The sequence below is a fragment of the Streptomyces sp. NPDC057616 genome (genome assembly GCF_042800575.1).
Lineage (GTDB): Bacteria > Actinomycetota > Actinomycetes > Streptomycetales > Streptomycetaceae > Streptomyces.
In genome coordinates, this window is sequence record NZ_JBHVGU010000006.1 from 101,687 (window position 1) to 157,109 (window position 55,423).

Sequence of the window (55,423 nt, forward strand, 5' to 3'; positions counted from 1 at the left end):
GTTTGGGGGGGGGGGGGGGGGGGGGGGGGGGGGGGGGTGGTGGGGGGGGGGGGGGGGGGGGGGGGGGGGGGGTGGGGGGGGGGGGGGGGGGGGGGGGGGGGGAAAACAACCCCCCCCCCCCCCCAGGCCGCCGTGAGGACGGCCCCGGTGGAGGCGAGCAGCCGACGAGGGGTCACCGCGCGGCCTCCAGGTCCTTCATGGCCTTACGGGCCTCGCGGGCACCCGGTGGCGAGAAGCCGGGGTTGAGCCGGAGCGCCGCCGTGAGGGAGGCGCGGGCGTCCTTCGCGTGGCCGGTGGCGCGTTCGATCATGCCGCGGTGGTAGAGGAACGCGGCGTTGCGGTACCCGGTGGCCGTCGCCTGCCGGGCGTACGGGAGGGCTTCCGGGTCCTTGCCGTTGACATGCAGCGCCCAGGCCAGGGCGTCCGCCGTGTGCACGGTGTGCCGGCGGGCCCACTCGGCGCGGGCGGCGCGCAGCGCGGCCGTCCTGCTGCCGTGGTCGGCGGCGGCGAGCGCGGTGTCGAGGTCGGCGTTGACGCCGTAGGAGCGGGCGAGGGCGATCCAGGCGTCGACCAGGGCGTACTGGTCGCGGGCCTTCGCGTCGTCGCCCTTCGCGCCCCGGTCCTCGTACATCTCGCCGAGCTCCACCAGCGGCTGCGGCAGCGGGTAGCGGGCGACGACCTGCTCCATGCCCTTGATCGCGGCGGCGTGGTCGCCGCTCGCGTACTGGGCGCGGGCGCGGCCCTCCAGCGCGGGGAGGTAGTTCTCGTCGGCGGCGAGCGCGCGGGCGTAGTAGGTGAGCGCGCTCTTGTAGTCGCCCTGGTTCCAGGCGAGTTGGCCGAGCTGGGCGGCGACGTAGGAGATGTCGCCGCGGGCGGTGGAGGTGGCGAGCGCCTGCCGCAGGACCTGCCGTGCCGTCCTCACGTCCCCGCGCAGCTCGTGCACGTACGCGTACCGCGTGAAGACCGGGACGCCCGGGCGGCGGGAGTCGGCGGTGTCGGCGGCCTTCGACGCCTCGGCGTAGCGGCCGAGTTCGACGAGGGCGTCGATACGGGAGGACAGGGCGCGTTCGCTGTAGGGGTTCTCCTTGAGCACGCTGTCCGCGTACCTCAGGGCGTGCGTGAAGTCGTGCCGGGCCGCGGCGAGGGCGGCCTGGCCGGTGACGGCCTGCTCATTGCCGGGCCTCAGGTCGAGCGAGCGCTTCAGGGCCTTCGCGGCCTGCGGGTAGCGCGAGGGGTCGCCCTTGGTGCGGGCCTGCTCGACGTAGGCCAGACCGAGCGTGGCCCAGCTCCCGAAGTCCTTCGGCTGCGCCTTGAGCTGGGCCTGCAGCGCGGCGATGCTCGCGTCGAGGCCGCCGCCGGTGAGCAGTGCCGGGGAGGCGGCACTTGGCGCGGCCGCGGCGGTCGCGGCCCCGCGGTCCCGCAGCGCCCCGACCGCGACGGACCCGAAGGTCAGCGCGACGGCCAGCAGCACGACGGTCCCCCCGACCTGCAGCGCCCTCAGCCGCCGCCCGGCCTCCCCGACCCGACGCACGGCGACGACGCGGGGATCGGGGGCGGTATCCCTACCGCGGGCGGCACGGTTCTCGGACGCTGCGGGGGCGCCGGGGTTTCCGGGCTCCGCGGGGTCGCCCGGGCTTTCGAACTCGGCGGGGGCGCCGACGGTTTCGCACTCCGCGTCCGCGAGGCCGCCGAGGCGGGACGGCTTCTCCCGCGCCGGCCCCCCGGCGTCCGTCGCACCCTCCGCGTCCGCCGCGTGGGGTTCCGCGGGGTCGCCGGCGCTTTCGCCTGCACAGGTCGGCTCTCCTGCACCGGTCGGCGCCCCTTCACCGCTGGGCACCGTGTCCCGTTCACCGGTGGGCTCCGCGGCCTGCGCGGTGCTGCCCTCCGGGATGTCGGACGTCCTCGGTCCGGGGACCGGAGTGTGCGCCGTGGCCGCTGTCGGGGAGGGCTCGGGTGCCGGTGGGGGGAGTGGCGGGGTGCCGGGCTCCCTCTCCGGGTCGGTGCCGTTCGTGCGCGGGGCCATGCCCTCTCCTCAATCGACGTGCTGCCCTGGGAAGTTGTGCGGCGCGGCCCGGCCGTGGGGGATGGGTACGGACGGGCCGCGCCAGTCGGTGGGCGGGCCGGGCGGCGCTGTTCAGGAACGACGCCCGGCCCGTGGCGGGCCTAGTAGGCCCGGCTCCGCATCCGGCGCCACCACATCAGGCCGGCACCGATCAGGGCGATCCCGGCCGCGCCGGCGCCCGCGGAGGCGGCGATCAGGCCGGAGTTGCTCATGCCGCCTGAGGAACCGGCCGGCTGGAGCGCGTCGCCCAGCTGGTTGCGGACGTCGTTGCCGCTGCTGACGCCCTTGGCCGTGGCACCGCGCGAGCCTGCCGTCGGGTTGGCCAGGTACGGGAAGGAGTGGCCGAAGCCCTTGTCGTTCTTGTCGACCGCGTCGCCCAAGTCATTCTTGGAACCGACCAGTTCGCCCTCGACGACCTGCAGCGCCTCGTCGACCACGTCGTCGGTGAGACGGCGGCCGTTCGGGAAGCCGGCGTTGTCACCGTCGAGCACACCCAGCCGCTTCGGGCTGGCGGCGGGCTTGATCGAGGTGTTCAGTCGCAGCTCCTCCGCCGGACGCACCTTCGGCGGCTGGTTGAGCCCCTTCACACCCTTGAGGAACACGTCGACCAGGTCGTTGCGCGGCTCGGCCGGCGCCTTGATCTTGTAGATCGACTCGATGAGCTTCGGCAGCTCCGGGTTGGTCACGTTCTTCAGGAACTGGCCGTCGTTCCACGGCGAGGACGCGTTGAACTTGTCCTTGTCCTTCAGCGGGTTGACGACCTCGTTGACCAGCGGGTTGCCCAGGCGCGAGACCTGCTCGTAGTAGCCCTGGGCGTTCCTGCGCTGGGTCGTCGACCAGATGCCGACGACCGGCTGGTCCTTCGACTCCGTGATCATGTCGGTCGGGACCTGCAGGGCGATGGAGTTGACGTTGTAGCCCTTGAGGGTGTCCCGCCCGACCTCGGACAGGTTGCCGCCGTAGAGCAGGTCGAAGACGCGCAGGTCGAGGAAGAACGGGTCGTCGGCCTGACCGGCGAAGGTCTGGGCGCCGTTCGGAAGCTTGTAGACCGCCTGCTTGCGCAGGGTGTTGTAGTCGGGCATCGACGCCTTGCCGACGTTCGAAGGAGCCACGGCCACGTTGTCCGCGAGCTTCGTCTTCGAGACGACCTTCTGGTTGTGCAGCTTGATCAGGTCGATGTCGTAGGACTGCGTGACGTTCAGGTCCGGGTCGTCCAGGCTGGTGACCGCGCCCGTGTTGTACAGGAACGTCTTCTTGTTCTTCGTGTGCGTCTTGAAGGTGTAGCGCAGCAGCAACTCCCCCTGCGCGTCACCGTTGTTGTCGATGTGGATGTCGTACTGAGCGTCGTCCGCGAAAGTGTAGAAGTTCGGGCCGCCCGCCGGGTCCTCGAACGGGATCCAGTTGGCGATGATCGTCGTCGTGTCCGGCTTGTCCGGGCTCACGAACGCGTACACGTCGGTGTTGTCGTACTGCGGCTGCCCCGAGATCAGCGGGGCCTCCCGGTGGCTGGAGGCGGAGGCCGCCCCCGGTTCCAGCGTGGCCACGCCGGCGGCCGCGAGCCCCCCGGCGGCCAGCGCGCCGGCTATCAGGGTCGCGATGCTCCTGCGTCCCGCACCGCTCCTGGAGATAGGTGTCATGCCGTCCGTCCTCAGTCCCAACTTGCCTGACGCACGCTGATTCGGAGCGGTCGGCAGGGTGGATTGGTCGAATCCCGAAGGTCTTTACGGCGCTGCGCGAATCTTGTTTCATCGCGCGGCGACTGGCGTTTTCGGCCCGCCCATCCGTAACCCCATCCGGAGGTGCGTTCGTTGCGAATGCCTGGTGTGACGGGACGGGGCCCTTGCGGCCGGGGAGAGGGGAACCGAGTGGAGGCGGACGAGCTTCTGCTGCTGGTGGCGGGCGGCGACCAGAAAGCATTCGAGGAGCTGTACGGACTGGTGTCCGGGCCGGTGTTCGGACTGGTGCGCCGGGTCGTGCGCGACTCCGCGCAGTCGGAGGAGGTGGCCCAGGAGGTCCTGCTCGAACTCTGGCGGTCCGCCGCCCGCTTCGACCCCGCCCGCGGCAGCGCCCTGTCCTGGATCCTCACCCTCGCCCACCGCCGGGCCGTCGACCGGGTACGCAGCGCCCGCGCGGCCGGCGAGCGCGAGCAGCGCGAGGCGCGCCGGGCCCACCACCCGGCCTTCGACCAGGTCACCGAGGAGGTCGAGGCGGGCCTCGAACGCGAATGGGTACGCCGCTGCCTGGACCGGCTCACCGATCTCCAGCGCCAGTCCGTCACCCTCGCCTACTACGACGGCTACACGTACCGTGAGGTGGCGGAGCGGCTGTCGCTGCCGCTGGGCACGGTCAAGACCCGCATGCGCGACGGACTCACCCAGCTGCGCAAGTGCCTGGGAGGTGTCGCATGAGCCTGCTCAAGAAACTGCTGGGCAGCGAGGATCCGCACTCGCTCGCGGCCCCCTACGCGCTCGACGCCCTGGCGCCGGCCGAGCGGCTCCGGTTCGAGAAGCACCTCGCCTCGTGCGAGATCTGCGAGGCCGAGGTGCGGGCCCTGTCCGAGGACGCCGTCCGCCTCGCCTGGTCGACGGCCGCCCCGGCGCCGGCCGCGATGCGCGACCGGGTGCTGGCCGCGGTCCGCGCGACGCCGCAGGAGCCGGCGCACGAGCACACACCTCAGTTGCCGCCGCACGTCTGGGGCACGCAGCCGCCGCCGGCGCGCTCCCGTGCGCCCCGTGAGCGCCGCCCGCTCTTCGTGCCCTTCGCCACGGCGACCGCCGCCGCGGCCCTCGTGGTCGCCTCGCTCTTCGCCGTGCAGGCGGGCCGGACGCAGGACCAGCTGGACGCCGCGAAGGCCCAGTCACGTGAGATCGCCCACGTTCTCGCAGCTCCCGACGCGCGCGCGACCGCCGGACAGGACAAGCAGGGCCGCGCCCTCGCGGTGGTCGCCTCCGCCTCCGAGGGACGGGCGGTCGTCACCCTCAGCGGATACGGCACTCCGCCCGGCGGACGCGTGCACCAGCTCTGGCTCATGCGCCCCGGTGCGCAACCACGCTCCCTCGGGCTGTTCCAGGGCGGCGACACGCCCTTGGTCGCGACCGGTCTCGACAAGGCGGCCACGTCACTCGCTGTGACCGTGGAGCCCGGCGGCGGGTCGCCGCAGCCCACCAGCCAGCCGGTTGTCCAACTCGCCCTGAAATCGGTCGGATTCGGAGAGTGACGAACGTGGAGTCGTCAACCTCCTTACGGGGAAGGTGAATCCTGTGACCGCGATACACGAGTGCCCCGAGGGAGCGATAGGGTTACTCTGCCCGGGCCGGGTGGACTCGTACGGGTGGGGAGTGACATGGAACAGATAACAGTGCGCAGCAGGGCGAGGGTCCCTGCGATCACGTGCGGGAGCAGCGCGACCAGCTCGCGCCTCGACCGGCATCTCTCGGTGCTGTCGGGTCCCGCCGTGCCGCAGCAGAAGGTGGCCGAGGCCACCTCGCTGATGCGTGAGCTCACCGCGCGCGACACCCCGCAGGAGCGCAGCGCCAGGGGCACGCGGATCAGCCGCGTCCTGCTCTTCGCGCCGCTGCGCCGGCTGCGCCGTTCGCTGTTCGGCGGGCGCTGAGCCGCACCGGCACTCCTCGCGGACCCGTCCCCGGGTGGGCGCACCGTCCCGGCGTATCGCTGCGCACTCGTCTCCGTCATCCCCGGCACTGCAGCGACATCCCAGGTGCGACATCTGGCGCGGGTCCGCGCGCCGTCCGTGACCGGCCGCCCACCCGGCTCCGGCGGCCCTCAACTCCCCTCAGAGGGAGGCGTGTTCACCTCCACCTCTCGCCGCGGATCTCCCCGCCCCGTGGTCACAACAGCGCGAACTGGCCCTCCGGGCCCTCCTCGTGGTGATCGAGGACCGAGGCGGGCCTGCGGGCCGCCGCCGACGGTGGCAGGACCCCCGCCTTGTGCAGCTCGGACGCCGTGACGGGTGACGTCACCGTCAACTCCTCCTGCTGCGGCCGCAGTTCGGCGAGCAGGGCGAGGACCGTGATCAGTTCCAGCAGCTCCGAGGTCCAGCTCTGCGGCCAGGTGGCCGGACGGATCGCGGCCAGCGTGCCCGGCTCGGGCTCGGCGGTCCGCGCGGTGAACCACTCCTCCAGGACCCGGACGCCGGCCGTCTCGAAGTCCCAGGCCTCGGGCGGCACCGGGGAGATGCGGCCCTCGTCGAGCAGCAGGGTCTCCTCGTCGCGGTCGTAGTCGACGACGAGCGGGCGCGGCGGCAGCGGGGCGCGGACGTAGGGGCGGCGGCCGCCGGGCAGCTTGGGGCGGTCGCCGTCGCGGCGCATCAGCCACAGCACACGGCGGCCCAACTCCACTCCGCGCGCGAAGAGTTCCGCGTCCTCGGTGAGCGGGACCGTCAGGTCGGGGCGGGCCGTCGCCATGATCCAGGCGAGGACGTCCGGCGGCGCGGGGGAGTGGCCGAGGCGGCCGGCCAGGTGGTCGAGCAGGCCGGGCGCCAGGTTGGGCTCCAGACCGCCGGGGCGGCGGTAGAGCGGGCGGATGCGGCCGGGGCGCAGGAGCGGGACGCAGGACGTGGCCAGCAGCTGCGGGCCGCCCGTCCCGGAGGGGCTCTCCACCACGAAGACCTGGTGCTCGTCCGCCACCCGCCACAGCTCCGGTCGGGCGCTGTCGATCAGGCGGTGGTCGGGCAGCAGCCACTGCTCGTCGAAGGGGGCGTGCAGCACGCGCACCGGCTCCGGGGCGGGGCCCGTGGCACGCACCAGCTTCTCCGTGCCGCTCGGCCGGCCGGGCAGCTGGCCGACCGCGGAGTGCAGGGTGCGTGAGCGGGTGGGCTCGAACAGGGCCTCCCGGTCCGTGCCGTCGGCCTTCATCAGGGCGTCCCAGCGGGCTTTCAGGGATGCCGCATCGGGGCCCGTCGGCCACCTCCGGCCGAGCCGCGGCGGTGCGACGGACCACGGCATGAGGTCCGCCAGCGGCGGAGCGTCGTCGTGCGTCACGCTGGGCATCGTACGGCCTGTCGCCTGCGGCGGGTCGGGGACAGCGGGTTCAGGTGGCGTCCAGCGTCACCGAGAAGGAGAAGCGGTCGCCCCGGTAGTGGATCACCGCGACGTCCAGCACCCGCCCGTCCGCGTCGTACGTCACGCCCGTGTAGTGCAGGATCGGGCTGAGCAGCGGGACTTGCAGCAGCCGCGCCGTCTCCGGGTCGGCCAGCCGGGCCTGGACGGTGTCCGTGATCCGGCTGATGTCCGCCCGCACGATGTCGCGCAGCACCTTGGTCATCGGCCAGCGCAGCAGGTCGGCCGGGTCGATCCGGGCGGCCACGTCCGGCCGCACGTGGTTGAGCGCGTGGTTGGTCGGCTCACCCGTCTTCTCGTCGCTGCGCAGGCGGTGGTAGGCGGCCACCTCCCCGGTCTCCGGGAAGAGATCGGCGAGTTCGGGGGGCACGGGCACGTGGCCGTGGTCCAGCAGTTCGGTCGTCATGCCGGACTGCTGGGCCACGATCGCGTCCACCGAGCCGAGCAGCCGGACCGGGGCGCCCCTGCGGGCGTCGGGCTCGATGAAGGTGCCCCGGCGCCGGTGCCGGGTGATCAGCCCCTCCTCCTCCAGCTCCTTCAGCGCCTGCCGCATGGTCAGCACGCTCACTCCGTAATGCTCCGCCAACTGCTCCTCGGTGGGCAGGCGGAGGGGGTCCTGCGGCGAGCGGCCGAGTATCGAGGCGCGCAGGGACTGCGACACCTGGTACCAGAGCGGCAGCTTGCGGTTCAGGACGATCGAGTCCGGGGCGAAGGAGGTCACGGGTCATCCGTACCGGTCGGGGATCTTCAGTGCAACCGAGTGGGCGGCGGGGTCTGACGGCGACCCTGCGGCCGGCGTCGGTCAGTGCGCGCGGAAGTGCCGTTCGAGGCCCCGCCACACGTCGTCGTAGTGCGGCTGGAGGTGGTCCGCGTCCGCCGCGTGCGCGGTGAGCGTGACCGGCCAGCGGGTCTCGAACATGAACGCCAGCCCGTCGTCCACCTTCTGCGGCTTCAGCTCGGCCGCGCTGGCCCGGTCGAACGTCTCCCGGTCCGGTCCGTGCGCCGACATCATGTTGTGCAGCGAGCCGCCGCCGGGCACGAATCCCCCCTTCCCGGCCGTCTTCGCGTCGTAGGCGCCCTCGATCAGGCCCATGTACTCGCTCATCACGTTCCGGTGGAAGTACGGCGGCCGGAAGGTGTCCTCGCCCACCAGCCAGCGCGGCGCGAAGACCACGAAGTCGACGCCGGCCAGGCCCGGGGTGTCCGACGGGGACGTCAGCACCGTGAAGATCGACGGGTCGGGGTGGTCGTAGGAGATGCTGCCGATGACGTTGAAGCGGCGCAGGTCGTAGACGTAGGGGACGTGGTTGCCGTGCCAGGCGACCACGTCGAGCGGCGAGTGCTCGTACGTCGCCTTCCAGAGGTTGCCGCAGAACTTGTTGACCACCTCCACCGGCCCCTCGACGTCCTCGTACGCGGCGACCGGGGCCTTGAAGTCCCGGGCGTTGGCCAGTCCGTTGGCGCCGATCGGGCCGAGGTCGGGTAGGCGGAAGGGGGCGCCGTAGTTCTCGCAGACGTAGCCGCGGGCGGTCGGGGTCTGCCCGCCGTCGGGCGCGGTGTCCAGGAGCTCCACCCGGAAGCGCACCCCGCGCGGAACGAGCGCCACATGTCCGGGCTCCACGTGCAGCAGGCCGAACTCGGTGTGCAGCAGCAGGCCGCCCTGCTCCGGGACGATCAGCAGTTCGCCGTCCGCGTCGCTGAAGACGCGGTCCATCGAGGAGTTGGCGTGGTAGAGGTGCACCGCCATGCCGGTGCGCTGCGTGGCGTCGCCGTTGCCGCCCAGGGTCCACAGGCCGGCCAGGAAGTCGGTGCCGTCGGCCGGGTCGGGCAGGGGGTCCCAGCGCAGCCGATTGGGGTCGGGGACGGACTCCGTGAAGGGCGCCGAGCGGACCCAGCCGTTGTGGGTGTGGGTGAACGCCGGGTGCGCGGCCGACGGGCGGATGCGGTACAGCCAGGAGCGGCGGTTGCCGGCCCGCGGCTCGGTGAACGCCGATCCGCTGAGCTGTTCCGCGTACAGCCCGAGCGGCGCGCGCTGGGGTGAGTTGCGGCCGTCCGGCAGGGCACCGGGCACGGCCTCGGAACTGTGCTCGTTGCCGAAGCCGGAGAGGTAGGTCAGCCCCTCGGCCCTCTTGCGCGCTTCCCCGCTCATCATCGCTCCCTTGCGGACTGATGCGGTCTGATTCCTATGGAACACCGTAGGATTGCGCTCCGGCCGGCGCAAGAGGGTCCCCAGCCGCCCCACCAGGCATCCCGGCCGCCCTCGTCGTCAAGGGGGAGCCGGAACCCGACTCCAGGGGGATCCGGCTGTCGGACCGGTGTTCTAGTCTCCGGGGCATGTCGTGGACGCGTGGTCCGTGCGCCGCGCTCGCGGTCTGTGTCCTGCTGCTGACCGGATCCGCGGGCTGCGGTTCCAGTGCTGCCCACGAGGGGAAGAACGGCGCGTCGACCTCGCCGGTGGGCAAGGTCCTGGACGACACGGACAAGGAGGGGCGGCACTACCGTGAAGTGCAGAAGAAGGGCGCGCCCGAGGTCGGGATCCAGGTGCAGCCGGACACCGGCGACACCTGGGACGTGCACCTGACCGTCCGCAACTTCCGCTTCTCGCCGGGCGGTACGAAGGCGCGGGCGACGGCGGGCCGCGGCGTGGCCTACGTCTTCGTCGACGACCGGCTCGTCAGCCGGCTCCGCGGCCTGAACTGCCGCCTGCCCGCCCGGCTCGTCCCGCGCGGCACGCACCACGTCACCGCGCGGCTCTACGCCGACGACGGCACCGTATGGGCCGTGAAGGGCCGGCCGATCGAGAGCACGGCCGACATCACGTCGTCGGAGGCGGCGGGCCGGCCGGGGGACTCTTCGGACCCGACCGCACTGAGCGCGACCGACCGTCATGCGCGGACCGGGGGGCGAGGTTCTCCGGAGCGCGCCGGAAAGGCATCATGAAGCACGTGCCCCACGCGACATCGCTCCGCCGTGCGCCCGTGCAGCGGCGCAGTGCCGAACGACTGACCCGGATCCTCGACGCCTGCGCCGAACTTCTCGACGAGGTCGGCTACGAGGCCCTGAGCACCCGGGCCGTCGCCCTGCGCGCGGAAGTCCCCATCGGCTCGGTCTACCGCTTCTTCGGCAACAAGCGGCAGATGGTCGACGCCCTCGCCCAGCGCAACCTCGAGCGGTTCAGCGAGCAGGTCACCGAGCGGCTGAAGCAGACCGGCGACGGAGGCTGGCGCTCGGCGATGGACGCCGTGCTCGACGAGTACCTGGCCATGAAGCGCACCGCGCCCGGCTTCTCCCTCGTCGACTTCGGCAACCAGATCCCGGTCGGCGCCCGCAGCGCCGAGCCCAACCACCGCGTCGCCGACCGCCTCACCGAGCTGCTCTCCGGCTACCTCGACCGGGAGCCGGACGAGGATCTGCGCCGCACCTTCCTGATCGCGGTGGAGACCGCCGACACCCTCGTCCACCTGGCCTTCCGGATGGCCCCGGACGGCGACGCGAAGATAATCGAGGAGGCGCGCGGGCTGCTCCAGGCGTATCTGGCGCGGGTGCTGGACTGAGCCCGGCCCCGGGTGCCGGGGCCGTGGCACCCGCGCGAGCCCCCGGCGAACGGCCCGCGAATTTCCGACCTCATCCCCGCGAGGCCTCCCCAGCATGCCAACCGGTCGGTATGCTCGGCCGTGCCCAGGCGCCGTCATCGCCCACCGGGAGGACCCGTGTCCCGCACCGCTCTGCGTATCTGCCCCCTGTGCGAGGCCACCTGCGGGCTGACCCTCACCATCGAGGGGACCCGGGTCACCGGCGCCCGCGGTGATCGCGAGGACGTCTTCAGCAAGGGGTTCATCTGCCCCAAGGGCGCCTCCTTCGGCGCCGTCGACGGTGACCCCGACCGGCTGCGCACCCCTCTCGTACGCAAGGACGGCGAGCTGCGCGAGGCCACCTGGGACGAGGCCTTCGACGCCGTGGCCGCGGGCCTGCGCCCCGTCGTCGAGCGCCACGGCCCGCACGCCGTGGGCGTCGTCCTCGGCAACCCGAACGTGCACACCATGGCCGGCGCCCTCTATCCGCCGGTGCTGCTCGCCGGCCTCGGCACCCGCAGCGTCTTCACCGCCTCCACGGTCGACCAGATGCCCAAGCACGTCTCCAGCGGACTGCTCTTCGGCGACGCCAACGCGATCCCCGTGCCGGACCTCGACCACACCGGCCACCTGCTCCTCATCGGTGCCAACCCCCTGGAGTCCAACGGGAGTCTGTGCACCGCCGCCGACTTCCCCGGCAAGCTCAAGGCCCTCAAGGCGCGCGGTGGCACGCTGACCGTCATCGACCCGCGCCGCACCCGCACCGCCAAGCTCGCCGACCGGCACATCGCGATCCGCCCGGGCACCGACGCACTCCTGCTCGCGGCCATGGCGCACGTCCTGTTCGAGGAGGGCCTCGCCGACCTCGGCGAGCTGGCCCCGCACGTCCAGGACCTCGACGAACTGCGCGCGGCCGTCCGGGAGTTCACGCCCGAGGCCGTCGCCGCCGCCTGCGACGTCGAGGCCGCGGTGACGCGTGCGCTCGCCCGCGAACTCGCCGCCGCCCCCACCGCCGCCGTCTACGGCCGCATCGGCAGCTGCACCGTCCCGTACGGCACCCTCGGCAGCTGGCTCGTCGACGTCCTCAACATCCTCACCGGCAACCTCGACCGGCCCGGCGGCGCCCTCTTCCCGCAGGCGGCCACCGACCGTACGCCCCGACCGGCCGGCCCCAGCCACGGCTTCGCGCTCGGCCGCTGGCACTCCCGGGTCGGCAAGCACCCCGAGGCGAAGGGGGAGTTCCCGCTCTCCGCGCTCGCCGAGGAGATCGACACCGCCACCGCCGAGGGCGAGCCGATCCGGGCGCTGATCTCCGTCGCCGCCAACCCCGTGCTGTCCGCGCCCGACGGTGACCGGCTCGACAAGGCCCTGGACTCCCTGGACTTCATGGTCAGCGTCGACCCGTATCTCAACGAGACCTCGCGCCACGCGCACGTCGTGCTGCCGCCGCCCCCGCCCTCCCAGAGCCCGCACCACGACTTCGCCTTCAACACGCTCGCGGTGCGCAACCAGGTCCGCTACACGCGCCCCGCCGTCCCCCTGGAGAGCGGCCGCAAGGCCGAGACCGAGATCCTCGCCCGGCTGATCCTGGCGGCCACCGGCATGCACGGCGCCGACCCGTCCGCCGTCGACGACATGGTGATCGGACAGACCCTCGGCAAGGCGGTCAAGGAGCCCCACTCGCCCGTGCACGGCCGTGACCCGCAGGAACTCGCCGCCGCGCTCACCGGAGTGAGCGGCCCCGAGCGCCGGCTCGACATGATGCTGCGCCTCGGCCCCTACGGCGACGGCTTCGGCGCACGGCCCGACGGGCTGTGCCTGGAGCGGCTGCTCGCGCACCCGCACGGCATCGACCTCGGCCCGCTGGCCTCCCGCCTCCCGCAGCCGCTGAAGACCCGCAGCGGAAAGGTCGAGCTGCTGCCGCGGCCGATCGCGGACGACCTGCCGCGGCTGCGCGAGGCGCTGGACCGGCTCCCGGACGAGCTGGTCCTCGTCGGCCGCCGCCATCTGCGCTCCAACAACAGCTGGATGCACAACGTCCCGGCCCTCACCGGCGGCAGCAACCGCTGCACCCTGCACATCCACCCCGAGGACGCCGAGCGCCTCGGGGTGCGGGACGGGGCCGCCGTCCGCGTCAAGGGCGCCGGGGGAGAGGTGACCGCCCCCGCGGAGGTCACGGACGGGGTGCGGCCCGGCGTGGTGAGCCTGCCGCACGGCTGGGGCCACGACCGCCCCGGCACCCGGATGAGCCACGCCGCGATCGATCCCGGCGTCAACGTCAACCAGCTCCTCGACGGCAGCCTGCTCGACCCCCTCTCGGGCAACGCGGTCCTCAACGGAGTGCCGGTGGAGGTCACCGCGGTGGCCGAATCGATCACGACGCTGACCTGAGCAAAGCCCTGACCTGGAGTTTTGCGCTTATTGCTCGCAGGTCAACGTCTTGTTAACGCCGTTCGGACGGACCTAACGTCGTCGCACCGCCTGCCCGGTGGGATGTTCAAGGGCGAACGTTAGGTATCCACTCATGCTGACCCTCCTCGGCTTTGCCATGATCGCGACCTTCCTGGTCCTGATCATGCTGAAGAAGATGTCGCCGATCGCGGCGCTCGTGCTGATCCCGGCGCTGTTCTGCGTCTTCGTCGGCAAGGGCGCCAAGCTCGGCGACTACGTCATCGACGGCGTCACCGACCTCGCCCCCACCGCGGCGATGCTCATGTTCGCGATCGTCTACTTCGGTGTGATGATCGACGTCGGCCTCTTCGACCCGATCGTGCGGGGCATCCTGAAGTTCTGCAGGGCCGACCCGCTGCGCATCGTCGTCGGCACGGCCCTGCTCGCCGCGATCGTCTCCCTCGACGGCGACGGCTCGACCACCTTCATGATCACCGTCTCGGCGATGTACCCGCTGTACAAGCGCCTGAAGATGAGCCTGGTGGTGATGACCGGTGTGGCCGCCATGGCCAACGGCGTGATGAACACGCTGCCGTGGGGCGGCCCGACCGCCCGCGCCGCCACCGCGCTCAAGCTCGACGCCGGCGACATCTTCGTGCCGATGATCCCCGCGCTCGCCACGGGCCTGCTGTTCGTCCTCGCGCTCTCCTACGTCCTCGGCCGCCGCGAGCGCAAGCGGCTCGGCGTGCTGACGCTGGACGAGGTCCTGGTCGAGGAGAAGGAGACCGAGACGGTGCTCGTGGGCGCGGGCGGCGGCTCCGGCCCGGGCAAGTCCCCGGCGCGCACCGGCGGTTCGGGCGTGGGCACCGACGCGGAGCCTGGCGACGAGGACGAGGGCTTCCAGGGCCTGGACCCGCACCGGCCCACCCTGCGCCCCCGGCTGTACTGGTTCAACGCGCTGCTCACCGTGGCCCTGCTGACCGCCATGATCATGGAGCTGCTGCCGATCCCGGTGCTGTTTCTGCTCGCCGCCGCGACCGCGCTGACCGTGAACTTCCCGCACATGCCCGACCAGAAGGCCCGGATCGGTGCGCACGCCGAGAACGTCCTCAACGTCTCCGGCATGGTCTTCGCCGCCGCCGTCTTCACCGGCGTCCTCCAGGGCACCGGCATGGTCGACCACATGGCCACGTGGCTGGTCGGCAACATCCCGGACGGGATGGGCCCGCACATGGCCTTCGTCACGGGTGTCCTGAGCATCCCGCTGACCTACTTCATGTCCAACGACGGCTTCTACTTCGGCATCCTCCCCGTCCTCGCCGAGGCCGGGCAGGCCCACGGCGTCTCCTCGCTGGAGATCGCCCGCGCCTCACTCATCGCCCAGCCGCTGCACATGTCCAGCCCGCTGGTCCCGGCCGTGTACGTCCTGGTCGGCATGGCCAAGGTCGAGTTCGGCGACCACACCCGGTTCGTCGTGAAGTGGGCCGTGCTCACATCACTGGTGATCCTCGGGGCAGGAATCCTGTTCGGCATCATCTGATCCACCGCCCGTACCGTCTGGAGGACTTCACCATGAGGCCCGGTGGGAACCGCGGCTGGCTGCTGCGCCTCGTCATCGCCTTCGGCTTCGCGCAGGGGGCGGTGTCGATGGCCCGGCCCGCCGTCTCCTACCGGGCCCTCGCGCTGGGCGCCGACGAGCGCGCGATCGGCGTCATCACCGGCGTCTACGCCCTGCTGCCGCTCTTCGCCGCGGTACCGCTGGGCCGCCGCACCGACCACGGCCGCTGCGCACCCCTGCTGCCGGCCGGCGTGGTGCTCATCGCCGGCGGCTGCGCGCTGAGCGGGGTCGCCGGCTCCCTGTGGACGATGGCGGTCTGGAGCGGGGTGATGGGCCTCGGCCACCTCTGCTTCGTGATCGGCTCCCAGTCGCTCGTCGCCCGCCAGTCCGCCCCGCACGAACAGGACCGCAACTTCGGCCACTTCACCATCGGCGCCTCGCTCGGCCAGCTGGTCGGCCCGATCGCCGCGGGCGCGCTGATCGGCGCCCCGGACATGGTGGGCACCAGCGCGCGGGCCCTGCTGGTGTCGGGCGCGGGAGCCGCGATCGCGTTCACGTCCCTGTGGCGCATCGAGGACCGCACGGCGGTCAGGCCCCCCGCGGGCGCCCGCGCCCGGGTCCCCGTCGGCGGCATCCTGCGCGCCCGGGGTGTGCCCGCGGGCATGCTCATCAGCCTCTCGGTGCTCTCCGCCACCGACATCCTCACCGCCTATCTGCCGGTGGTCGGCGAGCACCGGGGCATCGCGCCGTCCGTGATCGGCGTCCTGCTCAGCGTGCGCGCGGGCGCCACCATCGCCTGCCGGCTGGTGCTGACCCCGCTGCTGCGGCTGCTCGGCAGGCCCGCGCTGCTCACCGTGACCTGCCTGCTGGCGGCCCTGCTGTGCGCGGGGATCGCGCTGCCGATGCCGGTGTGGGCGCTCGGCGTGCTGCTGGCCGCCCTCGGGTTCTGCCTCGGCGTCGGTCAGCCGCTGTCGATGACGACGGTCGTGCAGGCGGCTCCCGACGACGCCCGCTCCACGGCCCTCGCGCTGCGCCTGACCGGCAACCGCCTCGGCCAGGTCGCCGCGCCCGCCGCGGCGGGGCTGGTCGCCGGGGTCGCGGGTGTGGCGGCGCCGTTCGTCATGCTCGGAGCCCTGCTGTTGCTGTCGGCGGGCAGTGCGCTGCGCGCGCCGGCCGCCCCGGGCGGCGGTCAGGTGGCCCGGGGCGCCACCGGGAAGCGCCCGGAGGGGACGCCGTTGCGCCGGTCGAGCGACATCTGACGGCGCGTCGGGCCGCGGTCGCGCCGGTCCCGGGGTGGATGTGAAAGAGAGTCAGGTGAAAGAGCGATTTGTATGAAAATCGTCTGACTCGGAGGAACATCCATGCCCACCTTGATGCCCCCGTCCGTCGGCGCCCGTCTCGGAGCCGCGGCCCTCACCGTATTCACCGCGGCCGGTGCCTCCTGGTTCGCGACGACGGCCGCCGTGGCGGCCCCCGGCGACGGTGCCGACATCAGGATCCACAATGAGCGGGTGCCCTACGGCGTCTCCAAGGACGATCCCGAGGTCTGCAAGTTCTACCTCGACGCCGCCAACTTCGGCACGGTGACCAGCGTCGACTACACCATCACGGCGCAGCCCCCGCTGCCCACCGCGGCCACGGTGAGCGGCACGATCTCCCTGGCCGGCGGCGCCGGCCACACCGACACGCTAGGCCTGGCCGACGGCCGGTACACCTTGCAGTGGACCATTCCGCCGACCCTGCCCGGCGCGGCGGCCACCCCGCCCAAGGAGAAGGTCTTCACGGTCAACTGCCACAGCAGGAACGACCGGGGGCAGCAGGGCCCGAACCGGACCATCGAGGACCACGGTCCCGGGGCCGGGCACGAGGGCGGCGGCCCGAAGGGCGGTGTCCACGCCGGCGGCGGCGGCCTGGTCGACACCGTGCAGTCGTACACCCCGCTGAGCGCGGCGGCGGGCGTCGGACTGGTCGCGGTCGGCGGTGCCGTGTACGTCCGCACGCTGATCCGCCGCCGTTCGCACGGTGCCTCCTAGGCGCCGACGCAGGCCCTGGCACCGGACCCGCGCCTACCGCCTCACCAGGACGGCCCTCATCGTGGCCGTCCTGGTGACGGTCGTCCGGTGCGGGGGGCACCACCACCCGGTCCCGTCCGCCGACGGGCCGGCCGCCGGCGCGCCCGCCGATCCGGTGCCCGGCGTCGCCGACCAGCGTCCCGGGGCCGCCGAGCCCGGCCCGTCGGCCAGGCCCACCCCGCCGCCCGACCCGCTGCCCCGGTCGCCGGCGACCGGCCTGCGCGTACCGTCCCTGGGCATCGACGCGCCGATCGTCGCCGTGAAGGTCGGCGCCGACCAGCAGCTGGAGACACCCCCGCTCGACAAGCCCAAGCTCGTCGGCTGGTACCAGGACGGCGCCTCGCCGGGCGAGACGGGCACCGCCATCGCCGTCGGGCACCGGGACACCAGAACCGGCCCGGCGGTCTTCGCCGCGCTCGCGCAGCTACGCCCCGGCAAGACCGTCGAGGCGCGGCGCCTGGACGGCCGCACCGCGGTCTACACCGTGGACCGCGTGCGCGTCTTCGACAAGTCCCGCTTCCCCGACAAGGAGGTCTACGGCCCCAGCAGGCGGCCGGAGTTGCGGGTGCTCACCTGCGGCGGGCTGTTCAACCGCAGGACGGGCTACACCAGCAACGTCGTCGTCTTCGCCCATCTGACCGCGACCCGCTGACGCGGTGGTGCGATGCGTCCGGTTTCTCACTGGGCGGAACGGAGCGGCCGATTGTGTCGTGTGTCTTCCGTTGAGTCCGTACGGTCCGTTAACTTCCGTGACTCACAGCCCGTACGACCCGCACGGGCCGTTCCGCCGCCGAGCACCAGCACTCGCTCAGAACGCCCCCGGGGGCAGTGTCATGACGCGCGCCATCTCCCTGCACGACGTGAGCAAGACGTACACGCGCGGTGTTCGCGTGGTGGACCGGCTGTCGCTGGACATCAGGCCGGGCGAGTTCCTGGTGCTGCTCGGGCCGTCGGGCTGCGGCAAGTCCACCGTGCTGCGCATGATCGCCGGGCTGGAGGAGATCACCGAGGGCAGGCTCCTGCTGGACGGCGAGTACGGCAACGACCTGCTCCCGTCGGACCGGAACATGGCGATGGTGTTCCAGAACTTCGCCCTCTATCCGAACATGACGAGCCGCGGCAACATCGGCTTCCCGCTGCGGGTGGAGAACCCCGGCGAGGACCCGCGCCCGCGGGTGGACGCCACCGCCCGGATGCTGGGCATCGAGGACCTCCTCGACCGCTTCCCGAGCCAGCTCTCCGGCGGCGAGCGCCAGCGCGTGGCGATGGGCCGGGCCATCGCCCGCCACCCCTCCGCCTTCCTGATGGACGAGCCGCTGTCCAACCTGGACGCCAAGCTGCGCAACCATCTGCGGGCGGAGATCTCCAAGCTCACCCGGGAGCTCGGCGTCACCACGGTCTACGTCACCCACGACCAGGCGGAGGCCATGTCGCTGGGCGACCGGGTCGCCGTGCTGCGCGGCGGGGTGCTCCAGCAGGTGGGCACCCCGCGCGTGGTCTACGCCCTGCCCCGCAACGTCTTCGTCGCCGCCTTCATCGGCACCCCGCGCATCAACCTGCTGCGCGGGGTGGTGCGGGCCCCGCTCGACGGCGCGATGACCATCAGCCTCGGCAAGCAGTACCTGCGGCTGCCCGAACCCCTCACCCTGGACCACCAGTTGCTGCGGGTGCAGCAGGGCCGGGAGGTGATCGTCGGGCTGCGCTCGGAGGCCGTCCGCATCGCCAAGCACGCATCCGCGCGCGCCGGCGAGGTGCCGCTCACCGGGCTGGTGGAGCACGTGGAGTTCCAGGGGCACGAGGTCCTGGTGCACTTCAACACGGGTTCCCGGCCCGCCGTCGTACCGGATCTCGAGGCCCCGCGCCCCGCGCCGCGGCCCTCCCGGCGCCGCCGCCGGGACGGCGGCACGACCGTGCTGGCGCGCATCCGGGAGCGGGCCGAGGCCCTGCGCGCCGGACCGGTGGTGGTCATGGACGACGTCGCCGACGGGCGCGCGGAGCCCGCGACCGCCGAGGCCCGCCTGCCGGGCGACCTGGTGGTCCGCACCACCCCCGACATCGAGCTGCGCCACGGCATGCAGGTCCCGCTCCTGGTCGACCTGGCCCATCTGTTCGTCTTCGACCAGCACGGCGAGCGGATCTGCCCGTCCCCGGCGCGGCTGCCGGACCTGGACGAATAGCGCTTCACCGGGGCTCCCGGCGAGGGGGCGTCTGGCGCCGGAAAACTATCGTCGCTAGTTTATGTGGCGTCGGTAGGTTTGACGCGCACGACGCACCCCGCCCCGGAGGAGCACCATGAAGGCACACGACGGCATGTACATCGGCGGCGCCTGGCGCCCCGCCGTCGGCACGGAGACGATCGAGGTCGTGAACCCGGTCGACGAGCAGGTGGTCGCCCAGGTGCCGGCGGGTACCGCCGAGGACGTCGACCAGGCCGTACGGGCCGCCCGCGCCGCCTTCCCGGCCTGGGCCGCGACCCCGCCGGCCGAGCGGGCCGCCCGGCTGGCCGCCCTCCGGGACGTCCTCGCGGCGCGCAAGGACGAGATCGCCGAGACGGTCACCACCGAGCTCGGCTCGCCGCTGAAGTTCTCGCAGAACGTGCACGCGGCCGTGCCGGTCGCGGTCGCGGGCTCCTACGCCGAGCTGGCGGCGACGTACGTCTTCGAGGAGAAGACCGGGAACTCGACCGTCCGTCTGGAGCCGGTCGGCGTGGTCGGCGCGATCACGCCCTGGAACTACCCGCTGCACCAGATCGTCGCGAAGGTCGCCCCGGCGCTCGCGGCCGGCTGCACGGTGGTGCTCAAGCCCGCCGAGGACACCCCGCTGGTCGCCCAGCTCTTCGCCGAGGCGGTGCACGAGGCGGGCGTCCCCGCAGGCGTGTTCAACCTGGTCACCGGCCTCGGCCCGGTCGCCGGACAGGCCCTGGCCGAGCACCCGGAGGTCGACCTCGTCTCCTTCACCGGCTCCACCGCGGTCGGCCGGCGCATCGGCGCGACGGCGGGCGCCGCGATCAAGCGCGTCGCCCTGGAGCTGGGCGGCAAGTCCGCCAACGTCATCCTGCCGAGCGCCGACCTCGCGAAGGCGGTCAACGTCGGTGTCGCCAACGTCATGTCCAACTCCGGCCAGACGTGCAGCGCCTGGACCCGCATGCTGGTGCGGCGGGACCGGTACGAGGAGGCGGTGGGACTCGCGGCGGAGGCCGCCGCCAAGTACGGCGAGCGCATCGGCCCGGTGGTCAACGCCAAGCAGCAGGCCCGGGTGCGCGGTTACATCGAGAAGGGGGTCGCGGAGGGCGCCCGGCTGGTCGCCGGCGGCCCCGAAGCACCGCGCGAGCGGGGCTACTTCGTCGCGCCCACCGTCTTCGCCGACGTCACGCCCGAGATGACGATCGCCCAGGAGGAGATCTTCGGCCCCGTCCTGTCGATCCTCGCCTACGAGGACGAGGAGGACGCCCTGCGCATCGCCAACGGCACGGTCTACGGCCTCGCGGGTGCCGTCTGGGCCGGCGACGAGGACGAGGCGGTGGCCTTCGCCCGCCGGATGCAGACCGGCCAGGTCGACATCAACGGCGGCCGGTTCAACCCCCTTGCCCCCTTCGGCGGTTACAAGCAGTCGGGCGTCGGCCGTGAACTCGGCGCGCACGGCCTGTCCGAGTACCTGCAGACCAAGTCCCTCCAGTTCTGAAGGAGCCTTCCCGTGGTTCGCGCAGCAGTTCTCCCCGCCGTGGGCGCTCCCCTGGAGATCACCGGGATCGACCTCCCGGACCCCGGTCCCGGCCAGGTCCGGGTCCGGCTCGCCGCGGCCGGGGTGTGCCACTCCGACCTGTCCCTGTCCAACGGCACCATGCGGGTGCCGGTCCCCGCCGTCCTCGGCCATGAGGGCGCGGGCACCGTCGTCGCCGTCGGCGAGGGCGTCACCCATGTCGCGCCCGGCGCCGAGGTCGTCCTCAACTGGGCTCCCTCCTGCGGCAGTTGCCACGCCTGCTCGCTCGGCGAGGTATGGCTGTGCGCCAACGCCCTGAACGGCGCCGCCGACGTCTACGCCCACCGCTCCTCCGACGGCTCGGACCTGCACCCCGGCCTGAACGTCGCCGCGTTCGCCGAGGAGACCGTCGTCGCGGCGGGCTGCGTCCTGCCGCTGCCCGCCGGCATCCCGCTCACCGACGCCGCCCTGCTGGGCTGCGCGGTCCTCACCGGCTACGGCGCCGTCCACCACTCGGCGCGGGTGGAGGCCGGCGAGACCGTGGCCGTGTACGGCGTCGGGGGAGTGGGCCTGGCCGCACTCCAGGCTGCCCGGATCGCGGGAGCCGCGCGCATCGTCGCCGTGGACGTCTCGCCGGAGAAGGAGGAGCTGGCGCGCGGCGCGGGCGCCACGGACTACGTGATCGCCTCCGACACGACGGCCCGTGAGATCCGGGGCCTGACGGACAAGCAGGGCGTCGACGTCGCGATCGAGTGCGTGGGCCGGGCGGCCACGATCCGCACGGCCTGGGACTCCACCCGCCGCGGCGGCCGTACGACGGTCGTCGGCATCGGCGGCAAGGACCAGCAGGTCACCTTCAACGCCCTGGAGATCTTCCACTGGGGCCGGACCCTGGCCGGGTGCGTGTACGGCAACGCGGACCCCGCCAAGGATCTGCCGGTGCTGGCCGAGCACGTCCGGGCCGGCCGGCTGGACCTCGGCGCCCTGGTCACGGAGCGGATCGGCCTCGACGGCATCCCGGCGGCGTTCGAGAACATGCTGGCGGGCAAGGGCGGCCGCGCGCTGGTGGTGTTCTAGCGCTGTGCACGGGGGCGGGCCCGAACCCGCCCCCGGATGCTCCGTACAACCACCGTGCACACCCGTTGACCCCATACCGTCCGGTCAGTATGTTCCCCGGAACGTCCCCACCGCACCCACCGGAGTGTGCACGCATGGACACGTTCCCCTCCGCTCACCCCGCTCCCACCCGCACCGGCCTCCCCACCGGAAACCGTCGCCGCGTGGCCACCGCCGCCGCGCTCGCCTCGGCCGTCGAGTGGTACGACTACTTCGTCTTCGGCATCGCGGCGGCCCTCGTCCTCGGCGATCTCTACTTCCCCTCCGGCAGCTCCACCGCCGGAGTGCTCGCCGCCTTCGCCACCTTCGCCGTCGGCTTCCTGGCCCGCCCGATCGGCGGCGTCGTCGCGGGACAGCTCGGCGACAGGCGCGGCCGCAAGCCGATGCTGGTCCTCGCGCTCACCCTCATGGGCATCGCCACCACCGGCATCGGCCTGCTGCCCACCTACGACACCATCGGCGTCGCCGCCCCGGTCCTGCTCGTCCTGCTCCGCGTCGTGCAGGGCGTGGCCGTCGGCGCGCAGTGGGGCGGCGCGATGCTGCTGGCCACCGAGTACGCCCCCGAGGGCAAACGCGGTCTCTACGGCAGCGTGGTCCAACTCGGCGTCCCCATCGGCGTGGTGAGCGCGAACACGGTGTTCCTGCTCGCGGGCGCCTTCACCAGCGACTCCGCGTTCGCGGCCTGGGGCTGGCGACTGCCCTTCCTGGTGGGCCTGTTCGTGCTCGGCCTGGCCTGGTACATCCACCGCCACGTCGAGGAGACGCCCGAGTTCCGGAAGGCCGAGCAAGAACTGGCCGAGAAGGAGAAGGCCGAGAAGGAACTGGCCGAGCAGGAGAAGACCGAGCAGGACAAGGCCGGGCGGAACTCGCCCCTGCGCACGATCCTGCGCGGCCACCTCGGCACCGTGTTCCTGGCCGGCGGCTCCTTCGCCGTGAACACCGCGACGTTCTACATCCTCATCACCGGTGTCCTCGACTACACCACCCGTGACCTCGGCATGAAGAAGGACGCGGTGCTCACCGTCTCCCTCTGCGTCAGCCTCACCCAGCTCGTGCTGATCCCGGCCGCCGCGGCCCTCTCCGACCGCGTCGGCCGCATCCGGATCTACGCCCTGGGCGCGGCCGGCATCGCCCTGTGGGCCGTGCCGATGTTCCTGCTGATCGACACCGGCTCACTGCTGTGGCTGGCGGTCGGCACGTTCGTCGCCGGCTGCTTCCTCAGCATCATGTACGGGCCCCAGGCGGCCCTGTTCGCCGAGCTGTTCACGCCCGAGATGCGCTACACGGGCGCCTCGCTCGGCTACCAGATCGCCGCCGTGCTCGGCGGCGGCCTCGCCCCCTTCGTGATGGTGCTGCTGCTGGAGGCGACCGGCACCTCGATGGCGGTGTCCGGCTACATCATCGCCCTCGCGGTGATCGCCCTGGTGTCCATCAAGGTCCTTGCGGGCAGGGTGCGTTCACGCTGACTCGGAGGCACCCTCGGGCTGCGGCCGCGGAGTGCTCTCCGCCGCCGCGGCCCGTACGGCCGTCCGCCGCCGCGGCCGGGACCGCGACACCGCCACGCCCGCCAGGCACAGCACACCGCCGCCGAGCGTGAGCAGCCCCGGCACCTCGCCGAGCGCCAGCCACGACATCAGGACGACCAGCGCGGGCACCGCGTACGTGGTCGCGCCCATGCGCGAGGCGGTCGTACGGGCCAGGGCGTAGGCCCAGGTCGTGAAGGCGAGCGCGGTCGGGAAGACGCCCAGGTAGACCATGTTGAGGGTGGCGGAGACCGGCGCGTCGGCGGCCTCGCCGACCAGCTGCCCGGCGAACGGCAGACAGGCCATCGCGCCGACCAGGCACCCGAACGCCGTCACCTGCAGCGCGCTCGCGCTGCCCAGCGCGGGCTTCTGCGCGACGACCCCGGCCGCGTAGCCGACCGCCGCGAGCAGGCACAGCACCACCCCGAGCACCGACGAGCCGCCGTCGTCCGACATCGACAGGCCGACCGCCACCGCGCCCGCGAAGGACACCGCCATGCCCGCGAGCAGCCGCGGCGGCATGGCATCGCCGAGCAGCCGCGCGCCCAGCAGCGCGATGAGGATCGGGCCGATGTTCACGACCAGGGCGGCCGTGCCGGCGTCCACCTGCTGCTCGCCCCAGTTCAGGACCACCATGTAGAAGCCGAACCACAGCAGGCCGGATATCGCGATCCCGCGCCAGGCCGACCGCGGCGGCAGCCCTTCCCCGCGGAGCACCAGCAGCACGCCGAGCACCAGGGCCCCGGACAGCAGCCGCCCGAGCGCGAGCGCCCCCGGCGAGTAGGCGTCCCCCGCACTGCGGATCGACACGAAGGCGGAGGCCCACAGCACGACGGTGACGGCCGCGGCCCCGGGGGCGAGCAGCTCGGTACGACGGAGGTTCATCATGCTCCAGAGGCTAGGAGGGAAGCGGCGGAAGAGCTCGCGGATTTCGGACGGGGCACCTACCGCAGCGCGTCGGCCTCGATGCCCAGCAGCTCACCCAGCGCCCGTTCACCGGCCGGCGTGACCTTCACCGCCCGCTCCGACCCGATCCGCAGGCACCACCCCGCATCCAGCGCATGACGGCACAACGCCGCCCCCGCGACGCCTGCGAGATGGGGCCGCCGCTCGGTCCAGTCCAGACACGCCCGCGCCAGCGGCCGCCGCCCCTTCCGCTCGAGAACGATCCCGGCGGAGCCGAACCACTCCAGGCCCGCATCGGTCAGCGCGAACCCCGTGTCCTGCCGCAGAAGGCCGCGCAGCGTGAGCGCGTCGGTGACCGCGATCCCCAGCCGCCCCGCCAGGTGGTCGTAGCAGGTGCGCCCGCGCGCCATCGCCGACCCCGCACTCGACTCCCGCAGACTCCGCGGCCGTACGGCATCCCCGGGGCCCACCTGTGCCGCGAGGTCCTCGACGAGCTGCGCGACACGGGTGCCGGCGAGGTGCACGTACCGGTGCCGGCCCTGCCGTTCCTCGGTGAGCAGCCCGCCCGCGACGAGCTTGCCCAGGTGCTCGCTGAGCGTCGACGCGGCGACGCCCGCCTGCCGCGCCAGCTCGCTCGCGGTCCAGGCCCGCCCGTCGAGGAGCGCCAGCAGACACGCGGCGCGGGTCTCGTCGGCGATCAGCCCGGCGAGCCGGGCGAGCTGCGGTGCCTGCGGATCCCTGGTCATGCGTCCCAGGATGCGGCACGGACACTTCGGCGGCGGCCGAAGTGTCTCGGCCGGGCGGTGTCAGCCGGTCCGCCGGGCCTGCTCGTACTGCTGCATCAGCCCGTCCAGCAGCGCCGTGAGACCCGTCTCGAAGGCCCTCTCGTCGATCTTCTCCTGCTGTTCGGCGAGCAGGTGGGCCTGGCCGAGATGGGGGTAGTCGGCGGGGTCGTAGGCGCCGGCGTCGTCCACGAAGCCGCCGGCGAAGGAGCCGAGCGCGGAGCCCATGATGAAGTACCGCATCAGCGCGCCGATGGAGGTGGCCTGTGCGGGCGGCCAGCCGGCGTCGACCATCGCGCCGTAGACCGCGTCCGCGAGGCGCAGTCCGGCCGGGCGGCGGCCGGGCCCGGTGGCCAGGACCGGGACGATGTTGGGGTGGTCGCGCAGGGCCCCGCGGTAGGAGACCGCCCAGTCGTGCAGCGCGGTCCGCCACTCCCGGCCGTCCTCGAACATCGACAGGTCGACCTGCGCGCTCACCGAGTCGGCGACCGCCTCCAGGATCTCGTCCTTGGTGCGGAAGTGGTTGTAGAGCGAGGGCCCGCTGACCCCCAGCTGAGCGGCGAGCCGGCGCGTGGAGACGGCGGCGAGACCCTCCGCGTCCACCAGCGCACGTGCCGTCTCGACGATGCGGTCGGTGCTCAGCAGGGGCTTGCGCGGTCGGGCCATGGCGCACATAGTAGGGCTGCACCTTGAAACTAGCAGTGCTAATTTAAATGTCCGCCTTTCAAGGTCCGTCCACTGTGGGGTGACTCGGTATGAACCTGGAGCTCAGCGAGGAGCAGACCGCCGTGCGGCGGCTCGCCCGGGAGTTCGCGGACCGCGAGATCGCCCCGCACGTCGTCGCCTGGGACCGGGCGGAGGAGGTCGACCGCTCGATCGTGAAGAAGCTCGGCGAGGTCGGCTTCCTCGGCCTCACCGTCGACGAGCAGTACGGCGGCAGTGGCGGCGACCATCTCGCCTACTGCCTGGTGACGGAGGAGCTCGGACGCGGCGACTCCTCGGTGCGCGGCATCGTGTCCGTCTCGCTCGGGCTGGTCGCGAAGACGATCGCGGCCTGGGGGAGCGAGGAGCAGAAGCGGCGCTGGCTGCCGGGGCTCACCTCCGGCGAGTACGTCGGCTGCTTCGGCCTGACCGAGCCGGGCACCGGCTCCGACGCCGGGAACCTCTCCACGCGCGCGGTGCGCGACGGCGACGAGTACGTCCTCGACGGCACCAAGATGTTCATCACCAACGGCACCTGGGCCGACGTGGTGCTCCTGTTCGCCCGCTCCACCGACGCCCCGGGGCACAAGGGCGTCTCCGCCTTCCTGGTGCCCGCCGACAGCCCCGGCCTCGGCCGCCGCACCGTCCACGGCAAGCTCGGCCTGCGCGGCCAGGCCACCGCGGAACTGGTCCTGGACGGCGTGCGCGTCCCCGCCTCCGCGATGCTCGGCGAGGAGGGCAAGGGCTTCTCGGTGGCCATGTCCGCCCTGGCGAAGGGGCGGATGTCGGTCGCGGCGGGCTGCGTGGGCATAGCGCAGGCCGCGCTGGACGTGGCGGTGCGGTACGCGGGCGAGCGCGAGCAGTTCGGCAAGCCCATCGCCGGGCACCAGCTGGTGCAGGAGCTGATCAGCGACATCGCCGTGGACGTGGACGCGGCGCGCCTGCTCACCTGGCGGGTGGCCGACCTGATCGACCGCGGGCAGCCCTTCGCCGTCGAGTCCTCCAAGGCCAAGCTCTTCGCCTCCGAGGCGGCGGTGCGCGCCGCCAACAACGCCCTCCAGGTCTTCGGCGGCTACGGCTACATCGACGAGTACCCGGCGGGCAAACTGCTGCGCGACGCCCGCGTGATGACCCTCTACGAGGGCACCAGCCAGATCCAGAAGCTTCTCATCGGGCGCGCGCTGACCGGGGTTTCGGCCTTCTGAGATCCTCCGAGGCCTTCTGAGTAGCCGACCTGAGTATCCCGGCGGATGTGGTTCCGGCCACGTCCGCCGAGGCTTGTCCCCATGAGTGACACATCGGGCAAGCAGCAGAACACGGCCGCCTTCTACGGCCAGGCCGTCGCCTCCTTCGCCGTGGCGATGGCCGCGACCGCCATCGGCATCTTCAAGCTGAACGCGGACGCCTGGGTGCGCGCGTTCCTCGCGATCGCCGTCCTGTACCTCGTCACCTCCGCCTTCACCCTCGCCAAGGTGATCCGTGACCGGCAGGAGGCGGCGGAGCGCGCGTTCCACCCCTTCGAGAAGCTTTGAGCCCTTCTCCAAGCTCCGAGTGGGCACACTAAGCGCTCGCTCACCTTCGGCGGTATGGTGGGGTGTCTGTCTGCGAGAGGGGTCAGCGAGCGATGAGTACGGCGGAGGAGACGGCCGGCGGCGAGGCGGCCGCGTGGGGCGAGGTCACGCCCGACGCGGCCCGGCGACTGCTGATCGCCGCGGTGGAGGCCTTCGCCGAGCGGGGGTACCACGCCACCACGACCCGTGACATCGCGGGCCGTGCGGGCATGAGCCCGGCCGCGCTCTACATCCACTACAAGACCAAGGAAGAGCTGCTGCACCGCATCAGCCGGATCGGTCACGCCAAGGCGCTCGAGATCCTGCAGACGGCGGCCCGGCGCGAGGGCACCGCGACCGAGCGGCTCGCGGACGCGGTGAGCTCCTTCGTCCGCTGGCACGCGGGCGGCCGTACCACCGCCCGGGTCGTGCAGTACGAGCTGGACTCGCTCGGCCCCGAGGCCCGCGAGGAGATCCTCGAGCTGCGCCGGCGGTGCGACGCCGAGGTGCGCGCGGTCATCGAGGAGGGCGTGGCGGCCGGCGAGTTCGACGTGCTGGACGTGAAGGGCACCACCCTCGCCGTGTTGTCGCTCTGCATCGACGTGGCCCGCTGGTTCAACGTCCACGGCCCCTGGACGCCGGACGAGGTCGGCGCACTCTACGCCGACCTCGTGCTGCGCATGGTGGGGGTCAAGTAGCCGCCGCTCAGAGGTAGAAGCGGGCCACCGACTCGGCCACGCAGACCGGCTTCTCGCCGCCCTCGCGCTCCACGGTGTAGGCGACGGCCACCTGGACCCCGCCCGCCACGTCCTCGACGGCGCTGATCCGCGCCGTGGCGCGCAGTCGCGAGCCGACCGGCACGGGGGCGGGGAAACGGACCTTGTTGGTGCCGTAGTTGACGCCCATCCGCACGCCCTCGACGCCCATCAGCTGCGGGCCGAAGAGCGGCAGCAGGGAGAGGGTCAGATAGCCGTGCGCGATGGTGGTCCCGAAGGGCCCGGCCGCGGCCTTCTCCGGGTCGACGTGGATCCACTGGTGGTCCCCGGTGGCCTCCGCGAAGAGATCGATCCGCTTCTGGTCGATCTCCAGCCAGTCGGTGTACCCGAGCTGCTCACCCACCGCCGCCTTCAGCTCGTCGACGGACCTGAAGATCCTCGGCTCTGCCATGTCCCGGCCTCCCGTGCCTCGCAATGTCTAAGCAACTGCTTAGCATGGTCGGGCCCGCACCCGATGTCAACGGACCGCCACGGCGAGCGGGTGGGTAGGGTTCGAGGAGTGCCCCAGATTCCCGAGAAGATCCACGAGCTCACCGTCGGCCAGCTCGCCGCGCGGAGCGGCGCCGCCGTCTCCGCCCTGCACTTCTACGAGTCCAAGGGCCTGATCAGCAGCCGCCGGACCACGGGCAACCAGCGCCGCTACCACCGGGACGCGCTGCGCCGGGTCGCCTTCGTACGGGCCGCGCAGCGCGTCGGCATCCCCCTCGCCACGATCCGCGAGGCCCTCGCCGAGCTGCCCGAGGAGCGCACCCCCACCCGGGAGGACTGGGCCCGGCTCTCCGAGGCCTGGCGCACCGAGCTCGACGAGCGCATCAAGCAGCTCAACCGCCTGCGCGACCATCTCACCGACTGCATCGGCTGCGGCTGCCTTTCCCTGGACACCTGCGTGCTGTCCAACCCGGACGACGTGTTCGGGCAGAGCCGCTCGGGGTCGCGGCTCATGGTCGAGCCGGGCCGGAGCCGCAGGCGGCAGGAGCAGAGCTGAGCCGGGGCCCGGCGGCCGTCCCGCCGCCCGGCCCGGGCCCGTCTCACTCGTACTCGGTGCCGCCCTTGCGGGTCAGATAGGCCGCGCTGACCGCCTTGGCGATCGCCCGGCCGCCGGTCACCGGGCTGTACCGCTCCGCCGCCGGACGGATCACGACGCCCTCGCGCAGATGCAGCTCCCGCCCGGACACGGTCTCCCGCCCGCTCGCGATCGCCAGCACCCGCTCGACGTCGTACGGCCCCTCGTAGAGCCGGGGCACCAACGGCAGCTCCCCGCCGAGCAGTTCGGCCGCGTCCAGCCAGCGGACCGTGCCGTCGATCTCCGCGCTGACGTCGAACACGGCGTATCCGAGCGTCTCGCGGCGCCCGTCGGCGCCGTAGGTCAGGTCCTGGACCCCCGCGCCGTACACCTCGCCGAAGACGCCGACGCGGCGCGCGCCCAGCCGTCCGGCGAGCCGGGCCGCGGCCTCGGCGACACCGTGGCCGTGCACCGCGCGCCAGTACAGGTTGCGCGGATCCTCCTTCAGGGCCAGGGACTTGGCGCCGAAGCCCTTGGAGGAGACGTGCACCCGGTCCGCGTCGGCGAGATAGGTCAGCAGGCAGGCCGAGCCGTGCAGCTTCTCGGTCAGGACCACATCCTCGCCCGCTGCGAAGATGTCCGGAAACCGCTGGATGTTCTCGATGTCGACCCAGGGCAGCAGATCGGGCGCGGACTCGACCTCGCCGCTCATCGTGGGCGGGATCGGCGGCACCCACTTGGTGATGCCCAGCCGCTCCGCGAAGTCCGTGCCGTCCAGGGCGGCCCGCGCCAGGTCGACGTCCTCGAGCGCCTGCGGCCGGCAGACGATGCCCTGCGACAGCTCGCCGCGCAGCCGGACCGCCTTCACCCGGTCCGCGTTGCCGCCCGCCAGCCGCCCGGTCAGCCCCAGCTCCTCGATCAGCCCGGCGGGCAGCACGGACTGCTCGGGGATGTAGAGGGCGGCGTCGCCGGTGCGGTACGCGCCCTTGGCGACGACCGCGCGGTACAGGCCCACCTGGGCCAGTTCGAGCGCGTCGGCGTTCGGGTGCTCGTGGATCGTCAGCACTTCGGCGGTGACGCGGAGCGTCGACATCGAAAGGTCCCCCTCGGCAGATGGTTCTCAGGCGTGTTTCGTCGCCTCCCCACTGTCCGGACGGGAAAGGGGTGGAGCGAGGGGATTTGCCGGTGCTAGCTTCGAGGGCCGTACTGGGCGAGCGCCTCGGTCACCAACTGCGCGTTGGAGCGCGCCCGTTGACCGTCCGGCAGCAGCAGGGTGTCCTCCAGGCCGATGCGGGTGGCGAGCCCCAGGCGCCCGGCGAGGCGCAGCACCGGCCAGGCGCCGCCGTCCTCGCCGTGCAGCAGCACCGGCCGGCCGTGCGCGGAGCCCAGACCGGCCAGCAGGGCGCGCGCCGTGTCCTCGGCCGTCTCCGCCGAGGTGTCCGTCACCTCGGCCAGCACCCGCAGCACCCGCGGGCCGAGCGGGGAGCCGGCGAACCGCGCCGCCCCGTCCGTACCGGACCAGATGCCGGCCTCGACGCCGACCCCGAGATCCATCAGTGCGGCGGCGATCTCCTCGGCACCCGGCTCGTGCCAGTTGACCGAGGCGTGGTCGGGCAGTTCGGGCAGCCCCGCCCAGCTCCGGATCCGCTCGAGCCGCGCCGCCGCGTCCGGTTCGGCCCAGGCGCCCGTGGTGACGCCGACCGGTACCGGCACCCACGCCCGGATCGCCGCCAGGGTCGGAGCCAGCACGCGGGGCGAGAGCGAGTCGTCGCCGCACGGCGACTTGGGATGGACATGGAGATCGGTCGCACCGGCCGCGACGGCTCGCGCCGCGGACTCGGCCATCGCCTGTGGAGTCAGCGGCACCATCGCGCCGTCGGCGGACCCGCGCGGTCCGTTCAGACACACCTGCACCATGGCTCAAGCCTGGCAGGCCGCCACCGACAACGACCCGGCGGGCTCCGGTGGTCGGGGTGGTCAAGGTTGTCAGGGTGGTCAGGTTTTTCAGGGGGTGCGGCATCCCCGGCGCACCCCCGCCGTGCTCAGGCCGAGACGAGCAGCCTTCCGCGCCTTGCGTCCGCCAGGGCCTCGGGCTTGAGCACGGGCCGTGGCACGAGAATTCCACAGTGGGTGCAGACCGGACCGGTGGAGGGTTCGTGGTCCAGGTCGTACCTCCAGATCAGGCGCTCGTCGCCGCACACCGGGCAGACGGCCCCCGGTTCACGCTCCAGGGCGGCGATCAGCCTGCGCAGCACCTCGGCCAGCGGTTCCCGCGGGTGCACCCGCGGATCGTCGCACCAGGCGACACCGAAACCGCCCCAGGTCAGCCGATGCCAGTCGTCGACGGTGCCCGGCCGGCGCAGTCCGTCGTGCTTCTCCTTCTTGCGTCGCTCGGCGAACTCGACCTCGTAGGCCAGCCAGACCGAGCGCGCCTCCTCCAGTTCCTCCAGTGCGGCCACGAGCCGCACCGGGTCGGGGGAGCGGTCCTCCGGACCGAACCCTGCCCGGGAGCACAAATGGTCCCAGGTCGCCCTGTGCCCGTAAGGAGCGAACCGCTCAAGGCACTTGCGCAGTGAGTAGCGCCGCAGTGCCAGATCGCACCGCGGGTCGCGGACCTGTCTCGCCAGACTCCGGAAACCGGCCATCGCCCTGCACCTCCGTCACACCTGCACCTGTACTTCGGTCACTTCGGCGTCGTCGTACGGACGTCGCCGAATAGACGTATCGACAAGCGAATCGGCTCCATCCGATTTCCGATGCCCTCCATAAGCCCGTCGTACGACTCCCAAAACTTGACGCATGTTCATCTTCACTCCCGGGGATACCGCCGGTAACGTCCCGGCTCACCCCCGTCGGTAGGAGCTGCCATGCCACGACGTACCTCGCGTAGCACCCCGTTCAGACTGAGAACTCCCGGCAGACTCGCCGGGTTCCTGAAGACGGCATCCATATGCGTCCTGATTGCTGGTCTTTTGTCCCCGCTGACCCAGGCGACGGCAGCCGCCGCCACGGCCTCGAACGACTACTGCGGCGGCCAGTGCTCCGACATCGTGCCGCCGGGGGAGAACGGCAACGCGACCCTCGCCCAGATCCTGCTCAACCAGGCCTTCGGAACCCAGCCTGACCACGCGGAGGACCAGCTCGGGCCCTATGCGAACCTCGCCTCGGGGTACTCCACGCTCACCGACGCGAAGATCAACACCTTCTTCAACGACGCGTCGTTCGGGGTCGCTTCCGACCAGGTCGCCTCCACGGAGAAGCCCGCGGGCCGCACCGACGTGACGATCGTCCGTGACAAGAAGACGGGTGTGCCGCACATCACGGGCACCACCCGTTACGGCACCGAGTTCGGCGCCGGCTACGCCGCGGGCGAGGACCGGCTGTGGCTGATGGACCTGTTCCGGCACGTGGGGCGCGGCCAGCTGACCACGTTCGCCGGCGGCGCGGCCGCCAACCAGGGCCTGGAGCAGCAGTTCTACCGCAACGCCCCCTACACCGAGGCCGATCTGCAGGCCCAGATCGACAACGCGGTCGCGAACAACGGCGCCCGCGGCCAGCAGGCCCTCGCCGACGCGAACGCCTACCTCGCGGGCATCAACTCCTACATCGACGCCTCGGACTCGGGCCGCTACTTCCCCGGCGAGTACGTCCTGACCGGCCACAAGGACGCGGTCACCAACGCCGGCACGATCGACCACTTCAAGCTGACCGACCTGGTGGCCCTCGCCTCGGTGATCGGCTCGCTGTTCGGTTCCGGCGGTGGCGGCGAGGTCAACAACGCCCTGTCACTGATCGCCGCCCAGTCCAAGTACGGGGTGGAGGAGGGCACCAAGGTCTGGGAGTCCTTCCGCGAGCGCAACGACCCCGAGGCCGTCCTCACCGTCCACGACGGCCAGAGCTTCCCCTACGGCACCAAGCCCGTGACCGCCCAGGGCGAGGCCCTGCCCGACGCCGGCTCGGTGACCACGGAGCCGCTGGTCCACGACGCCACCGGCACCGGGGCGAGCCAGAGCGCCACGACGGCCGCCGAGCAGGCGACCGCCACCGCCCTCAGCTCCGCGAAGCGCGGCATGTCCAACGCCCTCGTCGTCAGCGGCAAGTACACCGCCAGCGGCCACCCGGTCGCCGTCTTCGGGCCGCAGACCGGCTACTTCGCCCCGCAGCTGCTCATGCTCCAGGAGATCCAGGGCCCGGGCATCAGCGCCCGCGGCGTGTCCTTCGCGGGCCTGAGCATGTACGTCGAACTCGGCCGCGGCCAGGACTACTCGTGGTCCGCGACCACCTCGGGCCAGGACATCATCGACACCTACGCCGTCGAACTGTGCCAGGACGACTACCACTACCTGTACCACGGCACCTGCACGGCCATGGACAAGGTCGAGCAGAAGAACTCCTGGAAGCCGACCACGGCCGACGGCACGGCGGCGGGGTCGTACACCATGCGCGTGTGGAGAACGAAGTACGGACCCGTCGCCTACCGGGCGACCGTCGGCGGCAAGAAGGTCGCCTACACCACGCTGCGCTCCTCCTACCTGCACGAGGCCGACTCGATCATCGGCTTCCAGATGCTCAACGACCCCGACTACGTGAAGAGCCCGCAGACCTTCCAGTCCGCGGTGCAGCACATCAACTACACCTTCAACTGGTTCTACGCCGACTCCCAGCACACCGCGTACTACAACAGCGGTGACAACCCGGTGCGCGCGAGCGGCGTCGACACCGAGTTCCCGGTGTGGGGGCAGGCCGCCTACGAGTGGAGGAACTGGGACCCGGCCACCAACACGGCGGCCTACACACCCGCTGCGCAGCACCCCAACTCCATCGACCAGGACTACTACGTCTCCTGGAACAACAAGCAGGCCCTGGACTACACGACCGCCGGCTGGGGCGACGGGTCGGTCCACCGCGGGAACCTGCTGGAGGACCGGGTGAAGAAGCTGGTCGCGGCCGGCGGGGTGACCCGCACGAAGCTGGTGCAGGCCATGGCGGACGCGGCGCTCGCCGATCTGCGCGCCGAGGACGTGCTGCCGGACCTGCTGAAGGTGATCAACAGCAGTACGGTCACCGACTCCACGGCCGCGGCGGCCGTCGGCAAGCTGCAGACCTGGCTCACAGCAGGTGCCAAGCGCAAGGAGACGTCGGCGGGTTCGAAGGCGTACGCCGACTCCGACGCGATCCGCATCCTGGACGCCTGGTGGCCGCTGCTGGTGAAGGCCGAGTTCCAGCCCGGTCTCGGCGGCGACCTGTACACCGCGCTCACCGCCAACCTGCCGATCGACGAGTCCCCGTCGGCCGGGCACGGGCCGACCGGCTCGCACGCCGGCAGCTCCTTCCAGTTCGGCTGGTGGAGCTACGTCGACAAGGACATCCGCTCGGTGCTGGGCGAGCCGGTGAAGGGACCGCTGGCCGAGAAGTACTGCGGCGGCGGCAGCCTGAGCGACTGCCGGGACACCCTGATCGGCACGCTGAAGGAGGCGGCGGGCATGTCCGCGTCCGCCGTCTATCCGGGCGACGACCTGTGCTCGGCGGGCGACCAGTGGTGCGCCGACTCGATCAACCAGCGCACCCTGGGCGGCATCAAGCACCACACCATCAGCTGGCAGAACCGGCCCACCTTCCAGCAGGTGGTGGAGTACACCTCGCACCGCTGACGCCCGGCGGACGACACGCGAGCGGCGGCGGGTCAGCGGATGCGGCCCGCCGCCAGCACGATCCGGGCCAGTTCCGGATGCACAATGTCGCTGTGCGCACCGGCCGGCGGCCCACCGGTCCTCACCACGGCCGCGGCGTCCACGTTGACGCAGCCCGACGCCGGCAGCCCCGCCGTGAGCGCGTCGGCGAGCTTGTACGCGCGCGTGCCGGACACCGCCTGCACGCCGTCGTGGCCCATCGCCCCCCACCGGGCGCCCACCAGGTCCGTGAGGCCGAAGCCCTCGATCACCCCCTGCGCGTCGTCCGCCATGCGCGAGGCCAGCGGATAGATCGTGCCGAGGGCCGAGTCGAAGTGGGAGAAGCAGCACACCAGGGGGCCGTCGACCCGGTTCTGCTGACCCTGCAGGACGCCGCCCGCGTGGGCGTCGTGCGGCAGCCGGGCCGCGAACGCGTAGTGGGAGAAGGCCCCTTGGAGCAGCGTCACGGACTTCACCGTGCGCACCCCGTCCGGCAGGCCGCGCAGCGCGAACGACACCAGCCGGCCGCCGAAGCTGTGCCCGACGAGATGCACCCGCACCGACGGCGCCGCGGTGGCCAACTGCCCGACCAGGGGCCCCAGTCCCCGCTCGCCGACGGTGCCGGCGCGCCGCTTCATCGCGTAGTACGTCGCCTGCCGCAGCAGTTCCTTCGCCCCGTCCCAGGGGTTGGGCAGGCTGAACTCCGCGGTGTCGCCGCCGGATCGCAGGTTCGCCAGCGCCTCGGCGAAGTCGTCGCAGAGCGTCGCCGCGTCCCCGGCGAAGAGCACCGGGTCGCTCTGCGGCACGCCCTCGGAGAGCGTGTCCGCGGCGAACAGCGGCTGCGGCCCGCCCGGCACGACCTCCACCAGCAGCCGGACCAGCCGCCCGAACTCCTCGATCTCGTTCTCCGGCCGCTGGTCCAGCATCCGCGCGATCTGGTCGACCACGGTGGCCCGGCCGGGGAAGGTCTCCAGCAGCGCGTGCCGGGTGTCCTTGTCGAGCGCCGGGCCGGGCACCGCCTCCGCCTCCGTGGCCACCACGGACTTCGGGAAGTTCCGGATCGATTCGTCGCTGAAGCGCATCGACGGCCAGATCACCCCCACGTACCCGACCTTCGCCTTCGGCACGAGGCCCGGAACGGGCGCGAAGAACCGCCGGTACAGCGCGGTGGCGCCCGAACGGTCGTTGTTCCAGCCGTGCGCGAAGACGATCAGGTCACGGACACCGTGGCGGGTGACCTCGCGCAGCAGCGTGTCCCGCTCCCGGCCGTCGACGTCCCCGTCCGCGTCGAAGGTCAGCTCCCAGTAGGGACTCACACTCATCTGCGGCTGTGCCATGACAGGCCCCCTCGACCCCCGTAGCAATGCGTGGTGGGCGCATCGTCCTGCCGGCGGGCGAGGTTGGCCATACGTCACGAGTCACTTGTAGAGGAGGTAATCCTTTCGAATGCGGCGGAAAGCGGTCAGCTCCTCCTGCCAGCCCGCCACCACCTCGTCCGTGCTCGCGCCCGCGTCGATCGCCGTCCGCACGTGCGTGGAGCCCGTCAGCTTGTCGATCCAGTTGTCCGACCGCCAGGCGAAGCCGCTCCAGACCTGCCTGGCGGTCACCAGCAGGGCGATGCCGGTGCGCACCGGGTCGTACGCGGCGCGGTCGTCCACGTGGATCTGCACCCCGCCGACCGTTTTGCCCTGGAACTTGGAGAACGTCGGCGCGAAGTACGCCTCCCTGAAGTGCACGCCGGGCAGCCGGAGTTCGTTCGCCGCGGTGGCCCAGCGGCCGTCGATGCCCTCCGCGCCGAGGAGTTCGAAGGGCCGGGTCGTGCCGCGCCCCTCCGACAGGTTCGTGCCCTCGAACATGCACGTCCCCGAGTAGACCAACGCCGTGTCGGGCGTGGGCATGTTGGGGCTCGGCGGCACCCAGGGCAGGCCGGAGGCGTCGTAGAAGTCCGCGCGCCTCCAGCCCGTCATCAGGACGTTTTCCAGCGGGACGGGCGCGTCGAGGAACTCCCCGTTGAACAGCCGGGCCAGCTCGCACACGGTCATGCCGTGCGCCTGGGAGATCGGCTGTCTGCCCACGAAGGTCGCGAACTCCTTGTGCAGCACCGGGCCTTGGGCCGACCGCCCGGTCACCGGGTTGGGGCGGTCCAGCACCACGAAGCGCTTGCCCGCCAGCCCGGCCGCCTCCATGCAGTCGTACAGCGTCCAGATGTACGTGTAGAAGCGGGCACCGGCGTCCTGGATGTCGAAGACGATCGTGTCGACGCCGGCGGTGGTGAAGACGTCGGCGAGGGGTTGGCCGCTCTTGAGGTAGGTGTCGTAGACGGGCAGACCGGTGGCGGGGTCGTCGTAGCGGCCCTCGGAGCCGCCGGCCTGGGCGGTGCCGCGGAAGCCGTGCTCCGGGCCGAAGACGGCCACCAGGTCGACCCGGTCGTCCGCGTGCATGACGTCGACGATGTGGCGGACGTCGCGGGTGACGCCGGTGGGGTTGGTGACGATGCCCACACGCTGCCCGCGCAGGGGCGCGTAGGCGCTCGCCCGGAGGTTCTCGAAGCCGGTGCGGAGTGGTCGGTGGCGGCCGGCGTCGGCGGCGTCGGCCGGGGGTGCCGCGGTGAAGGATGCTGCTGCCGTGGTCGCTGCGAGGAGGGCTCGTCTGGATAGGCGCATGGGGTGCAAGGTATTGCTCCCGCGGGTCGTGGGGAAGGTGGCGGTGATGCGTGGCTCGTCGCGCGGTTCCCCGCGCCCCACGACCTTGCAGGCAACCCTTTCCTGTTACATACCGACCGGTTAGTCTGGCCGTCGCGGGGGTGCTGGAGCCTAGTCCGTCGAAGGAGAACGATGGTGGAAGCCGTACAGGGTGCTGGTGTCGTCGTCACGGGGGCCGGGGGTGGGATCGGTGCCGCGATCGCGCGGCGGTTCGCCGCCGAGGGGGCCCGGGTCGTCGTGAACGATCTCGACGGGGCGCGGGCCGGGGCCGTCGCCGACGAGATCGGGGGCATCGCGGTGCCCGGCGACGCCTCCGAGATCGTGGCCGAGGCGCGCGACGCGCTCGGCGGCACCGTCGACGTGTACTGCGCCAACGCCGGAGTCGCCTTCGACGACGGGGCCCAGGGGCTGTCCGCCGACGAGAAGTCCTGGGCGACCTCCTGGGACGTCAACGTGATGGCGCACGTCCGTGCCGCGGACCTGCTGCTGCCGGACTGGCTGGAGCGCGGCAGCGGGCGGTTCGTCTCCACCGTCTCCGCCGCCGGCCTGCTGACGATGATCGGCGCGCCCTCCTACAGCGTCACCAAGCACGGGGCCTACGCCTTCGCCGAGTGGCTGTCGCTGACCTACCGCCACCGCGGGATCAAGGTGCACGCGATCTGCCCGCAGGGCGTGCGCACCGACATGCTGGCCGCCACCGGCGCCGCGGGCGACCTGGTGCTCAAGCCGACCGCGGTCGAGCCCGCGGACGTCGCGGACGCCCTGTTCAAGGGCATCGACGAGGACCGGTTCCTGATCCTGCCGCACCCCGAGGTCGCCGCCTACTACCAGGCCCGGGCCGCCGAGCCGGACCGCTGGCTGGCCGGGATGAACCACCTCCAGCAGAAGTGGGAGGAGGTGCGATGACCGGCTCCCGGTACGAGGCCAAGCCCTGGGTGGCGCTGCTCAACGACGCCCAGCGCGCACCGGTCAAGCCCGACCGCTCGCTGGTGCACTCCCTGCGGCGGGTCGCCGCCGAGGCCCCCGAGCGGGACTTCCTCGCCTACTTCGACGGGCGGCTGAGCTACCGCGAGGTCGACGAGCTCAGCGACTCGGTCGCCGGGCACCTCGCCGCCCGCGGGCTGGAGCGCGGCGACCGGGTGGCGATCCTGCTGCAGAACTCCCCGCAGTTCGTGCTCGCCCTGCTCGGCGCGTGGAAGGCCGGCGCGATCGTGGTGCCCGTCAACCCGATGTACAAGTCGGGGGAGGTGGCCCACGTCCTGCGGGACGGGGAGGTGGCCGCGCTGATCTGCTCGGACCGCGCCTGGGAGACGTATCTGCGCGACACGGCCGCGGACTCGCCCGTGCGGATCGTGCTGACCGGCTGCGAACTCGACTTCCAGACGCGCGGCGACGCGCGCGTGCTCGCCTTCGAGCGGCAGCCGCAGGCCGCGGACGCCGCCGACCTGACCACCGTGGCCCGGGCCGGCTACGAGGCGCCCGAGGGCCGCGCACCCGGCCCGTCCGACATCGCGCTGATCAGCTACACCTCCGGCACCAGCGGCACCCCCAAGGGCGCCACCAACACGCACGGCAACATCATGTACAACGCCGAGCGGCAGCGGACGGGGCTGGGGCTGCCGGACGCACCCGTCTACTACGCGCTGGCGCCGCTGTTCCACATCACCGGCATGGTGTGCCAGCTCGGGGCGTGCCTGAACAGCGCGGGCACGCTCGTGCTGACGTACCGCTTCGACGCGGGCGTGGTGCTGGAGGCGTTCGCCGAGCACCGGCCGCACTACACGGTGGGTCCGTCCACGGCGTTCATGGCGCTGGCCGCGCACCCGGACGTCAGCCCGGACCACTTCTCCTCCTTCGTCATCATCTCCAGCGGCGGCGCGCCGCTGCCGCCGGCCCTGGTGGAGAAGTTCCGGGCCGGCTTCGGGCCCTACATCCGCAACGGCTACGGCCTGACCGAGTGCACCGCGCCCTGCGCCTCCGTCCCGCCCGGCCGGGAGGCGCCCGTCGACCCGGGCTCCGGGACGCTGGCCGTGGGTGTGCCGGGACCCGATTCGGTCGTACGGATCGTCGACGACCAGGGGCAGGAGCTGCCCTTCGGCGAGCAGGGCGAGATCGTCGTGCGCGGGCCCCAGGTCGTGCCGGGCTACTGGCGGCGGCCGGACGCCACGGCCGAGACGTTCCCGGGCGGTGAACTGCGCACCGGCGACATCGGGTTCATGGACGAGCAGGGCTGGCTGTACGTCGTCGACCGCAAGAAGGACATGATCAACGCGTCCGGCTTCAAGGTGTGGCCACGCGAGGTCGAGGACGTGCTCTACACGCATCCGGCGGTGCGCGAGGCCGCCGTCGTCGGGGTGCCCGACGGCTATCGCGGCGAGACCGTCAAGGCGTACATCAGCCTCCGGCCGGGAACGGATACGGACCCCGGTGAACTCGCGATGTACTGCAAGGAGAGACTGGCTGCCTACAAATACCCGCGGCAGGTGGAGATCCTGCCCGACTTGCCGAAGACGGCCAGTGGGAAGATCCTCCGGCGGGAGCTCCGCTCCCGGCCGCAGCACAGCGAATAAGTACGTCGAGAACGGCAGAAAGCCCGGAAGGCAGGTGGCGGCACAGTGCCCAGAACGACGGACGGTGACGGCACGCCCGTCCCGCAGCGGCTGCTGGCCGCCGCCACCCGGCTCTTCGCCGAGCAGGGCTACGACCGCACCTCCGTGCAGGAGATCGTCGAGGCGGCCGGCGTCACCAAGGGGGCGCTGTACCACTACTTCGGCTCCAAGGACGACCTCCTGCACGAGGTGTACGCGCGCGTGCTGCGCGTCCAGCAGGAGCGGCTCGACGCGTTCGCGGACGCGGACGAGCCGATCGAGAAGCGGCTGCGGGGCGCGGCGGCCGACGTCGTCGTCACCACCATCGAGAACCTCGACGACGCGATGATCTTCTTCCGCTCCATGCACCATCTGAGCCCGGAGAAGAACAAGCAGGTGCGCGCGGAGCGCCGGCGCTACCACGAGCGCTTCCGTGCGCTGGTGGAGGAGGGCCAGCAGACCGGCGTCTTCTCCACGGCGACCCCGGCCGACCTGGTGGTGGACTACCACTTCGGCTCCGTCCACCACCTGTCCACCTGGTACCGCCCGGACGGCCCGATGGGCCCGCAGGAGGTCGCCGACCACCTGGCGGACCTGCTGCTGCGGGCGCTGCGCCCGTAGCCGTGCATGCGTAAGGGGCGGTCGCCACGGCGACCGCCCCTTACCGCTTGCTCCTACAGGTACTTCTTCAGCTCCCGCCGCGCCAGCGACCGCTGGTGCACCTCGTCCGGGCCGTCCGCCAGCATCAGGGTGCGGGCGCCGGCGTACAGCTCTGCGAGCGGGAAGTCCTGGCTGAGGCCGCCCGCGCCGTGCAGCTGGATCGCGCGGTCGAGGATGTCGACGACCGTGCGGGGCGTGGCGATCTTGATGGCCTGGATCTCGGTGTGGGCGCCCTTGTTGCCCACGGTGTCCATCATCCAGGCCGTCTTCAGTACCAGCAGACGCAGCTGCTCGACCGCCACGCGCGCGTCCGCGATCCAGTTCTGCACCACGCCCTGTTGGGCCAGCGCCTTGCCGAAGGCCTGGCGCGAGACGGCCCGGCGGCACATCAGCTCGATGGCCCGCTCCGCCATGCCGATCAGCCGCATGCAGTGGTGGATCCGGCCCGGGCCGAGGCGGGCCTGGGCGATGGCGAAGCCGCCGCCCTCCTCGCCGATCAGGTGGGAGACGGGCACGCGTGCGTGGTCGAAGATCACCTCGGCGTGGCCGCCGTGGTAGTGGTCCTCGTAGCCGAACACCTGCATGGCGCGCTTCACGGTGACGCCCGGGGTGTCCCGCGGGACCAGCACCATGGACTGCTGGCGGCGGATGTCCGCGCCGTCCGGGTCCGTCTTGCCCATCACGATGAAGATCTTGCAGTCCGGGTTCATCGCCCCGGAGATGTACCACTTGCGGCCGGTGACGACGTAGTCGTCGCCGTCGCGCTCGATGTGTGTGGTGATGTTCGTCGCGTCGGACGACGCCACCTCCGGCTCGGTCATCGCGAACGCCGAGCGGATCTCACCGGCGAGCAGCGGCTCCAGCCACTGCTTCTTCTGCCGCTCGTCGCCGAACTGCGCGAGCACCTCCATGTTGCCGGTGTCGGGCGCCGCGCAGTTGGTGGCCGTGGGCGCCAGCTGCGGGCTGCGGCCGGTGATCTCGGCGAGCGGCGCGTACTGGAGGTTGGTCAGCCCGGCGCCGTGCTCGGCGTCCGGCAGGAACAGGTTCCACAGACCCTGCCGGCGCGCCTCGGCCTTGAGCTCCTCCACCACGGCCGGGGTGTCCCACGGCGACGCCAGCGCGGCCCGCTGCTCCTCGGCCACCGCCTCGGCCGGGTAGACGTACTCGTCCATGAAGGCGAGGAGTTGGGCGCGCAGTTCCTCGGTGCGCGCGTCGTACGCGAAGTCCATGACGGATCAGCCTTCCTGAAGAGTGGTCAGGCCGTGCTCGATGAACACAGGCACCAGGTCGCCGATGCGGTCGAAGCCGCGGCCGACCGTCTGGCCCAGGGTGTAGCGGTAGTGGATGCCCTCCAGGATCACGGCGAGTTTGAACCAGGCGAACGCCGTGTACCAGGAGACCGCGGAGACGTCGCGCCCCGAGCGCGCGGCGTACCGCTCGATCAGCTCGGCCGGGTCCGGGTGCCCGGGCGCCTCGGCCGTGGTGGAGACGGGGGACTTCGGCAGCCCCAGCGGCATGCTGTACATGACCAGCAGGCCGAGGTCGGTGAGCGGGTCGCCCAGCGTGGACATCTCCCAGTCGAGGATCGCCTTGATGTGGTCGTCGTCACCGATCAGGACGTTGTCCAGCCGGTAGTCGCCGTGGACCACCGCCGGCGCGGGCGACTGGGGCAGGTGCCGGCCGAGCGTGGCGTGCAACTCGTCGATGCCGGCCAGGTCGCGGTTGCGGGAGGCGTCCAGCTGCTTGCCCCAGCGGCGCAGCTGCCGGTCCAGGAAGCCCTCGGGGCGGCCGAAGTCGGCGAGGCCCACCTCGGCGGGGTCCACCGCGTGCAGCTCCACCAGGGTGTCCACCAGGGACAGCACGGCGTCCCGGGTGCGGTCCGGGCCGAGCGGGGCGAGCTGGTCGGCGGTGCGGTACGGCGTGCCCTTCACGAACTCCATGACGTAGAAGGGGGAGCCGAGCACCTCCTCGTCCTCGCACAGCAGGATCGGGCGCGGCACGGGGACGTTCGTCGGGTGCAGCGCGCTGATCACGCGGTGCTCGCGCTTCATGTCGTGCGCGGTGGCCAGCACATGGCCGAGCGGGGGCCGCCGCACGACCCAGCGGGAGGTGCCGTCCGAGACCGAGTACGTGAGGTTCGACCGTCCGCCCTCGATCAGCCGGCCGGTCAGGGGGCCGTGCACCAGACCGGGCCGCTCCTGGTCGAGCAGGCCGCGCAGCCGGTCGAGATCGAGACCTGGCGGGTGGTCGGGGCTCATCGGTGCTCCTTCGCGGGCGCGTCAACGTGTCCCGACCAATGATGCCGACCGGTCGGTATGCCGTCCAGTGCGGAAGCCGAACGTGATCCGGGCCACGATAGGCCGACAGCTCCCCGCGCGGTGGTGCGGGGAGCTGTCGGCGGGTCCTCGGCAGGCGTCAGTGGTCGTCCCAGTGGCCGTTGTGCACGGCGTGCCGGTGCCCGTCGTGGAGGTAGTCGACGTGGTCGCCGTGCAGGACGCTCTCGTGGCCGCAGCCGTCGCCGTGCCGGTGGTCGTGGCCCTCGTGCGGGACGTGCCCCTCGGCCTCGCACTCGTCCCAGTGGCCGCCGTGCTCCCGGTGCAGATGGCCGCCGTGCGCGTAGTCGACGTGGTCGCCGTGCGGCACCTTCGTGTGGCCGCAGTCCGGGCCGTGCTCGTGTGCGTGGGAGGCGTGTTCCTGATGGAGGGTGGTCATCGTGCTCACCTTCAGGGGTACGGGGTGATGACGACGCACAGGCTGCCACGCATTCGCCGCATATCAAGGCATCCCGGTTGCGTGGCGCCGGGGGACCCCGGAGGGTCGGTGGCATGAAGGGCATCAGCTACAGCCGGTACGGCGGACCCGACGTGCTCGAGTACGGCGAGGTGCGCGACCCGAAGGTCGGCCCCGACGCGGTACTGGTCGAGGTCCGGGCGGCCGCGGTCAACCCCGTCGACTGGAAGTGCCGCGAGGGGTATCTGGACCCGATGGTCGACGCCGTCTTCCCGGTGGTGCCCGGCTGGGACGTCTCCGGCGTGGTGGTGCGACCGGGCGTCTCCGTACGGGAGTTCACGGCGGGGGAGGAGGTCGTCGGGTACGTGCGCGAGGACTTCCTCGCGCGGGGCACCTTCGCCGAGTACGTCGCCGCGCCGGTGCGCACGCTCGCGCGCAAGCCGCGCAACCTCTCCTTCGAGGAGGCGGCCGGGCTGCCGCTGGCGGGACTCACCGCCTACCAGGTGCTCGTCAAGGCGCTTCAGGTCAGGCGGGGGGAGACGGTGCTGGTGCACGCGGCCGCGGGCGGCGTCGGCTCGATCGCCGTCCAGTTGGTCCGGCACCTCGGTGGCCGACCGATCGGCACGGCGAGCGAACGCAACCACGACTTCCTGCGCGGGCTCGGCTGCGAGCCGGTGGCGTACGGCGACGGGCTGGCCGAGCGGGTGCGCGGGCTGGCCCCCGAGGGCGTGGACGCCGTCCTCGACACGGTCGGCGGCGACGCGCTGAAGGTCTCGGCCGCCCTGCTCGCCCCCGAGGGCCGCCTGGCATCGATCGCCGACGGCGAGGTCACCGCCTACGGCGGCCCGTACTGCTGGGTCCGCCCGGACGCCCAGGACCTGCTCCACCTCACCGAACTCGTGGAACAGGGCGCCCTGACCGTCCACGTGTCCCGGACGTTCCCCCTGGAACGCGCGGCGGAGGCCCACCGCCTCAGCCAGGAGGGCCGCACCCGAGGCAAGATCGTGGTGACGGTTCCCGAACGGGGCCGGTAGAGGTCCGGAGAGACCGGTCCGGGGGAGGGGTGCGAGAGGTACCCGACGGCAGGAGGCGAGACGCACGGGCCCGCGGCAACCGATGCGTTCCGGTCCGGGGCAGGTGAGAGTTGCCGGACGCTAGAGCACCAGCGCCGCCCCGCACACCGCCATGGCCACCGTGCACAGGATGGCGGCCGTGGCGTGGCGGGGGGTGAGGGGGCGGGGGCTGGGGGTTGCGGCGAGGGTGCGGATGCGGTGGTGGGCCACCAGGAGGAAGCCCAGCCAGAGGGCGCAGACGAGGGCGCAGGCGACGACCCCCGCCGCGGAGGCGCCGCCGTGCAGAGCGGTCTTCGCGGCGAGGACCGCGGCGACCGTGCTCGCCAGGGTCGTACGCCGCCAGGCCAGACGGGTGCGCTCCGGCTGCAGGCCGGGGTCCCGCTCGGGGGCGGCGCCGGCGCTCATCCCTCCCACCCGACGATCACGACCACCACCATCGCGATCGCGACCACGGCGACCACGACGCTCAGCACCGCCGGGAACCGGGAGACCGGCAGGTCCTCCCCTCGGCGCATCGCCCGCTCGCAGCGCATCCAGTGGTTGACCGCCCGCAGGGAGCACAGCGCGCCCGCGCCGAGCAGCGCGAGCGCCAGCCCGACCCGCCAGGCCCAGCGCAGGTCCGGCAGGAACTGGTCCACCGCGAACCCGCCGCCGATCAGGGCGAGCGCCGTCCGCACCCAGGCCAGGAAGGTGCGCTCGTTCGCCAGCGAGAAGCGGTAGTCGGGCGTGCTGCCCTCCTCACGCACCTCCTCGGGCGCGAACCACAGGCGGACGTTCCGTACGAATGCGCTCACGCCAAGGACCTTATCCGGCGGACCGGAACGCCTTCAGGCGCCGGTACGCCGCCAGCCCGTCCGGCACCCAGTCCCACTCCTCCAGACGCCGCTCCACCTCCGCCTCCGGCAGGAAGTCGTGCCAGGCCACCTCCTCGGCCTGCGGGCTGACCGGCAGCGCGCAGCGCACCTCGTACACCGCCGACCACCAGCTGTGGCCGGCGCCGTCGTCGTAGAGGAACTTGAAGCGGAAGCGGGGGCTCGGGAGGCCGGAGACGCCGAGCTCCTCCTCGGCCTCGCGCAGCGCCGCGTCGTCGTAGGACTCGCCCGCGCCGACCACGCCGCCGACGAACATGTCGTAGCGGGAGGGGAAGACCAGCTTGGTCGGGGTGCGGCGGTGGACGAACAGGCGGCCCTGCGCGTCCCTGGCCTCGATGAACACGCAGCGGTGGCGCAGGCCCTGGGCGTATGCCTCGCCGCGCGGGGACTGCCGGACGACCTGGTCGTGCTCGTCGACGATGTCGAGGATCTCGTCTGCGGGGCTCGTCATACGGCCATCCAAGCAGGACGGCGCCGGTCCGGCCGAGGGTGCCGGGCCAGCCGGTCCGGCCGAGGTTCCGGACCCGCTACTGCGCCTGGAGGTCCCGGACCCGCTCCGGGCGGGCCGCGCCGCTCGGCATGCAGGGGTGCAGCCCCAGCAGCACGATGCCGCCGACGATCGCGGCGAGACCGGCCGCCTCCCAGGCGAGCGCGCCCGCGTCGGTGCGCAGCCGGTCACCGAGGAAGCCGACCCCGCAGGCGATGCCCGCGAGGGGCTGCGCGGCGGTGAGGGCGGGCAGCGACATCCGCAGGGGCGCGGTCTCGAAGGCGCTCTGGACCAGGACCAGGCCGGTGACGCCGATGACGGCGACGCCGTACGGCTGCCAGGTGGTGACCAGGTCGGTCAGGCCACCCGCGGAGAACCGCTGCCCGCTGATCCGGGTGAGGGCGTCCTGGACGCCGTAGAGGAGGCCCGCGGCGAGGGCGAGGAGGACCGGGCCCGCGCTGAGCCGCGAGCGCTTCGCGAACGTCGTCAGCAGGAGCGCGAGGCCGACCATGGCGCCGATGATCAGCCAGTGCCGGAAGGGGTCGCTCACCGCGGTGCCGCCGCGCGGCCGGCCCGCGACGATGAAGGCGGTGACGCCGCCCGCGAGCAGGGCCAGGCCCGTCCAGCCCTGGCGGCCGAGCGACTGCCGGGTCTGCAGCCGGGACAGCCCCAGCGCGAACAGGAGGTTGGTGGCCAGGAGCGGCTCGACCAGGGAGATCTCGCCCTGGCTCAGCGCGATCGCGCCGAGGACCATGCCGGCCACCATCAGGGCGATACCGCCGAGCCAGCGCGGCACCTGCATCAGGTCGACGAGCAGGCGTGGCGAGAGGAAGTCGCTGAGGGGTGCCCGCTGGGCCGCGTTCTGCTGGAGCACGAATCCGAGGCCGAGGCAGCATGCCGCGCTCACGGCGAGGATCAGAACCAGAACGGACACGCGCGTACCTCGATCGTCGGGGTGGGGTCTCGGGGTGCGTTTGGGTGACTGTAGCGTCCCCTCGCCGTCCCGTCATGGTGAAGCGGTCCTCCCGTCGCCGCCATGGCGTACGCCACATGCGGGAAACGGATATTCGACGAGGCAGGGGGGCGTTCGGTTCTAAGTACCCCTTCTGTCACGGGAGTTGACGCGTGTAACACCCGTTCGTCCCTTGACGTCAACCGATGGCTGCGGGTTTGCTGTCCGTGACCAGTCGACGGCACATCGATATCAGGCGACGAGCAGCGTCGCGTGAGGACGTTTCCCGCGGTGTCTCCACCCCCGCCACCTCTCGGCCGGGGCCGCAAGCGCGCGGCCCAGGCCCTCGACGCGGCGCTGGACGACGCCGGGCTGCACGCGGCCCGCGCCGCACTGGCGCAGGGCCGGTGGCAGGCCGCCCGGTCGCTGCTCGTCCAGACGGGTGACGACTGGGACCGCCGCGGCCACCGGGTCACCGTGCTCGCGCTGGAGCCCTACGCGCAGGCGTGGGCCCGCGACTGGCTGCTCGCCGAACCCGACTCCACCGACGCCGCCCTGCTGCTCGCCCTTGCGCAGGTCCAGCGCGCCCTGTGCGGCAAGGAGAAGCCGGAGCGCGCCCGCGAGGCCTGCCGGGCCGCCGCGGACCGGGTGCCCGCCGACCCCACGCCCTGGCTCGGCCTGCTCATGCTGGAGCGCGGGACCGGCAACGGCGACGACACCGCCCGCCTCTTCGACCAGGTCCGCGGCCGCTATCCCGACCACCACCACGCCCACCACCTGATGGTCGCCCACCTCGCCGAACGGCACCCCGGCGCAGGACCCGACCCGCTGCACGAGGTCTACGACTTCGCCAACTGGGCCGCCGAGCAGGCCCCCGCCGACTCCCCGCTCGCCATCCTGCCGGTCGTCGCGCACGCCGAGCGCTACCGCGTCCTCGCCGCCGCCGGGCACGCGTCCCCGGACCCCGTCGCCTCGGGCCACTGGAGCGGACGCCGTGCCCGGCAGGTGATGAAGGCAGCCTTCGACTGGTGGCTGGAGTGGGAGCACGAGGGCCACCCGCGCCGCCTGGTCGACCTCAACTTCCTCGCCCACGCCAAGTTCTGCGAGGGCCGGGGCGCCGAGGCCGCCGCCCTCTTCCACCGCATCGGCGAGCACGCCACCCCGGCTCCGTGGTCGTACCCGGACCGCGATCCGCACTCCGCCTTCCGTGCCGCGCGCGCCGCCGCGCTCGGCACGGCATGACACTCCCGACTCCGACAGAAGGACGGTCCCCGCGATGACCACGGGCAGTTCCAGCGCGAGCAGATCCACCTCCGACGGCATCAGCACCTATCTGGGCGAGGAGCGCGCCCTGCGCGCCGACCGCCTCGGCACGGGGGGCCTGCTGCTCTCCGTGCTCGCCGCGACCGCCCCGCTCATGGTGGTCGCCGGTGTCATGCCCACCACATTCGCGGTGATGGGCATCGTCGGGCAGCCGCTGCTGTTCGTCGCCCTCGGCGTGGTCCTGATCCTGTTCAGCGTCGGCTACGCCGAGATGAGCCGGCACGTCCACAACGCGGGCGCCTTCTACGCCTACATCTCCCGCGGCCTCGGCGGCACGGCCGGAGCGAGCGCGGCCCTGGTGGCCCTGGTCGCCTACAACGCGCTCCAGGTGGGCATCTACGGCATCTTCGGCTTCGAGGTGTCCGGGCTCCTGGACAAGTACGCCGACCTGACGGTCGCCTGGTGGATACCGTCGCTGGTGGCCCTCGTGGTCGTCGGTCTGCTGGGCTGGCTGAAGATCGACGTCAACGCGCGCGTGCTCGGTGTGCTGCTGGTCATCGAGGTGATCCTGGTGGTGATCTTCGACGCCGCGGCGATCGGCGACCCCGCCGGGGAGGGCCTGTCGCTGCACGCCTTCAACCCGGACACGCTCAGCGGCGCGGGCGTCGGCACCGCGCTGTGCTTCTGCATCGCGGCCTTCCTCGGCTTCGAGCAGGCGCCCGTGTACGCGGAGGAGACCAGCCGCCCGCACATCCTGGTCCCGCGCGTGATGTTCTACGCCGTCGGCGGCGTCGCCGTCTTCTTCGCGCTCAGCAGCTGGGCGCTGACCGTGGCCGCCGGCCCCTCGAAGGTCGTCGGCGTGGCGCAGAAGGAGAGCGCCGGCATGCTCTTCTCGCTGACCGACGCCCGGCTGGGCGGAGCCTTCACCGACGTACTGCACGTCCTGTTCGTGACCGGCATGTTCGCGGCCATGCTCAGCTTCCACAACGTCGTCGCCCGCTACACCTTCGCGATGGGCCGCGAGGGACTGCTCCCGCGCACCTTCGGCCGGACCACCGGCTCCAGCGGCGCCCCCGGCACCGGCTCCCTGCTGCAGACGGCCGTGGCGGCGGTGGTCGTGATCGTCTTCGCGGTCGCCGACGACAAGCCCACCGGGGACCCGACCGCGCCCGTCCTGCACCTGTTCACCTGGTTCGGCAACATCGGTGCGCTCGGCGTGATCCTGCTGATGGCGGCCGCCTCGGCGTCGGTCATCGTATTCTTCGCCCGGCGCGGGGCCGCCGGCGCCCAGTCCTGGCGGCTGGTCACCTCCGCGCTCGCAGGCCTCGCGCTGCTGGTGATCGCCTTCTACACGGTCAAGGACTTCGACGTCCTGGTCGGCGCGGGCCCCGGTTCGGCGCTGAGCTGGGTGCTGCCCGGCATCATCGGGCTCGCCCTGGCCGTCGGCCTGGCCCAGGGCCTCTACCTGCGCTCCCGCTCGCCCGAGGCGCACGCGCGCATCGGGCTCGGCAACGAGGCGTTCCAGCTGGACAAGGCGGCGCAGGAGACCCCGTAGGGCCGCCCTCGGGAGACTCGCTCGGTGCGCCGGTTTCTGAGGAGCCGGTAAGAAGATGACGGAATCCTGACGAGCACCCGCGATCCCTGGCTCCGCCGGGGCCGCGGGTGTTCGAATGGATACGTGAACTCCGAACAGCCCGAGGAGCCCGGCGCGCCGCGGCCCTCGGCGGAACGCGGCACTCCGATCGGCCGCCGGGTCCTGCTCGGCACCATCGGCCTCGGTGCCCTCGGCGTGGTCGCCGCGCCCGGACTGCAGCGCGCGCTCGAAGGATTCCTGGGCGCCGCGGCCGACAAGGACCCCACCGGCCTGACCGGCCTGCTGCCCAACGGCGGCGGCTTCCGCTACTACTCCGTCGCCTCCTCCGTGCCGCACAAGAACGCCTCGGACTACCGCCTCACCGTCGACGGCCTGGTGGACCACCCGAAGACGTACACGCTCGACGACCTGCGCGCCCTGCCGCAGACCAAGCTGGTCAAGGACGTCCAGTGCGTCACCGGCTGGCGGGTCCCCGACACCCCCTTCGAGGGCGTGCGCCTGTCCCGGCTGCTGGACGCCGCCGGGGTGCACGGCTCGGCGGGCGCCGTCCGCTTCACCTGCTTCGACGGCACGTACAGCGAGAGCCTCACCCTCGACCAGGCGCGCCGCTCCGACGTGATGGTGGCGCTGCGCATGCAGAACAAGGACATCGGCCACGCCCACGGCGGCCCGGTCCGCCTCTACGTGGCCCCGATGTACTTCTACAAGTCCGCCAAGTGGCTCTCCGGGATCACCGTGACCCGCAAGGTGCGGCCGGGCTACTGGGAGCATCTCGGCTACGACGTCGACGCCTGGGTCGGCCGCTCGAACGGACGCGACGATGACCCTACGAGCTGAGGCGCGCACCCGGCCGGCCGCCGAGATCCGCCGGTTCGGGCCCGCACAGCGCTGGGTGCACCGCACGACGGCCCTGCTGATGGGCGTGTGCGTGGTGACGGCGGCCTTCCTCTACATCCCGCAGTTCGCCGAACTGGTCGGCCGCCGCGAGCTGGTGGTCCGCATCCACGAGTGCGCCGGGATCGCCCTGCCCGTGCCGGTCCTGGTCGGCCTCTTCTCCCGCCACTTCCGCGCGGACCTCGGGCACCTGAACCGCTTCGGGCCGCACGACAAGGTCTGGCTGCGCGCGGCCCTGCGCCGCGACAAGCGCCGCTCCTCACGGCCGGCGGCCAAGTTCAACGCCGGGCAGAAGATCTACGCGGCCTGGATCGCCGGTGCGTCGCTGGTGATGCTCGGCACGGGCCTGATCATGTGGTTCACCCATCTCACCCCGATCATGTGGCGCACCAGCGCGACCTTCGTCCACGACTGGCTCGCCCTGACCGTCGGGATCGTGCTCGCCGGGCACATCGGCATGGCGATCGGGGACCCGCAGGCCCGCCGCGGGCTACGGACCGGACGGGTCGACCGGGAGTGGGCCGAGCGTGAGCACCCCCTGTGGCGTCCCTGACGACTCGCCCGGCGACTGCACCACGGCGGGCGCCGCGACCGTGAAGGCGTCCGGCAGCCGCACCTCCGTACCGCCGTACCGGACGGCCACCTCGACCGTCCGCGGAGAGCCGTCCAGGGACGGCACCACGGCGGACAGCACCAGGCGGTCGCCCGAGCGGGACTGCGCCACGAGCGGCCCGGCGAGCTGCTGCCCGCCGATGGACAGGCTGCCGAACCGCAGCAGTTCGCTCTGGTCGAAGCAGGTGTCGCGCAGCTCGACGGTGACCGTGTCGCCCGGCTGCGCCGAGCCGTCGCCGCCGGTGCCGACGCCGGAGATCCCGTAGGCGCAGGCCGGGGCGGTGCCCGCGGAGGGCGTCAGCTGCACGGTCCCTGCCGGGTGCCGCCGGTGGAAGTCCAGCAGCGCGCCGAGCACGGCGTAGGCGGCTTGGCCCTTGCAGGTGCCGAGCGTGCCCGCCAGCTCGGCGTGGTCCTTGCCCACCGTGGTCCAGTCGCCGCTCCAGCCCTGCACGGCCAGGCACCCGGTGGCGAGGGCGCGCAGCACCCGCCACTCCGGGTCGGCGGACGCCTTGGGGATCACGTCGAGAGCGGCCCTGCACCGGTGCGGGTCGCGCAGCACGTCGTAGACGCTCGACGGGTCGGGCACCGAGTCGGCGTTCGGCGAGTCGGGACCGGACGGGAGCCAACCGGGGCTCACGAGAAGCCTGTTGACGGAGGTGGGCGCGGGGGAGGAGCGGCCGGGAGGCGCCGGCGTGGCCGTCCGCGGGTGGTCCGGAGTGCTCGGGGCCACGGTGCCGCTCGCCTCGCCGGCGGGCGACTGGCGCGGGGCGGGCGGCGCGGGAGCCGCGAGGGAGCGGGCGCTCTGCGACGGCCCGACCGTCACGATCCTGTCGTCCCCGCCTCCTCCGTGCGGCATGCCCCGTCCGCCACCGGTGAAGGCCGCGGCGGCGACCGCGACCGCTCCGGCCACGAGCAGCCCCGAGATACGCATTCCGAGGGAAACCGTCATGACGCCCCCCGACACATACGACTGCCGATCACACGTCCCCCGACACGCAACGCCCCCGACACACGTCCCCCGACACACACGACCCCCGGACGCCCGGGTCCAGGGGGTCTCCCCATCATCGGGCCGGCGGCGCTCCCGGGGAAGGCGTATTCCGGTGTTCCTCGGCCGGGATATCAGCCGCCGAAGTCCAGCAGGACCTTGCAGGAACGGCCGCGGTCCGCCGCGAGGGCGAACGCCGACTCGGCCTCCGCCACCGGGACCACCGCGCTGACCAGCCCGTCGAAGGCGGGCCCGGCCGCGAGCAGCCGCAGCGCCTCGTCGAACTCGGTGTCGAAGCGGAGCGCGCCCCGCAGCTCGATCTCACGGCTCACCACGAGGTTCCCGGCGAACGGGGTCGGGCCCGGTGGCAGCATGCCCAGCTGCACCACCACCCCGCCGCGGCGCACCAGGCGCAGACAGGTGTCGAGCCCGGCCGCCGCCCCGGACGCCTCCACCGCCACGTCCACCTCGTGCTCCGCGTCCGGCCATCCGGCGTCGGCCGGGTCGTCGGCGCGTACGACGGTGTCGGCGCCCGCGAGACGCGCGTACTCCAGGGCCGCCGGGAGGAGGTCGGTGACCGTGATCCGGGCGGCGCCGGCCGCTCTGGCCGCGGCGACGACCAGGCAGCCGATGGGGCCCGATCCGGTGACCAGGACGTGCTTGCCGGCCACCGCTCCGGCCCGCCGCACCGCGTGCAGTGCGACCGACAGCGGCTCGGCGAGCGCGGCCCGGCGCAGCCCCAGGCCCTCGGGCAGCGGCCTCAACTGCCCGGCGGGAACGGCGATGCGGGTCGCGAAACCGCCCTGTACGTGCGGGAAGCGCGCGGCGCTGCCCAGGTACCGGGTGTCACGGCAGATGTGCCGGCGCCCGGCGGCGCACTCGGGGCAACTTCCGCACGGGGTCGCCGGGTGCACCGCGACCGCCGTACCGGCGGCCGGGGCGGACGGGTCCGGGGAGCCGTAGGAGACGACCGTCCCGACCACCTCGTGGCCGAGCAGCAGGGGCTCCTTCAGGAGGAAGTCGCCGACGCCGCCGTGCCGCCAGTAGTGCAGGTCGGAGCCGCAGACACCGCCGTAGCGGACGGCGACGAGCGCCTCGCCGGGACCGGGCCGGGGGACCGGCAGTTCCTCGACGCGCAGGTCGCCCCGGCCGTGGATCACACACCCGAGTGCCCGCTCCGCGGCGGCCGGCCCCGTCACAGGACGCTCGTCATTCCGCCGTCGACGTACAGGATCTGCCCGGCGACGAAGTCCGCGGCGGGCGAGGCGAGGAACAGCAGCCCGCCCACCAGGTCCTCGGTGCGGCCCCAGCGGCCGGCGGGCGTGCGGCGGCGCACCCAGGCGCTGAACTCCTCGTCCTCGACGAGGGCCCGGGTCAGCTCGGTCTCGATGTAGCCGGGGCCGAGGCCGTTGACCTGGATGCCGTGCGGGCCCCAGTCGGCGCACATGCCCTTGGTGAGCATCTTCAGGGCGCCCTTGGTGGCCGCGTAGGGCGCGATGCCCGGGCGGGCCACCTCGCTCTGCAGCGAGCAGATGTTGACGATCTTGCCGTGACCGCGTTCCGTCATCCGGCGGGCCGCCTCGCGGCCGACCAGGAACGCGCTGGTGAGGTTGGTGTCCAGCACGCGGTGCCAGTCGGCGTCGGTGAACTCCAGGAGCGGGGCGCGCAGTTGCATGCCCGCGTTGTTGACCAGGATGTCCAGCGGGCCGACCCGCTGTTCGACGTCCGCGATGCCGGCGGCCACGGACGCGCCGTCGGTCACGTCGAACACGGCGGTGCGGACCTCGCCGGGCAGCTGCGCCGCCGCCTCGGCGAGGCGGCCGGCGTCGCGTCCGTTGAGGACCACCGTGCAGCCGGCCTCGGCCAGCCCCCGGGCCAGGGCGAGCCCGATGCCGCGGCTGGAGCCGGTGACCAGGGCCGTGCGGCCGCCGATGTCGAACAGCGGGTGACTCATCCGCGTACTCCTAGATGACCAGTGACAGGAGCAGGACCAGACCGCCCGCGACCACCGAGATGATCGTCTCCATGACGGACCAGGTCTTGACGGTCTCGCCGACGCTCAGCCCGAAGTACTCCTTCACCAGCCAGAAGCCGGCGTCGTTGACATGGCTGAAGAACAGCGAGCCGGCACCGATCGCCAGGACGAGCAGCGCGGCGTGCGTGGTCGACATGTCGGCCGCCAGCGGGGCCACCAGACCGGCCGCCGAGACCGTCGCCACCGTCGCCGAACCGGTCGCGAGACGGATGATCACCGCGATCAGCCAGCCCAGCAGCAGCGCCGGGATCGACCAGTCCTTGGAGATGTCCAGGATCATCTGGCCCACGCCCGAGTCGATCAGCGTCTGCTTGAAGCCGCCGCCCGCGGCGACGATCAGCAGGATGCCCGCGATGGGCATGAGGCCCTTCTCGACGGTGTCGCTGATCCGCTCCCGGGTGAACCCGGCGGCCCGGCCGAGCGTGAACATGCCGACGATGACGGCGGCGAGCAGGGCGATCAGCGGGTTGCCGACGACGTCGAAGACGCGCTGGGTGAGGTTGGTGGGGTCGTCCACCACGATGTCGACGAGCGCCTTCAGCAGCATCAGCACGACCGGCAGCAGCACGGTGGTCAGGGTGGCGCCGAAGCTCGGGCGCTTCTCCAGCTCCTCGGAGGCGCGCGGCGGCAGCATCCGCTCGGGGACCGGGGCGTCCACCCAGCGGGCCGCGACCTTCGAGAACAGCGGACCGGCGATGATCACCGTGGGTATCGCCACGAGGATGCCGAGCGCCAGCGTGACACCGAGGTTGGCCTTGACCGCGGCGATGGCGACCAGCGGGCCGGGGTGCGGCGGGATCAGGCCGTGCATCACGGACAGGCCCGCGAGCGCCGGGATGCCGACGCGCATCAGGTTGTAGTTGCCGCGCTTGGCGACCATGAGCACGACCGGGATCAGCAGCACGATGCCGACCTCGAAGAACAGCGGCAGGCCGATCACCGAGGCGATCAGGACCATCGCCCACGGCATGGACCGCCCGCTCGCCTTCGCGAGGATCGTGTCGACGATCTCGTCCGCGCCGCCGGAGTCGGCCAGCAGCTTGCCGAGGATCGAGCCCAGGGCGATCAGCACGCCCACGCTCGCGACGGTGGTGCCGAGCCCGGTGGTGAAGCTGACGATCACCTTGTCGAGGGGGGCTCCCGCGACCGCGCCGAGCACCAGCGAGCCGATCGTGAGGGAGAGGAAGGCATGCAGCTTGAACTTGGTGATGAGCACGACGATGACGGCGATGCCCACCAGTACGGCGATGCCCAGCTGGGCATGGCCGGCCGAGGTGATCGGCGGAGGTGCGTCCGCTGCCAGCATCTCGACGCTGAGTCTGGTCACGGTTTTTCCCTTGCAGGTACGGGGATGGGGGACGGGGGGTGTTACACGGCCGGGTGGGGGAGGCCTTCCAGCGCCTTCACGGCCCGTGCGGTGATCTCCTCGGGGCTCCCGGCGACGCTCACGGCGACGCCCGCCTCGTCCGGCTGGAGCGGTTCGAGCGTGGCGAACTGGGAGTCGAGCAGCGCGG

General features: G+C 72.5%; 53 protein-coding genes (1 of these 53 only partly in view). 27 read left to right on the forward strand and 26 right to left on the reverse strand.

Going from position 1 to position 55,423, the window contains the following annotated elements; genetic code table 11:
- Positions 1–172: 172 nt before the first annotated feature.
- Together ACFU97_RS09170 and ACFU97_RS09175 are read right to left on the reverse strand one after the other, a co-directional pair.
- The gene (locus ACFU97_RS09170; protein WP_384252984.1) at positions 173–2,023 is read right to left on the reverse strand and encodes a tetratricopeptide repeat protein; all 1,851 of its coding nucleotides are present in this window, start codon (positions 2,021–2,023) and stop codon (positions 173–175) included.
- Positions 2,024–2,163: 140 nt separating this feature from the next.
- Positions 2,164–3,699, reverse strand: coding sequence for a DUF4331 domain-containing protein (locus ACFU97_RS09175; RefSeq protein ID WP_384252987.1), 1,536 nt, complete (start codon positions 3,697–3,699; stop codon positions 2,164–2,166).
- A 228-nt stretch (positions 3,700–3,927) separates the two neighbouring features.
- Between ACFU97_RS09175 and ACFU97_RS09180 the strand changes: the two genes are divergently transcribed.
- The 3 genes from ACFU97_RS09180 (at position 3,928) to ACFU97_RS09190 (ending at position 5,675) form a co-directional block, all read left to right on the forward strand.
- Complete coding sequence (locus ACFU97_RS09180) at positions 3,928–4,470, forward strand: sigma-70 family RNA polymerase sigma factor (protein ID WP_384252989.1); 543 nt, start codon at positions 3,928–3,930, stop codon at positions 4,468–4,470.
- Positions 4,467–5,279 carry an anti-sigma factor domain-containing protein gene (locus ACFU97_RS09185; RefSeq protein ID WP_384252991.1) on the forward strand — a complete coding sequence of 271 codons (813 nt, stop codon included), beginning with the start codon at positions 4,467–4,469 and terminating at the stop codon, positions 5,277–5,279. Before ACFU97_RS09180 ends, ACFU97_RS09185 begins: the two co-directional genes overlap by 4 nt.
- 126 nt (positions 5,280–5,405) lie before the next feature.
- Entirely contained in the window at positions 5,406–5,675 is a 270-nt protein-coding gene (locus tag ACFU97_RS09190; RefSeq protein WP_384252993.1) for a hypothetical protein, read from the forward strand.
- 235 nt (positions 5,676–5,910) lie between these two features.
- Here the strand turns inward: ACFU97_RS09190 and ACFU97_RS09195 are convergent, their stop codons facing one another.
- From ACFU97_RS09195 to hmgA, 3 genes are all read right to left on the reverse strand, one after another.
- Positions 5,911–7,071 (reverse strand): type ISP restriction/modification enzyme, encoded by a 1,161-nt coding sequence (locus ACFU97_RS09195; RefSeq protein ID WP_384252996.1) that lies wholly within the window; start codon positions 7,069–7,071, stop codon positions 5,911–5,913.
- A gap of 40 nt (positions 7,072–7,111) precedes the next feature.
- Positions 7,112–7,861 (reverse strand): GntR family transcriptional regulator, encoded by a 750-nt coding sequence (locus ACFU97_RS09200; RefSeq protein WP_384252998.1) that lies wholly within the window; start codon positions 7,859–7,861, stop codon positions 7,112–7,114.
- An 81-nt stretch (positions 7,862–7,942) separates the two neighbouring features.
- The gene (gene hmgA / locus ACFU97_RS09205) at positions 7,943–9,289 is read right to left on the reverse strand and encodes a homogentisate 1,2-dioxygenase (protein WP_384253000.1); all 1,347 of its coding nucleotides are present in this window, start codon (positions 9,287–9,289) and stop codon (positions 7,943–7,945) included.
- A 185-nt stretch (positions 9,290–9,474) separates the two neighbouring features.
- Here hmgA and ACFU97_RS09210 point away from each other — a divergent pair, with 185 nt between their 5' ends.
- From ACFU97_RS09210 to ACFU97_RS09260, 11 genes are all read left to right on the forward strand, one after another.
- The gene (locus ACFU97_RS09210; RefSeq protein ID WP_384253002.1) at positions 9,475–10,080 is read left to right on the forward strand and encodes a hypothetical protein; all 606 of its coding nucleotides are present in this window, start codon (positions 9,475–9,477) and stop codon (positions 10,078–10,080) included.
- Positions 10,077–10,694, forward strand: a complete 618-nt coding sequence (locus tag ACFU97_RS09215; protein ID WP_384253005.1) for a TetR family transcriptional regulator — start codon at positions 10,077–10,079, stop codon at positions 10,692–10,694. The genes ACFU97_RS09210 and ACFU97_RS09215 overlap by 4 nt, the downstream gene beginning before the upstream one ends.
- A 156-nt stretch (positions 10,695–10,850) precedes the next feature.
- Positions 10,851–13,103, forward strand: a complete 2,253-nt coding sequence (locus tag ACFU97_RS09220; RefSeq protein WP_384253008.1) for a molybdopterin oxidoreductase family protein — start codon at positions 10,851–10,853, stop codon at positions 13,101–13,103.
- 133 nt (positions 13,104–13,236) lie between these two features.
- Positions 13,237–14,643 carry a CitMHS family transporter gene (locus ACFU97_RS09225; protein WP_384253011.1) on the forward strand — a complete coding sequence of 469 codons (1,407 nt, stop codon included), beginning with the start codon at positions 13,237–13,239 and terminating at the stop codon, positions 14,641–14,643.
- 32 nt (positions 14,644–14,675) lie between these two features.
- Positions 14,676–15,920, forward strand: a complete 1,245-nt coding sequence (locus ACFU97_RS09230) for an MFS transporter (protein ID WP_384253013.1) — start codon at positions 14,676–14,678, stop codon at positions 15,918–15,920.
- A gap of 102 nt (positions 15,921–16,022) precedes the next feature.
- Positions 16,023–16,694 (forward strand): hypothetical protein, encoded by a 672-nt coding sequence (locus ACFU97_RS09235; RefSeq protein WP_384253015.1) that lies wholly within the window; start codon positions 16,023–16,025, stop codon positions 16,692–16,694.
- Positions 16,684–17,385: a class F sortase gene (locus ACFU97_RS09240; RefSeq protein WP_384253018.1), complete on the forward strand. Its 702-nt coding sequence runs from the start codon at positions 16,684–16,686 to the stop codon at positions 17,383–17,385. The genes ACFU97_RS09235 and ACFU97_RS09240 overlap by 11 nt, the downstream gene beginning before the upstream one ends.
- A 181-nt stretch (positions 17,386–17,566) precedes the next feature.
- Positions 17,567–18,910 carry an ABC transporter ATP-binding protein gene (locus ACFU97_RS09245; protein ID WP_384253020.1) on the forward strand — a complete coding sequence of 448 codons (1,344 nt, stop codon included), beginning with the start codon at positions 17,567–17,569 and terminating at the stop codon, positions 18,908–18,910.
- A 115-nt stretch (positions 18,911–19,025) separates the two neighbouring features.
- Positions 19,026–20,414: an aldehyde dehydrogenase family protein gene (locus ACFU97_RS09250; RefSeq protein ID WP_384253022.1), complete on the forward strand. Its 1,389-nt coding sequence runs from the start codon at positions 19,026–19,028 to the stop codon at positions 20,412–20,414.
- 12 nt (positions 20,415–20,426) lie between these two features.
- Positions 20,427–21,509 carry a zinc-binding dehydrogenase gene (locus ACFU97_RS09255; RefSeq protein ID WP_384253024.1) on the forward strand — a complete coding sequence of 361 codons (1,083 nt, stop codon included), beginning with the start codon at positions 20,427–20,429 and terminating at the stop codon, positions 21,507–21,509.
- Between the two features lie 134 nt (positions 21,510–21,643).
- Complete coding sequence (locus ACFU97_RS09260) at positions 21,644–23,014, forward strand: MFS transporter (protein WP_384253026.1); 1,371 nt, start codon at positions 21,644–21,646, stop codon at positions 23,012–23,014.
- On the opposite strand, the gene ACFU97_RS09265 is transcribed toward ACFU97_RS09260, so the two are convergent.
- The 3 genes from ACFU97_RS09265 to ACFU97_RS09275 are packed head-to-tail and all read right to left on the reverse strand — an operon-like array spanning position 23,006 to position 25,425.
- Positions 23,006–23,956, reverse strand: coding sequence for a DMT family transporter (locus tag ACFU97_RS09265; protein ID WP_384253479.1), 951 nt, complete (start codon positions 23,954–23,956; stop codon positions 23,006–23,008). The two genes, ACFU97_RS09260 and ACFU97_RS09265, sit on opposite strands and share 9 nt — an antisense overlap.
- Positions 23,957–24,015: 59 nt before the next feature.
- Positions 24,016–24,723: an ArsR/SmtB family transcription factor gene (locus ACFU97_RS09270; protein ID WP_384253027.1), complete on the reverse strand. Its 708-nt coding sequence runs from the start codon at positions 24,721–24,723 to the stop codon at positions 24,016–24,018.
- 60 nt (positions 24,724–24,783) lie between these two features.
- Positions 24,784–25,425 carry a TetR/AcrR family transcriptional regulator gene (locus ACFU97_RS09275; RefSeq protein WP_384253030.1) on the reverse strand — a complete coding sequence of 214 codons (642 nt, stop codon included), beginning with the start codon at positions 25,423–25,425 and terminating at the stop codon, positions 24,784–24,786.
- 89 nt (positions 25,426–25,514) lie between these two features.
- On the opposite strand from ACFU97_RS09275, the gene ACFU97_RS09280 reads away from it, so the two are divergent.
- The 3 genes from ACFU97_RS09280 to ACFU97_RS09290 all read left to right on the forward strand — a co-directional run bounded on the left by ACFU97_RS09280 (position 25,515) and on the right by ACFU97_RS09290 (position 27,709).
- The gene (locus tag ACFU97_RS09280) at positions 25,515–26,666 is read left to right on the forward strand and encodes an acyl-CoA dehydrogenase family protein (protein ID WP_384253032.1); all 1,152 of its coding nucleotides are present in this window, start codon (positions 25,515–25,517) and stop codon (positions 26,664–26,666) included.
- 81 nt (positions 26,667–26,747) lie between these two features.
- Positions 26,748–26,993 (forward strand): YiaA/YiaB family inner membrane protein, encoded by a 246-nt coding sequence (locus ACFU97_RS09285; protein ID WP_384253035.1) that lies wholly within the window; start codon positions 26,748–26,750, stop codon positions 26,991–26,993.
- Positions 26,994–27,085: 92 nt separating this feature from the next.
- Positions 27,086–27,709, forward strand: coding sequence for a TetR/AcrR family transcriptional regulator (locus ACFU97_RS09290; protein ID WP_384253037.1), 624 nt, complete (start codon positions 27,086–27,088; stop codon positions 27,707–27,709).
- A 7-nt stretch (positions 27,710–27,716) separates the two neighbouring features.
- Here the strand turns inward: ACFU97_RS09290 and ACFU97_RS09295 are convergent, their stop codons facing one another.
- A complete protein-coding gene (locus ACFU97_RS09295; RefSeq protein ID WP_384253040.1) occupies positions 27,717–28,178 on the reverse strand; it encodes a MaoC family dehydratase in 462 nt (153 codons plus the stop codon).
- 108 nt (positions 28,179–28,286) lie between these two features.
- On the opposite strand from ACFU97_RS09295, the gene soxR reads away from it, so the two are divergent.
- The gene (gene soxR, locus ACFU97_RS09300) at positions 28,287–28,772 is read left to right on the forward strand and encodes a redox-sensitive transcriptional activator SoxR (protein WP_384253042.1); all 486 of its coding nucleotides are present in this window, start codon (positions 28,287–28,289) and stop codon (positions 28,770–28,772) included.
- A 43-nt stretch (positions 28,773–28,815) separates the two neighbouring features.
- Here the strand turns inward: soxR and ACFU97_RS09305 are convergent, their stop codons facing one another.
- From ACFU97_RS09305 to ACFU97_RS09315, 3 genes are all read right to left on the reverse strand, one after another.
- Positions 28,816–29,883 (reverse strand): RNA ligase (ATP), encoded by a 1,068-nt coding sequence (locus ACFU97_RS09305; RefSeq protein WP_384253044.1) that lies wholly within the window; start codon positions 29,881–29,883, stop codon positions 28,816–28,818.
- A 95-nt stretch (positions 29,884–29,978) separates the two neighbouring features.
- The gene (locus ACFU97_RS09310) at positions 29,979–30,707 is read right to left on the reverse strand and encodes a 3-keto-5-aminohexanoate cleavage protein (protein WP_384253047.1); all 729 of its coding nucleotides are present in this window, start codon (positions 30,705–30,707) and stop codon (positions 29,979–29,981) included.
- A gap of 125 nt (positions 30,708–30,832) precedes the next feature.
- Positions 30,833–31,435: a hypothetical protein gene (locus ACFU97_RS09315; protein WP_384253049.1), complete on the reverse strand. Its 603-nt coding sequence runs from the start codon at positions 31,433–31,435 to the stop codon at positions 30,833–30,835.
- A gap of 222 nt (positions 31,436–31,657) precedes the next feature.
- On the opposite strand from ACFU97_RS09315, the gene ACFU97_RS09320 reads away from it, so the two are divergent.
- Entirely contained in the window at positions 31,658–34,441 is a 2,784-nt protein-coding gene (locus tag ACFU97_RS09320) for a penicillin acylase family protein (RefSeq protein ID WP_384253051.1), read from the forward strand.
- A gap of 32 nt (positions 34,442–34,473) precedes the next feature.
- Here the strand turns inward: ACFU97_RS09320 and ACFU97_RS09325 are convergent, their stop codons facing one another.
- On the reverse strand, positions 34,474–35,796 hold the full coding sequence (locus tag ACFU97_RS09325) for a serine-threonine protein kinase (protein WP_384253054.1): 1,323 nt from the start codon (positions 35,794–35,796) through the stop codon (positions 34,474–34,476).
- 81 nt (positions 35,797–35,877) lie between these two features.
- On the reverse strand, positions 35,878–37,122 hold the full coding sequence (locus ACFU97_RS09330; RefSeq protein WP_384253058.1) for an exo-beta-N-acetylmuramidase NamZ domain-containing protein: 1,245 nt from the start codon (positions 37,120–37,122) through the stop codon (positions 35,878–35,880).
- Between the two features lie 171 nt (positions 37,123–37,293).
- Here ACFU97_RS09330 and ACFU97_RS09335 point away from each other — a divergent pair, with 171 nt between their 5' ends.
- From ACFU97_RS09335 to ACFU97_RS09345, 3 genes are read left to right on the forward strand one after another with little or no spacing between them, the layout of a single operon-like run.
- The gene (locus ACFU97_RS09335; protein ID WP_384253061.1) at positions 37,294–38,067 is read left to right on the forward strand and encodes an SDR family oxidoreductase; all 774 of its coding nucleotides are present in this window, start codon (positions 37,294–37,296) and stop codon (positions 38,065–38,067) included.
- A complete protein-coding gene (locus ACFU97_RS09340) occupies positions 38,064–39,731 on the forward strand; it encodes a class I adenylate-forming enzyme family protein (protein WP_384253064.1) in 1,668 nt (555 codons plus the stop codon). Before ACFU97_RS09335 ends, ACFU97_RS09340 begins: the two co-directional genes overlap by 4 nt.
- Positions 39,732–39,776: 45 nt before the next feature.
- Entirely contained in the window at positions 39,777–40,370 is a 594-nt protein-coding gene (locus ACFU97_RS09345) for a TetR/AcrR family transcriptional regulator (RefSeq protein WP_384253067.1), read from the forward strand.
- Positions 40,371–40,423: 53 nt separating this feature from the next.
- On the opposite strand, the gene ACFU97_RS09350 is transcribed toward ACFU97_RS09345, so the two are convergent.
- The 3 genes from ACFU97_RS09350 to ACFU97_RS09360 all read right to left on the reverse strand — a co-directional run bounded on the left by ACFU97_RS09350 (position 40,424) and on the right by ACFU97_RS09360 (position 43,121).
- On the reverse strand, positions 40,424–41,638 hold the full coding sequence (locus ACFU97_RS09350) for an acyl-CoA dehydrogenase family protein (RefSeq protein ID WP_384253070.1): 1,215 nt from the start codon (positions 41,636–41,638) through the stop codon (positions 40,424–40,426).
- A 6-nt stretch (positions 41,639–41,644) separates the two neighbouring features.
- On the reverse strand, positions 41,645–42,667 hold the full coding sequence (locus ACFU97_RS09355; protein ID WP_384253073.1) for a phosphotransferase family protein: 1,023 nt from the start codon (positions 42,665–42,667) through the stop codon (positions 41,645–41,647).
- 157 nt (positions 42,668–42,824) lie between these two features.
- Positions 42,825–43,121 (reverse strand): hypothetical protein, encoded by a 297-nt coding sequence (locus ACFU97_RS09360; protein ID WP_384253076.1) that lies wholly within the window; start codon positions 43,119–43,121, stop codon positions 42,825–42,827.
- A gap of 113 nt (positions 43,122–43,234) precedes the next feature.
- On the opposite strand from ACFU97_RS09360, the gene ACFU97_RS09365 reads away from it, so the two are divergent.
- Entirely contained in the window at positions 43,235–44,173 is a 939-nt protein-coding gene (locus tag ACFU97_RS09365; protein ID WP_384253079.1) for an NADP-dependent oxidoreductase, read from the forward strand.
- Positions 44,174–44,293: 120 nt separating this feature from the next.
- Here ACFU97_RS09365 and ACFU97_RS09370 read toward each other — a convergent pair whose 3' ends face one another.
- The 4 genes from ACFU97_RS09370 to ACFU97_RS09385 all read right to left on the reverse strand — a co-directional run bounded on the left by ACFU97_RS09370 (position 44,294) and on the right by ACFU97_RS09385 (position 46,505).
- On the reverse strand, positions 44,294–44,617 hold the full coding sequence (locus ACFU97_RS09370) for a DUF202 domain-containing protein (RefSeq protein WP_384253082.1): 324 nt from the start codon (positions 44,615–44,617) through the stop codon (positions 44,294–44,296).
- A complete protein-coding gene (locus tag ACFU97_RS09375; RefSeq protein WP_384253085.1) occupies positions 44,614–45,006 on the reverse strand; it encodes a YidH family protein in 393 nt (130 codons plus the stop codon). The genes ACFU97_RS09370 and ACFU97_RS09375 overlap by 4 nt, the downstream gene beginning before the upstream one ends.
- Positions 45,007–45,016: 10 nt before the next feature.
- Positions 45,017–45,535 (reverse strand): NUDIX hydrolase, encoded by a 519-nt coding sequence (locus ACFU97_RS09380; RefSeq protein WP_384253088.1) that lies wholly within the window; start codon positions 45,533–45,535, stop codon positions 45,017–45,019.
- Between the two features lie 76 nt (positions 45,536–45,611).
- Positions 45,612–46,505: a DMT family transporter gene (locus ACFU97_RS09385; protein ID WP_384253091.1), complete on the reverse strand. Its 894-nt coding sequence runs from the start codon at positions 46,503–46,505 to the stop codon at positions 45,612–45,614.
- A gap of 309 nt (positions 46,506–46,814) precedes the next feature.
- Here ACFU97_RS09385 and ACFU97_RS09390 point away from each other — a divergent pair, with 309 nt between their 5' ends.
- The 4 genes from ACFU97_RS09390 (at position 46,815) to ACFU97_RS09405 (ending at position 50,827) form a co-directional block, all read left to right on the forward strand.
- Positions 46,815–47,765, forward strand: coding sequence for a hypothetical protein (locus ACFU97_RS09390; protein ID WP_384253094.1), 951 nt, complete (start codon positions 46,815–46,817; stop codon positions 47,763–47,765).
- A 34-nt stretch (positions 47,766–47,799) separates the two neighbouring features.
- Positions 47,800–49,341, forward strand: a complete 1,542-nt coding sequence (locus ACFU97_RS09395; RefSeq protein ID WP_384253096.1) for an APC family permease — start codon at positions 47,800–47,802, stop codon at positions 49,339–49,341.
- A 123-nt stretch (positions 49,342–49,464) separates the two neighbouring features.
- A complete protein-coding gene (locus ACFU97_RS09400; RefSeq protein ID WP_384253099.1) occupies positions 49,465–50,217 on the forward strand; it encodes a molybdopterin-dependent oxidoreductase in 753 nt (250 codons plus the stop codon).
- Positions 50,201–50,827, forward strand: coding sequence for a cytochrome b/b6 domain-containing protein (locus ACFU97_RS09405; protein ID WP_384253102.1), 627 nt, complete (start codon positions 50,201–50,203; stop codon positions 50,825–50,827). The genes ACFU97_RS09400 and ACFU97_RS09405 overlap by 17 nt, the downstream gene beginning before the upstream one ends.
- On the opposite strand, the gene ACFU97_RS09410 is transcribed toward ACFU97_RS09405, so the two are convergent.
- From ACFU97_RS09410 to ACFU97_RS09430, 5 genes are all read right to left on the reverse strand, one after another.
- Positions 50,765–51,835, reverse strand: coding sequence for a hypothetical protein (locus ACFU97_RS09410; RefSeq protein ID WP_384253105.1), 1,071 nt, complete (start codon positions 51,833–51,835; stop codon positions 50,765–50,767). The genes ACFU97_RS09405 and ACFU97_RS09410 overlap by 63 nt on opposite strands.
- A gap of 173 nt (positions 51,836–52,008) precedes the next feature.
- Positions 52,009–53,034, reverse strand: coding sequence for an L-idonate 5-dehydrogenase (locus tag ACFU97_RS09415; RefSeq protein ID WP_384253108.1), 1,026 nt, complete (start codon positions 53,032–53,034; stop codon positions 52,009–52,011).
- Between the two features lie 35 nt (positions 53,035–53,069).
- The gene (locus tag ACFU97_RS09420) at positions 53,070–53,828 is read right to left on the reverse strand and encodes an SDR family oxidoreductase (protein WP_384253111.1); all 759 of its coding nucleotides are present in this window, start codon (positions 53,826–53,828) and stop codon (positions 53,070–53,072) included.
- 10 nt (positions 53,829–53,838) lie between these two features.
- On the reverse strand, positions 53,839–55,236 hold the full coding sequence (locus ACFU97_RS09425; RefSeq protein WP_384253114.1) for a GntP family permease: 1,398 nt from the start codon (positions 55,234–55,236) through the stop codon (positions 53,839–53,841).
- Between the two features lie 41 nt (positions 55,237–55,277).
- Positions 55,278–55,423: the final stretch of a gluconokinase gene (locus tag ACFU97_RS09430; RefSeq protein WP_384253117.1), read on the reverse strand. 373 nt of this gene lie beyond the right edge of the window; 146 of the gene's 519 nt are visible here — the last part of the coding sequence; its start codon lies off the right edge, out of view; it ends in the stop codon at positions 55,278–55,280.

Excerpts from the sequence above, each read along its gene's own strand:
- ACFU97_RS09170 (WP_384252984.1), bottom strand. The coding sequence starts at position 2,023 with ATGGCCCCGCGCACGAACGGCACCGACCCGGAGAGGGAGCCCGGCACC.
- ACFU97_RS09175 (WP_384252987.1), bottom strand. The coding sequence starts at position 3,699 with ATGACACCTATCTCCAGGAGCGGTGCGGGACGCAGGAGCATCGCGACC.
- ACFU97_RS09185 (WP_384252991.1), top strand. The coding sequence starts at position 4,467 with ATGAGCCTGCTCAAGAAACTGCTGGGCAGCGAGGATCCGCACTCGCTC.
- ACFU97_RS09190 (WP_384252993.1), top strand. The coding sequence starts at position 5,406 with ATGGAACAGATAACAGTGCGCAGCAGGGCGAGGGTCCCTGCGATCACG.
- ACFU97_RS09195 (WP_384252996.1), bottom strand. The coding sequence starts at position 7,071 with ATGCCCAGCGTGACGCACGACGACGCTCCGCCGCTGGCGGACCTCATG.
- hmgA (WP_384253000.1), bottom strand. The coding sequence starts at position 9,289 with ATGAGCGGGGAAGCGCGCAAGAGGGCCGAGGGGCTGACCTACCTCTCC.
- ACFU97_RS09210 (WP_384253002.1), top strand. The coding sequence starts at position 9,475 with ATGTCGTGGACGCGTGGTCCGTGCGCCGCGCTCGCGGTCTGTGTCCTG.
- ACFU97_RS09215 (WP_384253005.1), top strand. The coding sequence starts at position 10,077 with ATGAAGCACGTGCCCCACGCGACATCGCTCCGCCGTGCGCCCGTGCAG.
- ACFU97_RS09225 (WP_384253011.1), top strand. The coding sequence starts at position 13,237 with ATGCTGACCCTCCTCGGCTTTGCCATGATCGCGACCTTCCTGGTCCTG.
- ACFU97_RS09230 (WP_384253013.1), top strand. The coding sequence starts at position 14,676 with ATGAGGCCCGGTGGGAACCGCGGCTGGCTGCTGCGCCTCGTCATCGCC.
- ACFU97_RS09235 (WP_384253015.1), top strand. The coding sequence starts at position 16,023 with ATGCCCACCTTGATGCCCCCGTCCGTCGGCGCCCGTCTCGGAGCCGCG.
- ACFU97_RS09245 (WP_384253020.1), top strand. The coding sequence starts at position 17,567 with ATGACGCGCGCCATCTCCCTGCACGACGTGAGCAAGACGTACACGCGC.
- ACFU97_RS09250 (WP_384253022.1), top strand. The coding sequence starts at position 19,026 with ATGAAGGCACACGACGGCATGTACATCGGCGGCGCCTGGCGCCCCGCC.
- ACFU97_RS09260 (WP_384253026.1), top strand. The coding sequence starts at position 21,644 with ATGGACACGTTCCCCTCCGCTCACCCCGCTCCCACCCGCACCGGCCTC.
- ACFU97_RS09265 (WP_384253479.1), bottom strand. The coding sequence starts at position 23,956 with ATGAACCTCCGTCGTACCGAGCTGCTCGCCCCCGGGGCCGCGGCCGTC.
- ACFU97_RS09270 (WP_384253027.1), bottom strand. The coding sequence starts at position 24,723 with ATGACCAGGGATCCGCAGGCACCGCAGCTCGCCCGGCTCGCCGGGCTG.
- ACFU97_RS09275 (WP_384253030.1), bottom strand. The coding sequence starts at position 25,425 with ATGGCCCGACCGCGCAAGCCCCTGCTGAGCACCGACCGCATCGTCGAG.
- ACFU97_RS09280 (WP_384253032.1), top strand. The coding sequence starts at position 25,515 with ATGAACCTGGAGCTCAGCGAGGAGCAGACCGCCGTGCGGCGGCTCGCC.
- ACFU97_RS09285 (WP_384253035.1), top strand. The coding sequence starts at position 26,748 with ATGAGTGACACATCGGGCAAGCAGCAGAACACGGCCGCCTTCTACGGC.
- ACFU97_RS09290 (WP_384253037.1), top strand. The coding sequence starts at position 27,086 with ATGAGTACGGCGGAGGAGACGGCCGGCGGCGAGGCGGCCGCGTGGGGC.
- ACFU97_RS09295 (WP_384253040.1), bottom strand. The coding sequence starts at position 28,178 with ATGGCAGAGCCGAGGATCTTCAGGTCCGTCGACGAGCTGAAGGCGGCG.
- ACFU97_RS09305 (WP_384253044.1), bottom strand. The coding sequence starts at position 29,883 with ATGTCGACGCTCCGCGTCACCGCCGAAGTGCTGACGATCCACGAGCAC.
- ACFU97_RS09310 (WP_384253047.1), bottom strand. The coding sequence starts at position 30,707 with ATGGTGCAGGTGTGTCTGAACGGACCGCGCGGGTCCGCCGACGGCGCG.
- ACFU97_RS09315 (WP_384253049.1), bottom strand. The coding sequence starts at position 31,435 with ATGGCCGGTTTCCGGAGTCTGGCGAGACAGGTCCGCGACCCGCGGTGC.
- ACFU97_RS09320 (WP_384253051.1), top strand. The coding sequence starts at position 31,658 with ATGCCACGACGTACCTCGCGTAGCACCCCGTTCAGACTGAGAACTCCC.
- ACFU97_RS09325 (WP_384253054.1), bottom strand. The coding sequence starts at position 35,796 with ATGGCACAGCCGCAGATGAGTGTGAGTCCCTACTGGGAGCTGACCTTC.
- ACFU97_RS09330 (WP_384253058.1), bottom strand. The coding sequence starts at position 37,122 with ATGCGCCTATCCAGACGAGCCCTCCTCGCAGCGACCACGGCAGCAGCA.
- ACFU97_RS09335 (WP_384253061.1), top strand. The coding sequence starts at position 37,294 with ATGGTGGAAGCCGTACAGGGTGCTGGTGTCGTCGTCACGGGGGCCGGG.
- ACFU97_RS09340 (WP_384253064.1), top strand. The coding sequence starts at position 38,064 with ATGACCGGCTCCCGGTACGAGGCCAAGCCCTGGGTGGCGCTGCTCAAC.
- ACFU97_RS09350 (WP_384253070.1), bottom strand. The coding sequence starts at position 41,638 with ATGGACTTCGCGTACGACGCGCGCACCGAGGAACTGCGCGCCCAACTC.
- ACFU97_RS09355 (WP_384253073.1), bottom strand. The coding sequence starts at position 42,667 with ATGAGCCCCGACCACCCGCCAGGTCTCGATCTCGACCGGCTGCGCGGC.
- ACFU97_RS09360 (WP_384253076.1), bottom strand. The coding sequence starts at position 43,121 with ATGACCACCCTCCATCAGGAACACGCCTCCCACGCACACGAGCACGGC.
- ACFU97_RS09365 (WP_384253079.1), top strand. The coding sequence starts at position 43,235 with ATGAAGGGCATCAGCTACAGCCGGTACGGCGGACCCGACGTGCTCGAG.
- ACFU97_RS09370 (WP_384253082.1), bottom strand. The coding sequence starts at position 44,617 with ATGAGCGCCGGCGCCGCCCCCGAGCGGGACCCCGGCCTGCAGCCGGAG.
- ACFU97_RS09380 (WP_384253088.1), bottom strand. The coding sequence starts at position 45,535 with ATGACGAGCCCCGCAGACGAGATCCTCGACATCGTCGACGAGCACGAC.
- ACFU97_RS09395 (WP_384253096.1), top strand. The coding sequence starts at position 47,800 with ATGACCACGGGCAGTTCCAGCGCGAGCAGATCCACCTCCGACGGCATC.
- ACFU97_RS09405 (WP_384253102.1), top strand. The coding sequence starts at position 50,201 with ATGACCCTACGAGCTGAGGCGCGCACCCGGCCGGCCGCCGAGATCCGC.
- ACFU97_RS09410 (WP_384253105.1), bottom strand. The coding sequence starts at position 51,835 with ATGACGGTTTCCCTCGGAATGCGTATCTCGGGGCTGCTCGTGGCCGGA.
- ACFU97_RS09420 (WP_384253111.1), bottom strand. The coding sequence starts at position 53,828 with ATGAGTCACCCGCTGTTCGACATCGGCGGCCGCACGGCCCTGGTCACC.